Genomic DNA, 57,671 nt, shown 5'->3' with positions numbered 1-57,671 from the left:
TTTCAGGACAGAACGGAAGCTGCTAGTTATCCTTATATGACCAGAATACATATGAGAAAAACATTACCCAGAATTTTAGCAATTTTATTATTAGTTATATCGGCTCTCAGTATTCTTCATGCTATGGAGTCATTTGGCTTAGAAAACACCTATACAAAGTTTCTCAATCCGACAAATACGCTACTTCTTATCATTTTTATATTGTTATCCTTATCAGAGCCTAGATTGTACAAAGTATTAAAGAGGTTTCTTGATCGGAGTGCTAAAACAACAATTGTGTTCTTTGGGGTTTCTATTGGTTTAATGATTTTGATCATCTCGTTAGGAACATTAAATACGCAAGCAGAAAAGGATTTGGGCAATCTATTTCTTTCCAACTGTGCTTTAGCCTTATTATTTTCTACATTGTCATTTAATAGCTATAGGTTTTTGAAAGATTTTTCTAAGAAGCTATTTTATGGAACGATTTTAGGTCTTGGATTTATGCTATTATTCACATTTTTAGTTTTAAATTTTAATCCAGATTTGGCTAGTAGAATTAATCCTTTATCTATATTGGTTTTATCCTTATTGAGCCTCTTTATGCTTTGTTTTATTCTGATTTTATTAGGAAAAAAAATCCGGTTACCGCTTCTTTCTATTATAAGTGTATTTTGTATTTTTTCGGCAAGATTTTTTTCAGATACTTCAGACCATTATCAGCTTAATTTGCTGGAGACTTCTAGTAAAAGACCTTTATTGGATACTTATATGTATTCTTGGTTAAAAAGCAGGGAACATACTATTAGAAAAAGTATAGATACTTTTCCTGTAATTATGGTTTCTGCAGAAGGAGGAGGGTCTAGAGCTGGACTTTGGTCATTTTTGGTGCATAGCTATTTGTATGAAAAGTCGGATGGAGCTTATTTTGATGAAAATCTACTTTCTTTAACAGGTGCCTCTGGTGGGAGTGTCGGTAACTCTATGTTTTTTGCGGAGGCTCAAAATGCTAATTTAACTAATCGCACGGCTAAATTTAGCTTTACTACAAATACTGAGCATCCAACCTTACGATATAAAGCAAGTGCTATTTATAAAGAAAACTATTTGTCTGTTGCGTTATTGTCTTTACTAGGTAGAGACTTGTTTAAAGAAGTCACCAGTTTGTTTAATTTTAAAAATAGAGGGCAACTGTTAGAAGAACAATGGAATCAAGCTCACAAAAAATACTTCTATGATGCTAAAGGCCAAGGATTACTGGATAGAGATTTCTTGTCTTTTTACAAGCATGCTTCTCTTGAAAATACTATTGATGTCAATCAAAAAATCCCTCCTTTATTATTAATAAATACAACACATACGCAAACAGGAAACTATAATATTATAAGCCCTGTGAAATATTCACATGTAAGACCACTAACGGGGATGAATGATTTTTTAAACAATGTAAAATCCAGTTACCCGGATAGCTCTATTACACTTTCTACAGCAATGCGAATCAACGCTAGTTTTCCTTTTATTACACCAGTAGGAGAAGTGAGAAGGGTTTCAGGCACAAAAGAACCAGAGTCTGATCAATATGCAGATGCAGGATATTACGATAATATTGGTGGGAGGGTTTCCAGAGGTATCGAAGAAGTTTTTAAAAAGGTGCTAAGTGATTCTTTTCCTGATTTAAAGGATAAAATAGAAATGAAACATTTGGTAATTACTAACGAAGAGAAACGGAAGATTGCAAAAACGAGCACACAATTTGCTGCTCCATTGACTACTCTGAGAAACGTACGATACGGTCATACACAAGAAATTATGAAAAGGTTGGGGAATGACTATGTGATTAAGTTGAAACCTACTGCAATAGTACCCCAGACAACCAAAGTATTTAAGGATAGCACAAACCAAAGTGAGTTAGCCATAAAACCTGTTTTACCTTTGGGAAGATATCTTTCTACTATAGCTATTAGATCTATGGAGGCTAGTTTAAACAACATGAGTAAAGAATTAGATTTAATTTTAGAATAACCTAGTCATTTGTCATTTTATTTTGTATTTTTGTCATAATAAATTCTTTAGTATTATGAGCGCAGTGTCACCGTTAGATTATGATGAGTTAGAGAGTCAAGGATTGTTACGATACTTAAATCTGGATATTCCATTACATAATGTATATGATTTTATAGAGCTATCCCGAAATGGGATAGATAAAAAGGCATTATTACATCTGGCAAAAACCATTGACTTTGACTTAAGTGAGCTAGCACACGTATTGCATTTGTCAGAACGTACGATACAGCGTTACGAGTTAAAGAAAAAATTAAGTACCGAAGCCAGTGCCAAAGCGCTACAACTTGCCAAACTTTATGCCAAAGGAGAAAATATTTTTGGAGACTTAGATCGTTTTAAAAGATGGATGGAGCATCCTAATGTAGCATTGGCAACTAAAAAACCTAAAGAACTTCTTGACACAACATTTGGATTCCAGTTGTTAAATGAAGAATTAGTCCGTATTGAGCATGGAATTTTTGCATAATGCTGGTATATAGAATAGCAAAACAAAAATATATAAAAGATTTAACAGGAATTGGTGCTAAAACTGTTGGAGGAAGATGGAATCCTAAAGGCATAGCAGTTTTATATACAAGTACTACGGCTGCTCTTTCTATTTTAGAAGTGTTAGCACACTTACCAGCTGCATATTTTCCAGATAATATGGCAATCGCTACAATAGAGCTCCCTGATGAATTAACCACGTCATTAGATATTAAACAGTTACCGAAGGATTGGAATAAAATTCCACCATCAACCGGAATTCAACATTTCGCCATGAACTGGATATCAGAAAATATATCTTTAGGATTAAAAGTCCCCAGTATTATTGTACCCAGAGAACAAAACCTTCTCATCAATCCATTACACCCCGATTTTGATTTGGTTAAATTAATCGAAATCGAACCTTTTAACTTTGACACTCGTTTACTTAAATAGTTTTTTGAATTTTTTTGTCTGGATTATAATTATGAAGTATTGGTTGTCATTTTTTTATATTTTGAAAAATATATTTTTCGGTCTCTTTAAATGTTAATATTATGTTAATTACTTACTGAGTATTCGTTATTAAGTATTGTTAATCAGTTATATGGATGGACTGTAGACTATTTGAGGCGTTAAATTTTTATAAAGGATTTCCTGCATTTTTACAATTTGCATAACTTGCCCGGCTTGATTGAAGTAATAAATCCTCAGTTTTTACGTCATATATCAAGGAACTAAACTTAATATTTTAATAAAATGAATACAAAAATGAGAAAAGTGTATTTTTTGGTGGTATTTCTCATAGCTTTTATAAGCTGTAAGGATGAAGCCAAAAATGATGTGGAGCATGAATCTGAAACAATAGCTACGGTAGAAAAGATTCCGGGTATTGTTCTGGATAATATGGATCTTGGTGTGAGTCCAAAAGAAGACTTTTACAATTATGTAAATGGTAATTGGATGAAAAATACTGAAATTCCAGAAGATAGAACCCGTTGGGGAGGTTTTGGAGTTTTACGAAAAAAGACGGATTACGATGTGCTAGAGATTCTTGAGAAAGCCAAATCAAGCGGTACATACGAAAAAGGAACTGATCAGTATAAAGCATTACTGATTTATGAATCTATTATGGACACTGTTGCAAGAAACAAAGCAGGTGTTACCCCACTACAACCAACTTTGGATAAAATTGCAGGAATTAAGAATCTAAAAGATTTACAGACTGTTTTAGCTTTAGAAACTGCAGCTTCTTCACCGTTTGCCGGATTAGTTTCTTTCCCTAACCTAAGCAATAGTGAGATCAATGCTCCATACATATCTACAGGTGGATTAGGATTACCAGATCGTGATTATTATCTGGATGAGGATAAAAAATCTATTGAGATTAGAGGTCAATATGTGGATCATATCACCAGAATGCTTCAGTATATCGGTGAAACTGAAACACAAGCTCGTAGTAATGCAAATATCATATTAGCAATTGAGACAAAACTGGCGGAGCCAAGGTTGGATAAAGTGGAAAGTAGAGATACAAGAAATTTTAATAATCCAAGATCAATAGAGCAACTTTCAGAAATGACCCCAGCGATTGATTGGAATAAACTAATGAAAGATTTAGGTGTTAAAAAACAATTGGATTCTGTAATTGTCATGCAACCTAAATACATGAAAGAGTTGCAAAGTGTACTTTCCAATACAAGTATAGAGGACCTTAAAACTGTAATGCGTTGGTCTACCTTAAATCAAGCTGCAGGATCTCTTTCTACAGAAATCGAAAAGGCAAACTGGGATTTTTATAGTAAAACATTGAATGGCGCTATCAAGCAGCGACCACTGGAAGAGCGTGCGTTAGCGCGGGTAAATGGTTCCGTTGGAGAAGCAATTGGGCAATTATATGTTGATGCTAAGTTTCCTCCAGAAGCAAAGGCAAAAGCAGAAAAGATGATTGCCAACATAATTAAAGCATATCAAAAAAGAATTGAGGTTCTGGATTGGATGAGTGACAGTACCAAAACCAAAGCTATCCAGAAACTAGATAAATTCACTGTCAAAATCGGGTATCCTGATGAATGGGAAGACTATTCTAATCTTAATGTACAGGACGAAAATTCATATTTTGAAAATATGATGGCGGTGGCAGAATGGGGATTCAACAAGAATATAAAAGAAATAGGAGAACCTGTTGATAAAACCGAGTGGGGAATGTCTCCACAGACAGTAAACGCATACTTTAATCCTTTATTTAACGAAATTGTTTTTCCTGCGGCAATACTACAACCTCCTTTTTATAACTATACGGCAGATGAAGCGGTCAATTATGGGGGGATCGGAGCAGTGATTGGTCACGAGATATCTCACGCCTTTGACGATTCTGGTGCGCGTTTTGACGCAGAAGGTAATTTATCTAACTGGTGGACTGATGATGACCTAAAAAAATTCACAGAAAGAGGAGATGCGTTAGCAGAGCAATACAGTGCTATACAAGTTTTAGATAGTGTATTTATAAATGGTAAGTTCACACTAGGAGAAAATATTGGAGATCTGGGAGGTGTACTCGGTGCCTACGATGGATTACAGATGCATTTAGCAGAAAACGGGAGACCAGAGGATATTGACGGTTTTACTCCAGAGCAAAGATTTTTCTTGTCTTGGGCTACCGTTTGGAGAACTAAAATTAGAGAAGATGCTTTAAGAACTCAAATAAAAACTGACCCACATTCTCCAGGGACCACTAGAGCTATACAACCTTTATTAAATCTTCAGGCATTTTATGATGCTTTTGATATTAAAGAAGGAGATAACATGTATCTAAGTCCCGAAAAGCGAGTTGAGATTTGGTAAAATTTGAAAAGAATCAAAATTATATACAGCCCTGGCGACAGGGCTTTTTTAATTCTCTTTTATTTCATTCATTAGTAAAAAAGCGTCATTTACATATTCTTTTTCCAGAAATAACGTAAAATAGTTAGAGGTTGAAATAATTTCAAATACAGGGATACCTTCATAGGCCAGGAGCTTAAAAATGTAAAAGTATAAACCGATTGATTTTGAGCTATCATCAGGCAATGCAATGGACATAGAAGACAAATTATCAGTAATCGAAATACAGGTTTCATTTTTAAAATGGTCTTCTACAATTTCTTTCAAAGAAGAAGATACTAGTATATTGCTTTCCTGAAAATTGCTTGAATACGTAAAGTAGGTTTTAGTTTTATCTTTTACGGTGTTTAAAAGATTTGATTGACTAGTTAGTATCGTATTAGAATTTAAAAAAGCATACTCGGTAATTCCGGATCTTACGACAATATCTCCTAAAGTACCAAGATTTTCTGAGTGTTTGATCCTCTTAGGGTGATACCTGCGTAACGCCATCACTATAGAACCTGGTTTTACAGGTTTTCTCATTTCTCTTTCTACTTGTGGTAGTAGGTCAGTAGCCAAAGAACTAAAATTTATAATGTCTCTGGATAACGCATCTTCCAAAAAAGGCTGGTGCCTTAGTATATTGTGAACACAATCAGTAATAGTTTTCATTCTGTTATATATTTAACACATTGTGCAAATATATACTTTTTTATCGAAAATATTTATTATTCCTTCACTATTGTATAATTATGCATAGTAAAAATAAAATATAATGAAGGTTTTAAAATTTGGAGGAACATCTGTTGGGTCTGTCGAGAATTTATATAAAGTAAGAGACATCCTAATCAATGATGGTGAGCAGAAGATTGTGGTATGTTCTGCGATGTCTGGAGTTACGGATCAATTGGTAAATCTTGTCGAATATATTAAATTAAAAGATGGAGAGGCAATTACAAGAAATCTCCACAAATTAGAAAGTAAACATATAGAGGTTATTGATGAATTGATTGAAGATGCAGTGTTAAGAAATGAACTTAAAGACAATGTGTCATCTATGATTACCAATATGCTAGAATTGTCTAATCAGGAATATTCAGAGGTCCTAAATGCTAAAGTTCTGACATTTGGAGAGACCTTATTGACGTATATCTTCTCTAACTTTTTACAAGTAAACGGTGTTGATAATAAGTTGATTAACGCGAGAGATTTTATGTTTGTGGATACAATAGAGAATCCAAATATTCCTAAAGTTTCAGAACGACTAAAAGAAGTTATAAATCGTGAGGAGTCCAGCGATTTATATATTACACAAGGTTTTGTCTGTATTGATCATTTGAATCAAATAAGTACACTGAAACGTGGAGGAAGTGATTATACTGCTACCATTATTGGAGCAGCGCTACGCGTAAACAAAATTGAAATTTGGACTGATATTAATGGATTGCATAATAATGATCCAAGGTATGTTGACGGGACGAATCCTATAGCACACCTTACATACAACGAAGCTGCTGAATTAGCTTACTTTGGGGCAAAAATTTTACATCCACAGACAGTCTCACCGGTTGTAGATAAAGATATACCGGTATTACTTAAAAATACTTTTGATCCAGAAGCCCCTGGCACGGTAATCTCTAATAAAACCTATCGAAAAGGACTGAAAGCGATATCGGCAAAAGATGGGATTACTGCCATCAAGATTAAATCAAACAGAATGTTGATGGCACACGGATACCTTAGAAGAATCTTTGAGGTTTTTGATAACTATCAAACTTCCATAGACATGATAACTACCTCAGAGATTGCTATTTCTCTTACCATTGATGATACCAGCTATATTGATGAGATTGTACAGGAGATTGAAGGATATGCAGAGGTAACTGTAGAACAGGATCATAGTATAATATGTGTAGTTGGCGAGTCTGTTATAAATGACAAAAACTCTCATAAAATATTTGAGATTTTAAAATACATACCTGTTAGAATGATTTCTTACGGAGGTAGTAATAATAATATTTCAATTCTTGTAGAAACTAAAGATAAAATACCAACCCTTAGATTTTTAAATGAAAAATTGTTTCTAACTCCCCAAGAAACGGTTCTCTAAATTGTTTGTTATGTTATAATTATGATGAGAAATGGAAAAAGGGCTTTTAGTTTGTAAACACAGAAAAATGTTACTTTACCAATTTATTGTTTTTTCCAAAACTCAGTATACCAACATATTGTGTTTGTCATAAGTAGGGTACAACCATAATTAACTGTTTATTATGTATGTAATCTATAAATATGCTTTACTATGTTACGAAGAATTGTAGGAAAATATCGTTTGGAAATTGTCTTAATTGTTTTTTACTTGCTTGTTATCTATACATTTGCGAATTTATTTTTATTCAAATAATTCTTCTCAAATCAAGAAAGAGGTTTTGAATTGATAACATTCAATTCCTGACTCATTTTCTCAAAGCTAATTCTTTATAGTAATTTTGATATCCCATGTTTTTTAAAATCAGATGATTATTTAGGTTTTTAAACAAGAGTTTTCCTGATAATCCTTATGAATCCCTTCCTATATTTTTTAATTAAATTTAAAAAACATAAAAAAATAAGAGAAGTAGAGGTAACATATGTTGTTTGATACACACATGTTATTGATCAAAGTATTCATCAAAATAAATGAATACTACTTTTATATATAAAAAATATGCTAATTAAAGTATTTGGAAGTGCCGTTTTTGGTGTTGAGGCTACAACGATTACAGTAGAAGTTAATATCGATAAAGGAATAGGATATCATTTGGTTGGATTACCTGATAATGCGATAAAAGAAAGTAGTTTTAGGATTGCAGCAGCATTACAAAATAATGGGTACAAATTACCAGGTAAAAAAATCACGATCAATATGGCTCCTGCAGATCTTAGAAAAGAAGGTTCTGCATATGACTTAACACTAGCACTAGGAATTCTGGCTGCTAGTTCACAGATCCAAGGAGAACATATCTCCGATTACCTAATTATGGGAGAACTTTCTCTAGATGGAGGATTACAGCCTATAAAAGGCGCATTACCAATTGCCATAAAAGCAAGAGAAGAGGGTTTTAAAGGGTTTATCTTACCAAAACAAAATGCTAGAGAGGCTGCTATTGTAGACAACTTACAGGTATATGGCATAGAAAACATTGAAGAAGTGATTGATTTTTTTGATGGAAAAGGAACGTTGGAACAAACAATAGTGGATACAAGAGAAGAGTTTTATAAAGAATTGGATAATCCCGAATTTGATTTTGCAGATGTAAAAGGGCAGGAAAGCATCAAACGATGTATGGAAATAGCAGCAGCCGGAGGACATAATATTATTCTCGTAGGACCTCCAGGCAGCGGTAAAACAATGCTTAGTAAGCGACTGCCCAGTATATTGCCGCCTATGTCATTGCAGGAAGCATTAGAAACCACCAAAATCCACAGTGTAGTAGGTAGGATTAAAGACCACGTTGGGCTGATGGCTCAGCGACCATTTCGTAGTCCACACCATACCATATCAAATGTTGCTTTGGTAGGCGGTGGTAGCTATCCGCAACCTGGTGAAATATCACTATCCCATAACGGAGTACTGTTTTTAGATGAACTCCCAGAATTTAAGAGAGAAGTACTCGAAGTAATGCGTCAACCATTAGAAGATCGAGAAGTGACAATTTCCAGAGCAAAATTTACAGTAACATACCCTTCTAGTTTTATGTTAGTAGCTAGTATGAATCCAAGTCCTGGAGGATATTTCAATGATCCCGATGCACCAGTGACTTCTTCACCGTCAGAGATGCAACGGTATCTCAGTAAAATTTCGGGACCATTATTAGATCGCATCGACATTCATATTGAGGTTACTCCTGTACCTTTTGATAAATTAAGTGAAGAAAGACGAGGAGAAAGTAGTGTGGATATTAGAAAACGTGTGATTAAAGCAAGAGATAAACAGACAAAACGATTTGAAGATTTTAAAAGCATTCATTACAACGCACAAATGGGGGTAAAACAAATACGTTTATATTGCCAACTGGATACCGCCTCAAAGGAGTTATTAAAAACCGCTATGGAGCGATTAAACCTTTCTGCCAGAGCCTATGATAGAATCCTAAAAGTTTCCAGAACGATTGCAGATCTCGAGGGTTCTGTATCTATAAAAGGAGATCACATTTCTGAGGCCATACAATATCGAAGTTTGGATCGTGATGGTTGGTTGGGGTGAGTACTGAATATGATTGATTAGGAAGTAAAACATTTGAAATTAATAGAGATTTGCCTAGACCAGTTGTTGGGGTAAGTGAGATTAACAATATAGCTAACACATTACAATGGGTAGAGTAAGGAGCTAGTTTTTAACGAATGTTGATAGATTAAAAGAAACAAATGATTAGAATCAAATCTCAAGCTTTTTTTTTATTATTATATAGAAACCATTGTTTTTTATAAAGAATTCATAATTTTTTGAAGTTAAATAGGACTTTGGTTAGGGGTTATTTGGTCTTTTTAACTTTTTTTTAATAATACAACAAGATGAATACTCGTTTGCATAAAGTACTTTTAGAAACTTAATCAAAAAACTATATCATGAAAATTCAAGTATCTAGGACCCTAATTATAGTATTGTCCTTTTTATTTTTAGCAGTTGTTTCTTGCAAAAAAGAAACAGAGGCACAACCAGAAACCGAAACCGAAGAGGTTGGTAGATTATCGATCGATTTCGAAAAGTACGAATTAGAAAATGGCCTTCAGGTTGTTTTACACCAGGATACATCAGACCCTATAGTTTCTGTAGCGATTCAGTATGGTGTAGGATCTAACCGTGAAAAGACCGGAAGAACCGGATTTGCTCATTTATTCGAGCATATGTTATTCCAAGAATCCGAAAATGTTCCTCAGGATCAGTTTTTTAAAAAGATTCAGGACGTTGGCGGTACACTTAATGGAGGTACCTGGCAAGATGGAACTATATACTATGAAGTAGTTCCGAAAAATGCTATGGAGACCGTAATGTGGTTAGAATCTGATAGAATGGGATTCTTAATAAATACAGTTACAGAAAGTGCATTTAACAATCAACAAGAAGTTGTACAAAATGAAAAAAGGCAACGTGTAGATAATAACCCTTATGGTCATACCAGCTGGGTAATAGATAAAAATATTTTTCCCGAAGGGCATCCATATAATTGGCAGGTAATTGGTGAGTTAGAGGATCTTCAAAACGCAACAGTTGAAGATGTGAAAGAATTTTACGATAAATACTATGGGCCGAATAATGCAACTTTAGTATTAGCAGGGGATTTTGAAACTGCAGAGGCCAAATCAATGATCGAAAAGTATTTTGGAGAAATCAAGAAAAGACAGCCTGTAGAAAAGCTGAAAGTTCAGAATGTAACCTTGTCAGAAACCAAAAGGTTTATGCACGAGGATAACTTTGCTACTACAGCCCAGCTTAATATGGTTTGGCCTACAGTAGAACAATATACTAAAGATGCGTACGCATTGGATTTTTTAGGAGAGTTGTTAGCTGAAGGTAAAAAAGCTCCATTATACAAAGTTTTGGTAAAGGAAAAAGAGCTTACCTCAGATACAAATGCGTGGAATCGTTCTATGGAAATTGCAGGAAAGTTTAGAGTTAGTGTAACTGCTAATGAAGGAAAAAGTCTTGCAGATATTGAAGCCGGAGTTTTCGAAGCATTTGCAAAGTTTGAAGAAGAGGGAATTACCGAGACAGATATCGAACGAATTAAAGCCGGTCTAGAAACACAATTCTACAATGGAATCAGTAGTGTTTTAGGAAAATCATTTCAACTAGCACAGTACAACGTATTTGCCGGAGATCCTGGATTCATTACACAGGATATAGAAAACATTAAACAAGTTACTAAAGAGGATGTCATTAGAGTGTATAACAAATATATTAAGGATAAGCCATATATAATTACGAGTTTTGTGCCTAAAGGGAAAACAGATTTAGCTGCAAAAGATTCTAAGAAGGCAGCGGTAGTTGAAGAAGAAATCAAGGATAATGTAGAAACGGCAGTGGCAGAAACTAAAGAAGAGATAGAAAAAACACCATCTGCTTTTGATCGATCTGTAGCACCAGCAGAAGGAGAATCGCCAAAACTGAATGTACCATCTTCCTGGAAGACTACTTTAGCTAATGGAATGGAAATCTATGGGATTGAGCAAAATGAACTTCCAATTGCTAATTTTAGTTTGGTAATCTCTGGAGGGCATTTGTTAGATTCTTTTGATAAAGTGGGAGTTGCAAATCTTATGACTGATATTATGATGGAAGGTACAGCTACCAAAACTCCAGAGCAATTAGAAGAAGAAATAGAATTGTTAGGAGCATCCATTAGAATGTATACTACCAGAGAGTCTATTGTAATTAGTGGAAATACCCTGGTTAGAAACTTGGATAAAACCATAGATTTAGTAGAAGAAATTCTTTTAGAACCAAGATGGGATGAAGAAGAGTTTGCCAGAATCAAGACGAAAACAATTAATGATATCAAAAGGTCTGCTGCAAACCCTAATGTAGTTGCCAGAAATGTATACAACAAAGTACTGTATGGTGATAAACACATGTTTGCATATCCTACAACAGGAACAGTCGCATCTGTAGAATCTATTACTATAGATGATTTAAAGCAGTTTTATGCTAATAATTTTTCACCTTCTGTGAGTAGATTTCAAATTGTTGGAGATTTAAATCAGAATAAGGCTCTTGCAGCTCTCAAAAGCTTAGAAGATAAATGGGCGAGTAAAGAAGTAACAATTCCCGAGTATGAAATCGTAGATAATAGAGATAAATCATCCTTATACTTTGTGGATATACCGAATGCTAAACAATCGGTTATTAATATTGGATATCTTTCTATGGCGCGTACAGATGAAGACTATTTTCCAGCAACGGTGATGAACTATAAATTAGGAGGGTCTTTCTCAGGAAACGTAAATCTAATTCTTAGAGAAGAAAAAGGATATACTTATGGAGCTAGATCAGGGTTTAGTGGTAGTAAGATTCCAGGGACTTTTACCGCTTCTTCCAGTGTACGTACGAATACAACTTTTGAGTCTGTAAAAATTTTCAAGGATGAAATCGAAAAATATAAAAACGGTATTTCTCAGGAAGATCTTGAATTCACAAAAAATGCGTTGATCAAATCAAATGCACGACGATTCGAAACTCAAGGTGCGTTATTAAGAATGTTACAAGACATTGGTAATTATGATCTGGCACCGGATTATATAGCAAATGAAGAAGCCATTATAGAAGGTATGACTTTAGAGCAGCATAAAGCATTAGCTAATAAGTACCTGGATGAGTCTAAAATGGCTTATTTGGTTATCGGTGATGCCGCTACCCAGTTTGAGCAATTTAAAAATGCAGGTTTTGATGAAGTATTAATGCTGGATAAAGATGCTAAAGAAGTAAAACTGTCTGATGTGAAAATGTAATTTTGCAGTATGCTACGATGTTAAAAAGAAGGGAGAAAATTAATTTTCTTCCTTCTTTTAGTTTGTATTATTATGCTTTATTTTTATTCTTTGAACCAATTTACAAACGTACTTTTTAAACTCCATATTCCGAATTCCATAACCATCTAAACCAATTAACGCTACATTTTTAGGATCTTCTGACTTTGCCTGAATGTAGAATAAAGAATTCCCATCCTTCTTAAACCAAATCTCATTTTCTTTCTGTAAAATTTCATAAGTACTGCATTCTTCTGAAAATGGAGATGCCTTAATTAATGAGTAGTTTTCATAATTAATGCATTCAAACTGTCGTTCAATTTTCTTCCAATGAGATTGATAAGATACCACTGAAATGATAATACATATAATTAGGAAAATAATGGTGGCCATAATGCTTCGAGATTTATTTAGGCCTAGTAATTACCTATAGATTGACTTACTGAAAATAAGTTTAGATCCGATGATTCATGATCTAGTTTTAGTACCTTTTTTTCTAAATCATTTTCGAAAGTCACAAGTTTTTCTATAGTTCCGGATTCATTGTAGACTTTCCATATACCATGTCGTTTACCGTGCACAAAACCTCCCTCAACTTTAATATTTCCATCAGAGTGAAACGCTTTCCAAACACCTTGTTCAACTCCATTTTTATAGTTTTCAATGCGTACCAAGTTTCCTTTTTTATCATATACTCTCCAAGTACCATCAGCTTTATTGTTTCTGAAAACTCCTTCTTTCTTCAGTTGTCCATTCGAGTAAAAGTATTTCCAAGAACCATCTAATTGCGTATTAATAGTTTCTCTGACTTCTTTTATAGAACCATCATTATAGTATAATGAGTTTTGATTCCTTTTATTTGTTTTTTGTAGTATTACTGTACTATCCAAGGTCTTATTTGTTAACAAAGCAAATTCCTGAGAGGTAACCTTAGAAAAGAAAAAGAGGCTTATCAATATTGATGATTTAAAAAGTATGTTTTTCATAATAAAATAGCTTTGGTTTTACACTATACAAAGGTTTAGAATAAAACCAATACTATGTACACCTGTTATAGTGAAAAGCTCTTCACGGTTTTCAGGGAATCAGGTCTTTTTATCACGAGTACAATAAAACAGTAGTTTTTTAGGGACATTTAACCCTTTTTAAAAAAGCTATTTCCCCGTGGAAATTTGGTGTTTTAGCTATATTAATTTATGTGCGTAAAGCATAATTTTATAACATCTTAATCAAGCATTTGTTTCCCCTTTTTGAATTAAGAAAATCATCCCCATATAGTTAGTATTAGAAAGCCCAATTTCTTTGATTTTTATAATGAGAATCAACTTTATTATCAAATATTGATATAAAAGATAAGGTTTATGAAAACAAGTACATCTAATTTTTAATTAAAAGCGCATGATATTCGAAGTACTTCAAATTATTACTGAAGAAGTCAACAATTTTTTCAATATAGAGATTGAAGAAAAACCAGTTTCATTAGACAATATAGCTTTTATAGAATCAGAAACTAATGATAACAACAATACCAATAATAATGTAATTCTTTCATTACTGCACACAGAGGAGGAAGCTACATTGAAAAATATTCTTAATCATCAAATAGAGGGGACCAAAGTAGTTTATAAAAATAACAAAGTACACCTGAATCTATATACTATGTTTTCTGCAAATAGAAGTGATTATACAGAATCTTTAAAAAGCTTATCCAAAATCATAGAGTTCTTTCAATCTAAAAGAATTTTTACACAGAGTAATACCAGTTTTGATAGAGAATTGGATGGAATGGATAAGATAAAAGATTTCAGATTTACAGTAGAACTCTTTAGCCCATCTTTTGAAGAGATGAATTTTATCTGGGGTACACTAGGTGGTAAACAATACCCATCTGTGATCTATAAAGTAAGCGTACTCGAAATAGAAAGGGATGTCACACAATCAGAGGGAAGCTTAATAACAGAAATAAATGGAAGTTTAAATCATAAATAAATGGCATTTACAACTTTATATAAAACACTTTTTACAGTAGAAGTATTCCATTCATATTTTTTGAATGATGGATCATCACCTTTTATAGCGATGACTGATGAAGAAAAAGAAATACAACTTAAAAAATATAATTTTTTAGAATATATCAATGTGATTCCTACATACGCAACGCAACAAATATTAAGGAACCATAAATTAGTTTTAAGAAAAGGCCTTCGTGGTTTTAGAATATTAGGAAGTGTGACCGAAGAAAATAGTAAGTTTAGGTCTCATAGATTATTAGGAAATGATGTAAAGCTTTCTTTCTTAATATACATAAAAGATTATCTATTCGATAATTATACCGAATTAACGAAAGAAGATAGCAGGCTCTACTATTTTTCTAATATAAAACCTGCTACCGAAGCGAATCCTTACACATACATTCCATTAAATTCATCAAATGATCTTATTACAGATGATTTTTTGTTAACAGCAGAAAGCACAAGACAGTTATGGTATGGTTTGGAACAAGCGAATATAAGAGCTGAAATAAAAAAAAGACTAGACTTGGTTACGGAGTTAGAAGAAAATGATCTTACTACAGATGAAGGGAAAAAAATTATAGATCAATCTGTACAAAAAGAACAGGGTAAAGGCTTATTAGGGGTTTTTGAACTTCAAATGATAGGCGATAATGCAATGGATGTGATTGAGTTCGATAATACAGACCCCAACAATGTAAAGAGTTTTTTGTTAGATCCATCACCTGAATATAAACTTCATTTCGAAAACAGAAAAACTATCTGGAAATATATAAAGAAATCTGATGCAAATGAATTAGAGACCGCTACCGTAAAACCGCTTACCAGAAATGGTTTTATAGAGATCGATCCGGATACAGATTTTCCCGGTCCATTACCCGCGGATATTAATAAATACATTTTTCCGAACCCTACGGCAAACATGATCAAACAAGTTACTGACGAAAACACAAATATAATAACAACATATTCTGAAATTTTTATTTAATAAACAATTAAAATTATGGCAACTACGTACAAAACACCAGGGGTCTATATCGAGGAGATTGTAAAGTTTCCTCCTTCGGTAGCCCAAGTAGAAACAGCGATTCCAGCTTTTATTGGATATACGCAAAAAGCTAGGGAAAAAGAAGAAGATTTAACCGAGACACTCAATATGGATCCAAAAAGGATTACATCTATGCTAGAATACGAAGTACACTTTGGGTTTCCACAAAAGGAGACAGCTTTAGGTATTACTATTACAGAAGTAGCTGGCGAAAAATCAATAAAGGTTACTGAGCCAACGCCTGATGAAAAGTCGCCATTTTTAATGTATTATGCTATGCAAATGTATTTTGCAAATGGAGGAGGTCCGTGTTATATAGTTTCTGTGAATACGTATGCAGATGCGATCACTAATAATTCAGCAACTCCGGTTCAATTCAGCGATCTAACAGATGGTCTAGCAACACTAGAAAAAGAAGATGAACCAACACTTTTATTATTTCCAGATGCAACCTCATTGGCTAATGAAGCTGATTTTTATAATCTGTACAATAATGCATTAACACAATGTAAAAAGATGCAGGATAGATTTGCAATTATTGATACATATACAGATGATGAAGATGTAGAAATGAATGATCCCGAAGGAATTAGAAATAATATCAGTTCTGATATTGATGAGAAAAAATATGGAGCAGTATATTTTCCATATTTGAAAACAATTTTGGATTATCATTATGATGAGGATGCACTTCAGATTACACATAATTCTGATGTGCCAGTTGGAGGTTCTTTGCAGACAGACAGTGATGATGCTGTAGCGAGTGTAGCAGTTGAGCAAGCAGCAATGACCGGCTTAGTAACAGATCTAACCAATGCAGATACGACATTACAAGCAGGTACGGCGCCAGAAGCATTGACAAACGTAGAAACAATTACAGATACTTTAGTGCCAATTATAGCATCATTAGAGCAGGTAGTCAGAGATGCCAATACTGTAGTGAGTAGTGCCAATACAGCAGCAGCGACTTCAAATGAAGATGCTGTGTTATCTGCGGCAGCGACTTCTGCAGCAGATGATTTAGAAGCTGTAATAGAACCAGGATCTACAATAGCAACATTAATTGATACTATTAACGAGCATATCGCAAATCTTTCTAGTGCGGCCAATGGTACAGCGGTTAAAGCAGAATCTACAGATGCTATCGCTTCCTTATCGACGGTGGATACAACTATACAAGAAGTAGAAGATTTAATAACTCCTGCAGTAGTAGCTATTACAGCGGCTATCGCAGTAGATACCGATAGTGGTAGTCTAGACGGTTTAATATTGAGTGCAATTAAGGATCAGGATAGTGCTACTTATAATAATATTAAGACTGCTATTAATAACCTTCCTTTACAATTACCACCATCATCTGCCATGGCAGGAGTATATGCCAGAGTAGATAGCGATCGTGGCGTGTGGAAAGCACCAGCAAATGTTTCTGTAAAATATACGGTAAAACCAAGCCAGAAAATAACCAATGACATTCAGGATCGTTTGAATGTAGATACTACAGCAGGAAAATCCATTAATGCTATTAGAACATTTACAGGAAAAGGAACTTTAGTTTGGGGCGCAAGAACACTAGCAGGAAATGATAAAGAATGGAGATACGTTCCTGTAAGAAGATTCTTTAATATGGCAGAAGAGTCTATCAAAAAAGCAACAGAACAGTTTGTTTTTGAGCCTAATGATATGAATACCTGGGTTCGTGTAAAAGCAATGATTAATAATTTCTTAACACTACAGTGGAGAGCAGGAGCGTTGGCGGGACCAACACCGGATAAAGCATTCTATGTAAATGTTGGACTAGGAGAAACAATGACTGCAAATGATATTCTTGATGGAAAAATGATTATCGAGATTGGGATGGCAGTAGTAAGACCCGCAGAATTTATCATTCTTAAGTTCTCTCACAAAATGCAGGAAGCTTAAGACTCAAAACAATAGAAATAATAAAAATAAACAACAAAATACATAGAAATCATGGCAGAATATCCACTACCCAAGTTTCATTTTAAAGTTACAATTGGCGGTGATACCGAATTAAATTGTACTGAAGTATCAGGATTAGATTTTGAAACAGAAGTTATCGAATATCGAGGAGGAGCAGACAACGATTATTTCAAAAAGAAACAACCAGGAATGACAAAGTTTGCAAATATTTCCATCAAGAGAGGAACCTTTGCTTCTACAAAAGGGCAATTCTACGAAATGTGGAAGAAAAACGTGTTCTTTCAGGAAGGTGAAGAACAATATAGAAGTGACCTTACCATTAGCTTACTGGATGAAAAACACGAGCCAATCGTTACCTGGGAAGCTGCAGATGCTTGGTTGCTAAAAATTCAGTCAACAGATCTAAAAGCTGATGGAAATGAGATTGCAATTGAATCAGCAGAATTTGTAATCAATAGCCTTAAACTTGCTTCGTAATGGCTACCTATTATCCGCCAGTAGGGTTTCACTTTAGTGTAGAATTTACCGGTTTGTCAACCGGTGAAAAGGATCACCAGTTTCAATCCGTTTCTGGATTGACTGTGGATATCGAAACTGAAGAAATTACAGAGGGTGGAGAAAATAGATTCAAGCACAAAGTTCCTGTAAGAACCAAGTATCCTAATCTTGTTTTAAAAAGAGGGTTACTAGTAGACTCAAAAGTAGTGGATTGGTGTAAAAAGGCAGTAGAGAATTTTGACTTTGAACCCATTGATCTTATCGTCAAATTATTGAATGAAAAGCATGAACCACTGCTTTCCTGGAATATTGTACACGCATATCCTATAAAATGGTCAATCGCAGATTTTAACGCAGAAGAAAGCAAAGTAGTTATCGAAACCATTGAACTAGTATACAACTATTATAATACCATCACATAAATGGGAGCAATCGAGATAAAAGAACTACACATTAAGATTAATGTTGATAATGAAGCCAAAAAAACTGGAACCAAAGATCCTAAAAAAGCTGGAGGTAATAAAGACATGATTATTGCAGAATGCGTAGAACAAGTCATGGAAATTATTGCTAAACAAACCGAACGATAGTTATGAGTACCGGAGAATTGACAAAACTTAAGATTAAAGCCTATAGTGATCCTCAATTTAGTGATGAGGTGGCAGATGGAGAGTTTACAACATTGGTAAACCCAGAGAAGTATACCTTCAACTATAAGATCGAACAAAATGAAGATCAGGCATCTGGTACAAGTGATTTATCACCTCGGTTCAATAAAAAGCTTCCAGAAGATCTGGAGTTAGAGTTTCTTTTTGATAGAACTGGTGTGATCGTTCATTATGGTAGTAACCCAAATGAAAGCTCTGATGATACGGTTTTTAAGGATAAAGGCGAAGGTGTTATTGATGATATAGAAAAGTTTAAAAAGGTAATTCTGGATTATAATGGAGATGAACATAAACCGAATTATGTAATGATTTATTGGGGGACTTTGTTATTTAAAGGAAGTCTTACCGAAATGAGTGTAGAGTTTAAACTTTTTAAGTCAGACGGAACTCCCATACGAGCAGTTGCAAAGGCAAAATTTCAGGGATTTGTAGAGGATGATTTGCGAGTTGCAAAAGAAAATAATCAATCTCCGGATTTAACACATATTCGTTTAGTGAAGGAAGGAGATACGTTGCCACTGATGTCACATCGGATTTATGGAGATTCTAAATATTATCTAGAGGTAGCCAAGGCAAATCAACTCACCGAATTTAGAAAACTAGAAGTAGGAAAAGAAATTTTCTTTCCACCCATTCAAAAAAAATCATAACAATGGCAGAAGGTAGCGTTATACAAACTTCTAAAAATGCAGATTTAGTTACGCATAAACTTCTCGTAGGTGGAGCAGAACTATCTAAAAAATATCAGGTAAAGACAATTTCTATTGAGAAAGAAGTCAATAGAATTTCCACAGCTAAGATTGTTTTGATAGATGGAGAACCTGCAAAACAAGATTTTGAACTAAGTAACGAGGGATTATTAATTCCCGGAACAGAGATTGAAATTACAGCGGGATATCATTCTGATGAAGAAATGGTTTTTAAAGGGATTGTAATCAAACATAATATCAAAATCAGAACGAATGGATCTTATTTGATTCTGGAGTGTAAAGATGAAACTGTAAAACTTACCATAGGAAGAAAAAGTAAGTACTTCTATGAAAATAAGGATAGCGGTATTATCGAAGAGATTGTTGATGCGTACGGAATTAATAAAGAGATAGAAGCCACAAATCATGAGCACAAGGAGCTTGTACAGTATAATATTTCGGATTGGGATTTTATCGTAACTAGAGCACAGGCCAATGGTAAGCTATGTTTTGTAGACGATGGGAAACTAACTATCAAAAAACCTGATTTCAGTTTAGAACCAATCGAAACAGTAACATTTGGTGCTACAATTTTGGATTTGGATGCAGAGATAGATGCAAGACACCAGATAGATAAAGTTACTTCTTATAGCTGGAATTATGCGGATCAGGAGATTGTAGAAGCAGAAGGAGCTGATCCTGCAGTCGCTCTAAATGGTAACCTGGCACCATCAGACTTATCATCTGTTATTGCATTAGAAAATCTGGAGCTTAGACACGGAGGAACACTTTCTACTGCAGAATTGCAGGACTGGAGTGATGCCAAGTGGATGTTTCAACAGTTATCTAAAATTAGAGGCAGGGTAAAATTTCAGGGAATTCCCGCAGTCAAACCAGGAGTCATTTTAAATCTGCAGGGAGTTGGAGACCGGTTTAATGGAAAAATATATATAACCGGTGTGAGTCATCATATTTCAGAAGGTAACTGGACCGTCGATGCGCAATTTGGGATCAATCCAAAATGGTTCTCTGAAACATATGAAATCAATGCAATGCCTGCATCTGGTCTTTTGTCAGCCATTTGTGGACTTCAAGTTGGTATTGTAAGTCAGTTAGAAGAAGATCCAGATGGAGAGGATCGAATTCTAGTGCAGATTCCTATCGTGAATAGTGAAGAGCAAGGGATTTGGTGTCGCGTTGCTTCATTGGATGCAGGAGAAAATAGAGGTGCGTTTTTTAGACCAGAAATAGAAGATGAAGTAATCGTTGGGTTCATCAATGATGATCCAAACGATGGAGTAGTGCTCGGAATGCTTCATAGCAGTGCAAAACCTGCACCTATAACAGCCACAGATGATAACCACGAGAAAGGCTTTATCACCAGAAGTGAAATGAAAGTACTCTTTGATGATGACAAAAAATCAATATCCATAGAAACACCTGCGGGAAAAAAGATGGTACTCGATGAAGACGCTGGATCTATAAGTATAGAAGATGATAATGGTAACGTAATAACTATAGATGATTCTGGAATTGTAATCGAAAGTGCTAGTGACATTAATATGACAGCTTCGGGGGATGTAAATATCGAAGGAACTAATGTAAATATTACTGCTAGTGCTCAATTTAAAGCAGAAGGATCTGCAGGAGTAGAGATGTCCTCCAGTGCTACAGCAACGCTTAAAGGTTCTTTAGTTCAGATTAATTAAGGTAAGAATTGAGAATAAATAATCAATACAAATAAACAACATAGAAATATGCCACCAGCAGCAAGAATAACCGATATGCATGTATGTCCAATGGTAACAGGAGTCGTCCCTCACGTAGGAGGCCCTATTCTTCCTGCAGGAGAACCAACAGTTCTTATTGGTGGATTGCCGGCAGCAAGAGTAGGTGATATGGCTACTTGTGTAGGTCCACCTGATACGATATTAGTAGGTTCTGGAACCGTAATGATTGGTGGAATGCCAGCAGCTAGAATGGGAGATAGCACGGCGCACGGAGGAACAATTGTTTTAGGATTACCCACAGTAATAATCGGAGGATGAGTATAACAAAATAACATTGATCTGTCACGCGGATAGCATAGGTCGTAGCTCGATGATCAGAAGTGAAATATAGGATAACAATACATTAATAGATAATAAAAATGGATACAAAAAGGTCATTTTTAGGAACAGGATGGGGGTTTCCTCCGGAGTTTAAGAAAGAAGGAAATGGATCAGGAAAAGTAATAATGCTTTCTGATGAGGTCGACATAAAAAGTAGTCTCGAGATTTTACTTTCTACGCGACTCGGAGAACGTATTATGGTTCCCAATTATGGATGTAATCTCGATGAACTATTATTCAAGCCATTAAATCTGACATTGAAAACTTTTGTGAAAGAATTGATCAAGAATGCGATCCTGTATTACGAACCTAGAATTGATGTAGAAAAAATACAGATTGATCAAAACAACGAATTGGATGGAAAATTATTGATCCTTATCGAGTATAGAATAAGAGTAACAAATGCCAGAAATAATTTGGTGTTCCCATTCTATAAAGAAGAAGGAACCAATATATAACAGAAAAATAAACTACAATGAGTAACAGTTGCGAACATAATGATCTATTGTTGATGAGGAATGGTACATCCCAAAATCAACGCTGTATTGATGCACTGGACCCAGAAAGTATTCAATTACATGACCTTACTACCGAGGATTGGATGCGATTCGCTCTTAAGTTTTCTGAAAAAGTAAAGTATTTTAATACAGAAACAAACTTAGTTGCAGGTGATTGGACGAATTTCTTTATTAAAAAAGATGAAATTTCAGCTTTTGTACAAAAATTAAAAACCCTTGAAGAACCTTTAGAAGCGCATATGTTAGAAAAAAATATAGAACCTCACCTTACACTATTCGCCTCATTTTTAAAATTGATTTCCTTTTCTCAGGAACGACTTAATAATTTATCTAAAAAACACCTGGATTTTTATTATAAAGAAGTTTTAAAATTAGATAATAAAGCTCCGGTAGCAGATAAAGTACATGTGTTATTCGAGTTGGCTAAAAATGCAACAGAAGTTAGAATTAAAGAAAGTACTGCACTAGATGGAGGTAAAGATGATACTGGTGTAAAACGGATCTATAAAACGCAGGAAGAAATCATAGTAAATAATGCATCAGTTGCTTCTTTACGCAATGTGTATCACGAAGATGGAGTAGGAATTAAAAATGCATTTGTGGCGAACTCGTATGATGGAATTGGAGCAGACTTTCCAGGTGATCAAATTAGATGGTGGCCATTTGGATACCCTACAGAAACTCCTGGAGCGACGCAGGATACTGGATCATATCCCGATCTTCCTTTTGCAAAAACTGGATTCGGATTATCTTCTCCCGTACTTTTATTAAAAGAAGGTAAGAGAACTATCACATTTACTTTTGCACTCAGTCCATTTAATGTATCTCAGTTAAATATTAGTGATATTCCAGATGCTATTGCTGTCTTTTTATGTGGAGAAAAAGAATGGATAGAAGCCGAAATTATTACAGGAGAATCCTCCATAGTCTCAGGAGAATTGAAATTGGTAGTAGTACTTAATGAAGGTTTAGACCCTATAGTTAACTATGACAACGAAGTATTTCTGGAGCCCTATGACACTTCTGATCCTGTTGTTCGTTTTTTGGTTAAAAATAGCGTTATAAATAATAAAGGATACACATTTCAAAAGGTGTTTTCTGGCACAGCTGTAAATAGTGTGTCTATAGACGTTTCAATTGATTCGATACAGGATATTATAGTTGAGAACGATCTAGGGGTTTTAGATGCTTCTAAGCCATTTTATCCTTTTGGTCCACAACCTAAGAAAGGAGCTAATTTTTTTATTGGATTACCGGAGGCGCTGGATAAAAACTGGACCAAAATAAATATAGATTTCAACTGGAAAGATAAACCTGATCTTGAAGAAAATTATTTGGCATATCGCTCGCAGTTTGAAACCAGAGTTAGTAAAGCTCGTTATAACCTAAAGCTAAACGGGAATACGGTTAGTAATCCAGATAATCTCACAAAAATAGTTACCACAGAAGATTATTTTACAACACAAGTAGAAGTTTTGGAGAATGGCGTTTGGGAGTCTAAAGATTTGGATCATCTACTATTTAGTGTAGCCGACCGCAATAAAAGTACCTTGAGCATTACCAAAGCTGCTGAAATTGGATTAGAAAAAAATGATTTTTTCGGTTTTCCTCTTCAACCTAAAAAACCGCTTAGGAAAGGCAGTTCAACATTTCAAAGTAAAGTACCCTCAAAAGAAAAATTTACAGCTTCCGTAAAAAAAGGATTTGTAAAATTCATTCTAAATAAATCCTTCTTACATGAACTATTTCCAAGGATCTTTTCCGTGGCATTATCAAAAGATAATAGTATCCAAGATGTATTGATACCTAATGAACCATATACACCAGAGATTGAGACGATAAAAGTAGGGTATGAAGCCCAAGCAAGTACAACCGAGAATGATGTAATGCTATTTCACGAACACCCTTTTGGAGTTTCTGAAGAGCATACAGATTTAAAAGAACAATCGGTTTTAACGACGGCAAATAAAGAAATTAAACTACTACCCTCCTATGATAACGGATCATCTTTATTTATAGGTATAGAAAATGCGAAAAATCTACAAAGCATATCACTGTTAGTGCAAACACTTGAGGGCAGTGAAAACCCCGAAACAACAAATGATTTTGTAGAAGGAGAAAAATTAGAATGGTCGATATTATGTAATAACGAATGGTTGTCCCTTAATGCAGATTATATTATCGCTAACAACACGGATAACTTTTTAAAATCGGGTATTGTAACGTTTTCGATTCCGAAACAGGCAACAAAAGAAAATACAAAATTGCCAACAGGATATTTTTGGTTAAAAGTAGACAACCCCAGAGATTATGATACTGTAAGCCAACTTATTGATATTAAATCTCAAGCGGTTTTAGCACAGTTCGAAAACAATAATAATAGTCTAAATCATCTACAGTATGGTATTCCTGCCGGTACTATCTCAAAATTGGTGGAACGATTGGCAAATGTAAAGGGGGTTATCCAGAAATTTGGATCTCAGGATGGAAAACCGGAAGAAACTGATAAAGAGTTTTATCGTAGAATAAGTGAACGTTTACGACACAAACAACGTGCAGTTACCCTTTGGGATTATGAACATTTGGTCTTGCAAGCGTTTCCTGATATCTATAAAGTAAATTGTTTAAACCATACCTCATTGACATCTTTTTTGTCTCCGGGAAATGTCACTTTGGTGGTAATACCAAACATTATTAACCAAAATGTGTATGACCCCTACAAGCCCAGAATTAGTAAAGCAAAGAGAAATGAAATACAAAATTTTATTAATCAGTTAAATACACTTCATGTAACTGTTCAGGTAATCAATCCAATTTATACAGAGGTAAAAGTTATTCTGAAAGCCAAATTTTATGAGGGTAAAGATGAAAATTTCTATTCGACACAACTCCAAAAAGATATAGCCAAATTACTAGCACCTTGGGCTTTTGAAGAGACGTCGATTATAGATTTTGGAATAACACTACACGAAAGTATGGTTATTAACTATATCGAAAAATTAGACTATGTAGATTATATATCTGGATTTCAGTTGCAACAAGAAATAGGTGTAACTACTGCAGGAGATAAAATATTTTCTTCGGTAAAAAAGGTAATACCGTCTAGTGCAAAAGTAATTCTTACTTCTGTAAAATTTACAAATCATATAGTCGCAGTAGTTACTCCAGAAGAAGGATGTACAGTATTAACATCAGCATAATAATTATAAAATAATGAAAGAAACGATATCCATACCAAAGAATGTAAATACAGGAAACGATCTGGATTATGAGTATCTTAGAGAAGTTGGTGTAGATTATATCGAGAAAATTGGCAGTAAGCTATGGACAGACTACAATGTTCATGATCCAGGAGTAACTATCTTGGAGATGCTATCCTATGCGATAACCGATCTTTCTCAGCGGATAGAGATGCCTATCCAGAATTTATTAGCTTCAGAAGATAATAATCTAGCCAAAATGCATGAGCAGTTTTTATCGGCTATAAACATCCTGCCTACAAAACCAGTAACGGCATTGGATTATAGAAATTTATTTGTTCACGTAGAAGGAGTTAAGAATGCCTGGATCAAAGCCCATGAACAGTACATACATATAAATTGTAAAACACATCCGGCCGAACTATCTTATAATGCTTTTGATGAAAATCAGGAGTTTCCAGCACCTTTTAAACTGCAAGGCCTTAATGATATTATTCTAGACTTGGAAGAAGGAGTTGAAGATGTTGATGTGATTCTTAACACAGTAAGAGACTTGTATCATCAAAATAGAAACTTGTGTGAAGATGTAGTAGATGTTACCCTTGTAAAAGAAGATCCAATTGCTATTTGCGCCTATATAGATCTAGAACCCGGAGCAGACGAAGAGTATGTTTTAGCTTTAATATATCGAGCAATAGATCATTATTTTTCGCCTTCAATACCATTTTACTCTTTACAACAGATGTTTGATAAAGGGTATACTACGGATCAAATTTTTGAAGGTCCGGTTCCTTTTACTACATCTTGTGTCGATTTTGCAAATATAAAAGGCGGGTTTATTGATACGAAAGAATTGATAGCAGCCGACCTTAGAAAAGAAGTTCGACTCTCTGATATCATCCAATTGATCATGAATATTGAAGGAGTAAACGTGATCAAAGATATTTCTATTGGCAACTGTGATGGCACATTAGGGTTGGAAGGATCATGGAATATTTGTATAAAGGACTGGCATAAACCAGTGCGATGCGATAAGAGTACGTTCAACTTCACAAAAGGGCTACTGCCAATAGGAATCAATGCATCTAAAGTAGCTGCGAATGTTACAAAACTAAAAGCAGAAGAAAAAGCACAACAAGAAAGTGTAATCATAGAGGATCTAGAAATTCCTCTGGGTACCTATCAAAATCCAGAAAGATATACCACAATTCAGAATGATTTTCCGGATACCTATGGAATTTCACCATTTGGGCTTCCTGGTAATGCCGAAAAACCCAGAAAAGCGAAGGCAAAACAGCTAAAAGCATATTTGTTGTTTTTTGATCAAATATTAGCTAATTACTTTAAGCACTTAGCTAAAGTAAAGGATCTATTGTCTGTAGATGAAAACCTTAAAAAATTATATATAGATAATGTAGTACTTACAGAGGTTTCAGAATTAAAAGCAAAGCAAACCTATTATACCCAACAGGTAGATGATATTACTGATTTAAAGGAAGTCATCTCTGATTACTCAGATTATGATCAAGATCTTATCGAGATTATGAACGGAGTGAAAGGAGAAAAAACGGGTAATGAAGTTTTTTATGCAAGACGTAATGAACTATTGGATCACTTAATTGGTCGGTTTGCAGAGAGGTTTGGAGATTATGCGTTCATTATAAAGTTGTTGTATGGCGATAATAATAGCGCCAATGATGAGATATTAAGGGCAAAACTTAGTTTTTTACAAGACTACAAGCAAATTAGCTGTGCACGTGGATTAGGGTTTAACTATTGCCATACACAGGCCAGTATAGAGGATAACGGTATATGGAATACTTCGAACGTTTCAGGTGTTTTGAAACGAATATCAAAACTTTTAGGGATTTTGGATTATAATCGAAGAGATTTAGCTACAGAGTTTTTAGAAGTGTATGAGGAACTTGATGAAGATGATATAATAGAGTACCGATGGCGAATAAAGAATGAAAGCCAGGTATTGTTATCATCTAGCAAACACTATCATAATCTGGCGGATGCTTTTGAAGAACTTTTTCTAGCATACTATTTGGCTAAAAATCCAGATAATTATGATTTTAAATTAACTGAAGATGGTACGAAAACATATTTTAACCTAACCAATCCAGAGATCACAGACCCAGAAGATGAAGAATGGGTTATTGCCAGAAGGATTGCGTTTACTGATACAGAAGAAGAAGCAATTGATGCCAGAAATGCACTAATAGCACTAATTAAAGGGATCAGTGCTGACGAAGGAATGTATATCATAGAGCATATTCTGTTACGTCCGGATACTCATAATCTCAACCAGTTTGATGTAGAAAACCCGGATGAATTACTGTCAGATGCCAGTCCACAAGATTTTATGCCGACTTGTCTGGATTCAGAATGTAAATCCTGTAGCCCTGTTGATCCGTATTCTTACAGGGTTTCAATTATACTTCCTGGATGGACACAAAGATTTGGTAATAAGGATTTTAGAAGATTTGCAGAACAATTAATAAGAGAAGAACTACCCGCCCATGTTCTAGCAAAAATCTGTTGGGTAGGATACCCAAAAGGATTAGTACCCGATGAAGAAAATGATATGCTAAAGATACAAGAGAAATATAAAACCTTTTTAGAACAACTGCATTGCGATACCAGTATAGATAGCAAAGCAGCTATAGAAAATTATAGAGCTACAGTAAATGAATTAGTACACTGTATGAATGATGCGCATACCATTTATCATACAGGTAAATTGCACGATTGTGATAATGATGATACTGAAGAAACTGGAAATAAAATAATATTAGGAAGAACAAATATTGGCAACCTTTAAAAACAAAGAAAAGTCATGGCAACAATAAAATTAGAAGAAATCACAACGCAATACCGATCCTTTGTCAATGATCAGGTATTGACGGCAGAGCAACTTAATACCATTATAGAATATTTTGAAGATCAGAATAGATTGACCCGTATTTGTTTGAGTGGCGTGGGAATCGTTTGTGGTCTGGATGTTTCGTATTCAGAAAACACTTCAATTATCATATCTGATGGCTGTGCGGTGACAACCGATGGAGATTTGATTAAGTATGTTTCAAAAACTTATACGCATGTCAAGCTCTTCGAAGATAAAGATGCCAATTACAGTAAGTTTACTAATATCTCTAACATTCAGGAGTTAATAACCACAGAAGAATCTCAATCGACAGAGGCTTCTGCACTAAGTACGTTGGATGATATAACGGACAAAGTAGTTGTTCTATATCTGGAAAACTATGCCAAAGAAGAAACGCCATGTACTTCTACGGATTGTGATACCCAAGGTCAGGAACAAGTTGCCAAGTTAAGAATGTTATTAATGTCAAAAACAGCTATAAAGACGATTAGTAATAAAACAAATGATCCAATATTTGATAAACATAACAATACTAAAAAGTTTATTGACCTTCCTGAGGTTTCAGTAAAACGCGTTATTCTTAAAAACGAATATGTTGTAGGTGCCTTAGGAAATACTGTTATTTCTCAAAACTCTAATACCGCAGATTATTTTAGATTAAAGAACAGTTATTATGATGTTATAAAGAAAACTACGGTTATAAGGGATTTAAAAGTAGGAATAACTCGGCTGTTTACTGATTTTAAAATACTATTGGATACCGATTCATTGATTGTAAAAACAGCATCAACTATCATTAAGAATATTGATTTGGTATTCAATTTTACTATTAATAATACTCCTCTGGATATTCAGTATCGGTATGATATATTAAAAGATATAGTCAGTACTTATAATGAAATAAAATGCTTATTGTTTGATTTAAGAGTAGTTTGTTGTCCAGATAAAAACTCATTTCCTAAGCATCTTTTGTTGGGAGAACTTTTATCTGCAGAAGAGTTTAAGGAGTATAGACATAGCTTTTACCCTTCACCTATTATCCCACACGGAGCTGAGAAATGGGAAGAAATTAGAAACCTCATAGTGCGTATTCATTACATGTTAATAGAGTACAATATAACGCAATCTGCACTTACGAATATTAAAATTACTCCTTCAAAAGATTATGATGCCTCATTGAGTAAGCGTTCCATCCCTTACTATTATAGTACCTCAAAAAATCTAATAGAAAATTGGGACTACACGAAAACCAAGAAGTATGAAGATGATCAAAATGTAGGATATCGCAGTACAAATCTTTCAAGTAGAGATCCTATTCAAAATCCTTTGGATTATAACATTGATGCCAGTGATTTTTATAGAATTGAAGGGCATCTTGGTAAAGACTATCGAACAGCAATAAAAGATCTGGATACCATTAAAAATGAGAAAGGATTAGCTTTTGATATCAAAGTGTTGAGCATTGATGAAACCTTAGAAAGTCTTGATCTTTCTGATTACAAATGCCAGTTCGAAGATCTTAATGCAGTGCTCAAAGCCTGGAGAGCTGAGCAAAATTGTCTGAATGCCAATGTAGCAAAATTTTTCTCTGGATTCAGTTTAAAAGATAAAGGAAGGCACAAGTATTATAGAGTAAACAATTTTGAAACGAATATTAGTGCAGAAGCAGTTTCAGAGCAACCAATAGTTTCAGAAAGAGCCTTATTGACACCAATAGCGCCAATATCAGGTAGAACAGCTTCTATAGATACCACAACGTTAGATGCTTCATTTAGAACTATAGGTGGGTTTCAGACTGTATACAATGTGGATACCGTCGTAGAGGATAATATAATTAAAGAAGAAGATGTATTAGGAAAAGTAATTGATAAAGCTTTTAAAGAAAAACCTGAAGGTTCAGCAGAAGATATTATAGCAGTGATTAAAAAAGATATAGACGAAGACCCCGTAATTGCCACTTGGGAAGCAGCAATAAAAGATGTCGCTATTAATCAACCAGCAGAGATTCTCGCGCACACCAAAGTAGCAACTCGATACATCCCTAACAACGTAGCGGAAATGGATGTTAAACGGATCAATGATTACAAAGTAACTATTGCAAGTTTATGCGAAAAAGTAGAGGCTTATAAAAAAAGAACAACAGGTCTATTATATGCAGAAACATCCAATTATCAGCGAGCAGGTTTTGAGCAGCAATATGCATTGTTATTGAATCAATTATCAATCAATTGCTGCGCTGCAGAAAAGATTGAAATATTATTAGATGAAATTCAGAAACGTAAAGAAGAAGTGCTGGCACAAAAGCTTTTATCTAAGTTTGTCGAGAAACATAGTGGTTTAGAACATAAAGCTGGAGTAAAACCTGGCGGTACCTTTGTGATGGTATACAAAGGAAAAGGTAAAACCAATGGTCGCATACCTTCTTTAGCAACAAATGCCTTGTTAGCAGCTCCATTAGAAGTTAGTAATCTATCAAGGACTAATACGTTTGCGATTAATAGCCCATCTATAAATGCAACTACTTTTGATCCTACAATCGCTGTAAATCCCAATATCAGAGCCTTCGAAGAAATATCACCACAATTAAATATTAGTGCACTGGATAGGTTATCATTATTTCGACCCATAGCAAATGTAACAGAAAATACTGTGGTAGCTGATTTTGCATTACCATATATGTGTTGCTCAGATTGCGCGCCAACAGCATTTATTATACCCAAACAACCAGTGTCTCTTCGTTTACCTGTGGATCATGTATGTCTGGATGATGAAACGATACCAATAGCGTTTGAGGTACTACCTGCTGATGGAATTGTTACTGCAGATTTAGATGGAGATCTGAATGGAGGTGTTGTGCAAATTGATGGTAAGTTCTTCTTTGATGCAACTCAAATTAGCGAAGAATTATTTGGTAAAGAGATTGAATTTAGGGTAAATGATCAAATTACAGACTCGAACATTTTAGTCTTTAGAAAACCTGATTTTGATTTTGTTAGTTCAGAACCAAAATATTTCAACGATAATACAGCTGCATCTGTAAACTTTACAGTCCAAGGAGTTGATTTGCCAGCTGGAGTCAAGTACTTCTGGGATTTTGGAGATGAAACTTTACCAGAAAACAGAACCGACGAGAACCCACGACACGAGTATAAATTACCTGTAAATGATGAGAATTTAGTTACGATTACATTAACCATCACCAATGGTAGATGCAGTCACTCAGTTTCTCACGATATACAATTCGAAGTTGAAGTAGTTGATAGAGAATGTATTGAGAATGGAATAAAGATAATTGTTGAGGGAGGTGAAGAATTACTTCAGTTTAATGATATGACACAAGAACTGATCACAAATATATTTGATCCAACGCAGGTGGCGTATAAAGAAGTAGAATCTCAAGCAGAGGCATACTTGAATGGAGAGTTCAATGAAGAACTTATGGATATGTTTAAACCATTGATCCTGATAACTGCAGAAGCTATTATTAAACGAATAGAAGAACAGGACAGCTTCGAATTCTTTGCATTGATTAACATCTTCAGACTACAGGTTCAATTAGTGTATACCATTTTATGTTGCCAGTCTAATGATCAGATTGAAGAATCCAGAGGACAAATCGATGAAGTCTTAGCTGACATTAGCTCAGCGTTAGAAGATTTTCGAGAGAATCAGATGAACGTTGACAGAGATGGTAAGTTAATAGAATTCCTTGATAAGACGCTAGAAAAAGTAGCAGATATTGATCTTCTGGTAGCGCGAATCAAAGAGCAATTAGAATTACTATAACATAGGATGAATTCTCAAAAACATATTATAAACAAGGTTTTCTTTGAGGTAAATACGTCAGACACAAAGACAGCGTATTATCTCAAGGATAATCTGGATATGTTTTTAAAACAGCAGCTGCTACCAACTCTTGAAGCTTATTTTGATAGTTTAACTTCAAAAGGAAATCAAATCATACGATTTGATACGCTAGAACTGAATATCAGTAGTATAGAGGTAAAAGATCAAGTACAACTACAATTAGATATTATCAAATCTCTTCAGAAACAAGTATTAAGCTATAAAGGATTGAAAACCTCCAAAATAGAAGGGGTATCATTTTCTGTAATGGATAAAGGAAAAAGCGATGTAGAAACGTTTTTTTACTATCTAAAAACCGGGCAAAACCCTTGGTGGGATACCAAAACGGACTTTGGAACTATTGAATTTATAGACACAATTGTATTTAATAATGATTTTCAATTAAAATTTAAAGAATCTTTAAGTAATAAAAGGACGCGTCAGCGATTGATATATCAATTTTCTGATGAGGTTTTAGTAAAAATAATAAGTCAAAATAGATTACCGAAACCTTTTCCTAAAACGCTGGCTAAGAAAGAGATAAGAGAGTACTATTGGGAAATAATAACAAAATATATTTCTGATGGAAGTACAATAGCTGTTCAAGGTGGTTTAGCAACACTGTTTACAACACTAAAAGAAGAACTTAACGAGCCTAAAATATATAAAGTGGTTAATCGAATTTTAAAAGAAACTATAAAACAAATATGTAAACGAGAAGATGAACATAACCCAAAACTACAAAAGTCAACTTCAGTACAAGAATCATTAGTAAAAGACCTAGAAAGAATACTATTTGTGGAACTAAAGTTACTTCAGAATTTAAAAGAAAAAGATTTAGAGGATAAGGTGTATAGCCAGTTGAAACCTCAATTAAAAAAACATATTGATGCAGGTCTCTTACATAAAATTATTAGCATAAGTGTCAGGCAGATACATAAAAAGCTGAAAGAGAAAACCAATAAAAGCGAACAGGAAATCATAGCTTTTACTTCGTTGTTAATCTCTGAGAAATCAGAAGTCATTCAAAATGATCCGCCAAAATTTTCTGATACTGAGGAGTATAAAAAAGAGAATGTACAATTTCAGAAAGAAGAAACTATTGAGTCTGATCCCGTTGTATATATTGATAATGCAGGTTTATTATTATTACATCCTTACCTAAATAAGTTATTTACTGAGCTAGACTTACTTAATAAGGAAGGAGAAATTAAACCGAATAAAGTAGAATTATCTATTCATGTATTGCATTATTTGGCTACCAAAAAAGAAAGACAACCGGAAAGTAAACTCGTTTTTGAGAAATTCTTATGTGGATTTCCAATAGATAAGCCAATTCGTAAAAATATCAGTATACCTCAAAACTTTAAAGAAGAAGCCGACAGTTTACTTGAATCCGTTTTAACAAATTGGCAAGTGCTGAAGAATACTTCTGCCGACGGCTTAAGAGAAAATTTCATAAAAAGAGCAGGAAAGCTAATATTGGATGACACGTCCAAATATAGAATTATAGTGGAACGTAAAACACAGGACATTTTATTAGAGAAACTACCTTGGAATCTTACGATAGTAAAGCTTCCGTGGATAGACAGACTCATTTTTGTTGAATGGTAGTAGTAGATAAAAAAGAACGAACCGGTTTCCTTTGAGATATACAGGATATGTTTATCGATAGGGATACGGTCTAGAATAAGAAATTACTCCATAACACAAATAAGGTATGGTTAGTTTCATAAGTACTGATAAAAGTCAAAAGGATTAAAAATTTAAAGAGGAAACCGCATGAGGCTACAACAAAAGAAAAAACCAAGAACTCAGAGCCAAGGAGAACAATCTTTTATCCAACCAAAATTAAAAGTTGGACAACCTGGGGATAAATATGAGGTAGAAGCGGATACGATGGCGGATAAAGTAGTGAATAAAACTTCATCTAATTCAGAAGGAGCTATTCAGAAAAAAGGAGCTTCAGAAGAAGAAGTTCAACAGAAACCCTTGGCATCATCTATCACTCCTTTAGTGCAAACAAGTCTGTTTAAAGATAGGAAAGAAGGAGCCGTCCAGAAGATGGAAGAGGAAGAACTAGTTCAAGCGCAGGAGGAGAAAGAAACAGAGTCTGTTCAAAAACAAGAGGAAGAAGAGCCAGTTCAAGCGCAGGAGGAGGAAGAACCTGTTCAAACAATGGAAGAGGAGGAGCCAGTTCAGAAACAAGAGGAAGAAGAACCTGTTCAGGCGATGGAGGAGGAAGAACCGATACAAGCCAAATGTGATGAATGTGAAAATGATAGAGAAGTTCAGAAAATGGAAGAGGAAGGGATTCAAACTAAATCAAAAAAAACGAACTCCTCGGTATCAATAGAATCCAAACTTAATAATAATAGTGGAGGAAATAAGCTGTCTGGAAATACTAAAAATGAAATGGAATCTGGTTTTGGTGCAGATTTTAGTCAAGTAAATATTCATACAGATAGTAAAGCCGTACAGATGAGTCAAGAATTAGGAGCGCAGGCCTTTACTCATGGTAATGATATATACTTTAATAAAGGAAAGTATAATCCAAGTTCTAAAGATGGAAAACATTTACTAGCTCATGAACTGACACATACCATTCAGCAAAAAGGGATGGTACAACAAAAAAACATAAATAAAAAAAGAAATCCGGCAATACAGCTTAAGAAAAAGCCAAAATGTGTTCGCCCTATCAAGTGGAAACATAAAAACGCCAGAAAACATGGAGCAAATGCGATTAGAATTGATATAAACTGGAAAAGTAGTACAGGTACTTTAGCGGACCTTTCTAATTGTACGGTTAGAGAAGTAGTCAAATATGGTAAAATACCTAACCCACCATTTACCTGGACACCACCTAATCCAACAATACTAAGTGTGGCAGGAACCAGCGGTGCTGCAATGGATACACATAGCTATCCTCCCGGAATTGCTGCTCTCTCCAAAAAATACGGAAACATGACAGCAACTCAAGTATATCAATGGAAGTGTACAGGACCTAATTGTGATAGTAAATGGCATACTTTTCCTGGTCAGCGATATACAATTAGAAGAACGGTGTATCGCATCAAAGGAACAAATAAATGGTTTTATAGAATACAAAAATATGGTGGTTGGGGATTTAGATATTCTAGAAGAGTTAGAATGCCGTAAAAGGGACCCACTTTATGAAAAAATAGAATCATAATGACAAATACTATTATTTGTTTAACCATCATTTTAATTTCCCTAAGAATGGATACAACGCAAGAATCACCTCTTACAGGTTCTTTTCAAGTAGAAAAGAACAAATACTTTATAAATGAAAATATTTGGTTGGATTTCAAAATTGAAAACAAATCAGAAAAGACAGTTTATGTGTTTTTTCAAAAAGAAGATCCAGAAGAGATAGAGGTTAGAGTAAAGGAATCTGGAGGATATATCATAAACTCGAACAAACCAGAGTCAGGTGTAAGTTTAATACCAGAGCATCAATTGATATCAGGAGAACAATTAAATGGCAAATATCTTTTGAACAGCTTAGTAGAATTTAAAGAACAAGGTATATATAGTATTACACTTTCATTGGATATTGAATATAACCCGATTAGTATAAAGGGTGATCAATCAAAAGATAGAAATAAAATACAAAAAACTACTTCTACTATTTCATTAGAAATAACTGAATAAAAAAGGAATAGAAAACACGGAAATGAATGCAGAAAGAAAATTTTATATAAATGTAATAAAAAAAAACAATGGAAACTTTACTAAACGATTTACATCTATATGAACTTGTACTTTTGTTTTTAGGGATATTCCTATTCCTAATCCTAAGCTCAGGATTGCTGTATTATATTATTAAAAAAGAAGAAATAAAGAAATTACTATTGTTTTTTCCGATCCCGATTTTAATGATTGGATATCCAAGTATTAAAGAGGTCACTATTTCCAATGACAAAATCGCATTCTCAAAATATCAAGAAGAATATATTCAAAATCCTAACGATACTATTGTCAAACAAAAATTAAAAAAGATTACTCAAAAGTTAGAGGAAAGGGCTAAAACCCCAGAAGATATAATACAAATTAGTAAAGCGAAATTATTGTTGGGTAATACTACGGAAGCAATTGAATATGCGGATAAAGCCATTGAAACCAAAAAAGAAAGAATTGAGTCAGTTGAAGAAACACCTTCGACAGATTCTAGTACTGGTAGTTCAAACCATTCAGCTCAAAGGTCAAATACCACTAACCAGGCAATTCAGTTAAAACAGTTGGCAGAAATTCAGAACATAGAAAATGAAGACTTGGATACAGACGCTTTAAAATCTAAAATAAAGAATATTAAGGTGGATGAAGAGCTTGTAAGCACTAAAAATCTAATTAAAAGAAAAACCTTGGAAAATTTTAAAGTAAACAACTAAAGTCTACTTGGTCACGCAATAACCTTGATATGTTTATGTAATAAAGGGAAATGTTTAAAACGGCAACCGCACATACTACGAATGCTAAATCCAGCAATTCCTCTCTTTTTCAAAAAGAGAAAGGAGATGGTGCTTTTATTCAGCCTAAACTGAATATTGGCAAGCCAGGAGATAAGTATGAAGTAGAAGCAGATAAAGTTGCCGATACTATTGTTTCCAAAGGAAATGATCAAAGCAATTCCTTTTTTAGTCCTGCTCCGGTTGTCCAAAAACAATCAGAAGAAGAGGTTCAAAAACAAGAAAATAACGAGAACCAGGTTCAACAAAAATCATTAATAGAACATATAAGCCCACTAGTTCAAAGACAACCTGAGGAGGAACCTGTTCAACAAAAAGAAGAGGAAGAAATTCAAAAACAGCCAGAAGAAGAAGTAAAACATAAGGAAGCGGTAGCGGAAACCACAATTCAAGAAAAAACAGATAGTACTCCTATTACTTCGGATATACAAAAACAAGAAGAAGAGATTCAGGAAAAAGAGGAAGAAGAGGAAGAAGTACAACCAATTCAAACCAAAATCAATACTGCTGTCAGTTCCGGCGGAGTCGAGAACTCCTCTATAGAATCCCGATTAAATAGTTCTAAAGGAGGAGGTTCCCCATTGCCAAAGGATACTAAATCCCAAATGGAATCTGGTTTTGGCACCGATTTTAGTAATGTAAGAGTCCATACAGATTCCAATGCGAAACAAATGAGTCAGGATATGGGGGCTCAGGCATTTGCTCACGGAAATGATATTTATTTTAATGAAGGAAAATTTGACACATCTTCTAATTCCGGAAAACATTTGCTGGCTCATGAGTTGACTCATACGGTGCAGCAAGGTGGAGGGATTAAGCGTAAAGCTGCAGACGTAACATCTGCTCCAATTATGATTCAGGGATCATTTTTGGATTGGATACCAGATTGGATCATAAATAATGCACGTCATATTCCTGGATATATATTGTTCACAGTGATTATACAATATGATCCATTGTTAGGACAACGTGTAGAGCCTACACCCATCAATTTACTGCAAGGTTTAATGGGGTTAGTTCCTTTTGGAACAGCAATTTTCGACAAATTACAAGAATATGGGATTATACAGCAAGTATTTGATTGGGTAAACGGACAGCTAAGCAGTCTTAATCTCACATCACAAGGTTTATTGGATTTGGTAGAAGAAGCTTGGGATGAATTAGAATTCCCTTACACTAATGCCATTGAGGTGATTACGCGAAAATTTAATCAGCTTATTAGTAGAATTGAATTATTTGCTATTTCTCTGGTGGATCAAATCATTACTTGGATTAAAGAAGCATTAATAGGTGTTGCAGAACCTATTTTAGAAGAAAATCGTGCCTGGTCATTAATTAAAAAAATCATACACTACGATCCGCTCAGAGATGAAGAAGTTACTGCAACCACAGTAGAAATATTAGAAGATTTCTTAATACTTATCGGTAAAGAAACCGAGTTAGAGCAAATGCGGGAACGTGGTACCTTACAAGAAACTGCCGATTGGCTGGACACACAAGTCGGAACCTTTATGTCATTATTAGGGGAGTTGAGAGGATTGATTACAGCAGCTTGGGATGCCATTCGCCCTGCAAACTTAACAGAAATAGCAGCAAACTTAACAGCATTATCCGGTCGTGTTACTGGTTTCCTAGAACGGGTATGGGCGTTTGCAGCTACAGTAGCTATAGAAGTATTAAAAATCATTAAAAAAGCCTTATTGAGTTGGCTTTCTTCTGTAGCAAATGAAACCAGAGGATTCTCTCTTATCAAAGTGATTATCGGAAAAGATCCTTTTACTGACGAAGCGGTGCCTAGAACAGTTCCTAATCTTATAAGAGGTTTTATGAGTCTTATGGATGGAGGAGAAGAACAATATGCTCAAATGGTAGAGACAGGAGCGATCGCAAGAATTACAGGAGAAATTGAAGCTGCAGTTGAAAGACTGAATATGACCCCGCAATCCATTGTACAACTTTTTATAGACCTTTGGAATTCTTTTACCATAGAGGATCTTTTAAATCCAATAGATGCTTTTATTAGAATTATTGATCAGTTTGGCCAGCCTATAGGCAGATTAATTGCATTTGTTGCAGAAATAGTACGGATAGTGATTGTGGCAATTCTTGAAATTATGAATTTCCCTTTCGATCTGATAGGTAACATCATTACCCGATCGCTACAAGCTATGGAAGACATTAAACGAGATCCCATAGGCTTCCTCAAAAATATATTAAGAGCCATCAAAGAAGGCTTTGTGAAATTCTTTGATAATATTGTTACCCATTTGATCAATGGTGTGATGGGTTGGTTGATGAGGGAGTTACGGGATGCTGGTATTCCAGAACTAACAGACTTCTCGTTGCAAGGAGTAATTAGTTGGGTCCTAGAAGTATTAGGGCTGTCGATGGAAAGAATATGGGAAAAACTCGCAGAACACCCACGTATCGGACCAGAGCGCGTAGCGCGTATTCGTGGAGCGATAAATACATTAGAAGGTATCTGGACATTCATCAAAGATGTTCAGGAACGCGGTATTGCAGCAATCTGGGATAAAATTCAGGAGCAGCTTAGCAACCTTTGGAATGTTGTAATCGATGCAGTAAAGAACTTTGTAATGACACGCATCATTACACAAATCACAACTCGATTACTGAGTATGTTGGATCCAACTGGAATTATGGCGGTGATCAACGGAGCCATGGCTTTCTTTAATGCAGTACAGAGTTTTATACAGTATCTGCGCGAAATGCTGGAAGTGATTAACTCATTTGTGAACGGAGTAGCAGATATTGCACAAGGAAATGTAGCAACTGCAGCAGATTATCTGGAAAGAACTATGGGGCAATCCATGCCAGTGGTTATCGGATTTCTTGCCAATCAAGTAGGGTTAGGAGGAATAGGATCAAGAATAGCTGAGATTATAGGCTCGGTAAGAGCACTGATTGATGAAGCTTTAACCTGGTTGGTGAATAAAGCCGTAGATACCGGTATGGCGTTGTTAGATCGGGTGATGGGAAGAAGTGCACCTTCTTCTGAAGAGGAAACTCCTACTGGCCCTGTCGGAGAAGCTTTAGCTGAAATCACTTCAGAAAGTGGAAGAGAAAAAGATGAAGGAGAAGTTACTGCAGAAGAAGCTCAGGGTATCAAAAACAAAGTAAATACGGATCACGCTTCGGTAATCAATATTTCTTCCGTAACCGATGGTGGTGATACATGGAATTATAATTATGTTCAAAGAGAAGTTCAAGAGGAACCTAAAAAAGTAGTAACACCTCCTGTTGAACTCCCTACTTTTGACAACGGCTTAGGACGGTCGTTTTTTGCTAAATATATAACAAATGATCCTAGTCACACTCCACCAGGAGAAGATGCCAGTCAAAATAATGGGCAAACATTAAAAGGATGGAGAAATCTACAAAATTTTATTGTTTCAGGTGGAAAAACAATTAAAGATAAAAATGATAACCTAGTAAAAGTGGATGCATCTGTTAGGGAAATTGGTAATTATGTAAAAATGCACCTTCTTCATGATAGACTAGGAGGAAGAGCAACTGATTCAAATCTGGTACCAGCTAAGTCATCTATAAATACTGCGTTTTATAATGATATGGAATCTTTTGCTGTTGGTGAGGCAAATTCTGCCCCTCCTGATAATAAAGTGTTATGGTATAGGGTAAATGTATCTTATCACCCTGAATCACCTACAGATGGTATTCCTAATATTGATTATAGTGGTTATCCAGCTACTGTTACTGCAGAATATGGGCATATGGAGTATGATAGCGCCTCTAATAGTTGGAGTGAAGGAGCCGCAAGCCCACATAGTTTTGGAAATAGCGATATCAAAATTCCTGATTTCGGTAAAGCAGAAGATCGAGAATTTTACCCTAATACAGAAGGTTGGAATATTTTAATGGCGATGGAAGATTTTGATGTATTCCCAGATTTCCATATTTCCGAAACTATGGCTAGATTTATAAATAATGAAAGAAGTCAAAGAGGTAATTTTACAAGCTATAACGGACCAGAACCGGATTCGTTTGTAAACAGAATGAATACGAGAAAAGAAGGAAGGCCGAGAGCTAGGGTAACGGTGCCTTCAGATTATGCTCAATCTATGCAATTAATCAATAGCTTACACGGAAAAGGAAGATTTATTATTTAAATACAAATAATTTAATATGGATATAAGTATAGATGAACTGTCGGAATTTATTTATTACCGGAAGAATGAAGACTTTTTCGATAATATAGAAAGTTTAAAAATTGATATACAAGAATTTAATTCTAGAAATTATTCACTCCTACACGTTGCGGCAAAGGTGGAAGATTCAGAAGCTATTATTGTTAAATTGGTTGAACTTGGTTTAGATGTTAATATTAAAGACCCTGATGGTAATACTCCATTAATGGTTGCAGCAAATTATAATTGCCCTAATAATGTTAGAGTTTTACTTAAAAACAAGGCAGATTCTTCAGTTTATAACAACGACCTTAATTCTGCTTTGCATTTATCCTGTGCAGGAAAGCACATACAACCAACTGAGGTTTTGATTGAAAATGGAGCAGATGTTAATATAGATAACGGTAACAAAAAACCTCCTTTGGTAAACGCTGTGAAAGGCGAAGGTAGTATGGAAATAATTAACCTGCTTCTAAATAATGGAGCAGATATAAATTATGGTAGCGGAAATGGGACTCCATTGATGTTTGCAATATCATATAAAAATTTAGTCCTAGTAAAATATTTATTGGAAAAGGGAGCTAAGATCAAAGGGCTTACAAATAGAGCTGGGGAAGATACACTAGAGTTTGCTAAAAGAGTAGGTGATAAAGAAATACTAAGTTATTTAATAGAATGGGTCAAAAAAGAATAGTGACTCCAAAAATAATTGCTTTTAAAGAAACTAAAGTAGATGAGCGAGTCATTCTCAATATAGAAACATTGAACTTTTGTCGAGAAGATTAATATAAACCAAGAATTGTAATAGTAAATAAAAGGTTGGATATCTTCTAGTTATAATGTCCTTAGATTGTATAAATAATTACAATAAATATTTCAAAAAAGATGATGTTTAGGGAAAGAAATATTAATAATCCGAATACCAGATTAGGTCAATCACACCTTTTTCAACCTAAAAAAAGTAATGAGAACTTTATTCAACCTAAATTAAAAATTGGAGAACCGGGAGACAAATATGAAGTCGAAGCTGATGATATAGCAGATAAGGTTGTGACTAATAGAAATACTAGGGATACATTCCTCAACCAATCCCCAGTTATACAGAAACAACCTAACGAAGAAGTTCAAAAAAAAGAAGATGATGAATGGCATAAGGATACTTTTTCAGGAAACAATCATATGCCATATGAGATTCAGGTAATTTTTCAAAATGTAGATAAGAATACCAAATATGTAATCCCGGAAGAACATAAATATGTTTTTGATGAATGGAAAAAAAGCTTGGTTAAACATAAACAGAGTTTGAGTGGACAACCAGGTAAAGAGGGAATTATCAATATTTTTAACTTAATCATTACTGCAATTCGCAACGGTATATTTCCCGAAAAAATGATGCAAATTCTTAAAAAAGGAGATAGTACTTTTCAGACAGCAAGCGATTGGAATAAAGATTCCGACAAATCGTGCGGAACTATAACCGAAGCTGATGTAATAGCAATATTTAAAAAGGGAGATCTTTTTAAACAGCTCGAAGCTAATGATCAAGGTAGAGCTTGTACAGTAATCGAAAACAACCAATGTCTAAAAAGCAAAGAAGAATACCTTGCATTTTTGAAAGATAAAAATATAACCAAACATATCAATGATGCATTTAAGATCATGGGGATTGATACGATTAAATCGCAAGCAGTATATCTGGCTCACGCTGCAGGAGAAAGTAACAACCTTATGAGTCTTACAGAGACAAAGAATAAATGGATGGCTACTTATAGAGGAGGTGAAAATTTTAGAGGAAGAGGTGCTTTTCATACTACTCATAAGGATGGGTATAGTAAAGTATTGGCGTATCTCGACGCATTACTAGACAACGACACGATTGCTGAAGGTGATAAAGAAAAAATTAGGGAAGCTTCAGATGCCATAAAAAATGATGTAACAAAAGCTTCAGATCCTAAATATACCTTCATTTTTTCTGCAGCTTACATGCATATGGCAGGTGGCGTGGCAAAATCTGGAGATATAAGTGAGTCACCATCATTTTTAGGTACAGGATCAGAATCTAGTTGGGTAGCAGGTCAAAATATTAACGAATTAAAAGAAAAGGAAAAGTTTATTGGCAGAGCAAAATTGAAAGCAATCGTATACAAAAATGCTATGGAGATTCTGGGAAATAAAAAATGTACTGCAGCATAGTTCGTAGCCATTTTTGAATAAATATAGAAGATGACAATTTAGTGTGTTATCGAAAAACGTAGGTAAAAACCCCTAAAAAGAATAGTTTTTCACCCCATTGAAAACCAGTTAAATAAGAGTAAATTTAAGTTTTAAAGCGGTAAAGGATGAAAAAAACAGCATATCAAAAAGAATTGGCTATTAAAGCTACTCAAAAAAGAAGAGGCGCTAATAATAACAGAAAAGATGTTATGAAAATTCAATCTTGGTTGACGCTGTTTTCTATTCCTAACCCAAGCAGCGGAACAGCTACAGAAATCGACGGGGATTTTGGACCGGCTACAGAAAGAGCAGTAAAAAACTTTCAGGGTTTTAAAGGGCTAACCAAAACAGGGATTGTTGATCAGGAACTATTCGATGAGTTATCATCCAACTTAAAAGAAGCTTTTAAAAAACCATTAGTTAGCAACAATCTTAGGGATCTGATGGTTGAGGTTGCCGAAAATCACTTACGCCAACATCCTTTTGAACTTGATATAAAGGGACAATCTAATAGTGGACCTTGGGTGCGGAGTTATATGGACGGTCATGATGGAACTCTTTGGTTTTGGTGTATGGGGTTTGCACAAGCAATATTGGATCAAGCATCTAGTGAACTCGGTAAAAATTTTAAAACATTGATGCCACTAACCTATAGTTGTGACACCGTTGGTAATACAGGGCTGAAAAAAGGGTTGCTTTCTAGATATCAACAAATAAGAAAAGATCCCACAATAATACAACGAGGCGATATCTTTCTAATTCAGAAATCACATTTGGATTGGACGCATACAGGAATTATTATCTCTAGAGATAATGATGTTATAGAAACAATCGAAGGAAATACCAATCATCAGGGATCCAGAAACGGAATTGCTGTTATGAAAAGAACCCGAAGCTTTAGAAGATCTAAAATTGATGTATTTTCAATTGAGCCTTTAGTTTAAACATTATGGAAAAAACATTAACGCAGAATACAATACATTTTGATAGTAAGCTTTCTTTTTTAAGAGAAGTGATCGAATATCGCTTAAAAGATAATTATACCAACGAAATACCTGTTTTTCCAAAATTTGATCACATCGTATCAGATGATTCTTTGTTTTCAATATTTGTTAGAAGCAAGAAACTATCCTTAGAAGAAGTTATTACACTACTATTAGCTGTTGTTCCGCACATATCTCCTAATTTTTTCACTGCAATTATCTCTGATTTTTTACCAGGTGGTGGAGAATTACCAGAATTTGGAGGAGTCAAGGGTAAAAACCATAGAGGTATTATACCAACAGGAGAAACCGTACAATTTATTATCGGCGGGAATGATATACAAAAAAGAATACAGCTCTCAGAAATGTTTTATCAGGATCATCTTTTTAGAAGGGAAGGAGTGTTGTATTTAGACAGTGTACCAGTTGGAGAACCAAGAATGAGCGGTCGTTTGATGATCGATGAAGAATATGTAGAGCTGTTTACTACCGGCAGGGTATTAAAGCCTACTATGAACAAAAACTTTCCGGCAGAACTAATAAATACCCAATTGGATTGGGAAGATTTGGTGCTAAATAGCAAAACACTACAACAAATAAAAGAGATTGAAACTTGGTTAAATTATAACGATATTGTATTACGAGATTGGAATATGAAATCCAGGATCAAACCTGGTTATCGTATTCTTTTTTCGGGTCCACCAGGAACCGGAAAAACACTTACAGCTACCTTATTAGGGAAATATACGGGAGCAGATGTATACCGTATCGATTTATCGATGATTGTTTCTAAATATATAGGAGAAACTGAAAAAAATCTATCGAAGTTATTTGACAAGGCAAAAAACAAATCCTGGATTCTGTTTTTTGATGAAGCAGATGCCATTTTTGGAAAGCGTACCAGCGTTAGAGATGCCCACGATAAATATGCAAATCAAGAAGTGTCGTATTTGTTACAACGTATTGAAGCACATCCCGGACTGGTTATTTTAGCATCTAATTTTAAAAATAATATTGATACCGCTTTTACTCGTAGGTTTCAGTCCATTATAGAATTTGAAAATCCTTCGTATAAAGAACGATTATTACTTTGGAAGAAAAACTTACCTGACAAAATTACCTTAGCAAAGGATGTTTCTCTAGAAGAAATATCAAAAAAATATGCAATAACAGGTGCTAACATCATTAATGTAGTCCAATTTACCTGCCTCAAAACAATTGCCTCAAAGGATCGGGCAATTCAGCTAGACACCTTGCTAGAGGGAATTAAAAAAGAATACCTCAAAGAAGGAAAAATGGTCACTATCTAAGAGTTTATAAACTATTTAACCATCTTATCAACAATTTCACGTATTTCCATACAGAAATCAATATTTTAGGATAGATCCACTAGAAATCAACAAAATTTTTTATCAAAAAAAACGTCGTACACTCTTTTGGATTTACCATTTTTAGACTAATATCGATTTTCTCTTTGGATGAAAAACATTTTTAAGATTGGACCAGGTACCTTGGTCACGGCAGCTTTTATTGGCCCAGGTACCGTTACTGTTTGTACGTTAGCAGGAGTAGAATTTGGATATGCTTTGCTTTGGGCTATGGTGCTCTCCATAATAGCATGTACGGTATTACAGGAAATGGCGGCACGTTTAGGGGTAATAACCCAAAAAGGATTAAGTGAAGTATTAAAATCTCAATTTAATAATAAAATAGTCCGGTGGACACTGATATCACTGGTGTTATCAGCAATTTTTATCGGTAATGCTGCATACGAAGCGGGTAATATAAGCGGAGGTGTGTTGGGGCTGTCTACCATCTTAGGGTCACCAATAGTAGAAATAGGTACTATTTCGATTAATTACATGAGCATCGTTATTGGAGTGATTGCCTTTATACTATTATACATAGGTAATTATAAAGTATTAGAACGGAGTCTCATTGTTTTGGTACTTTTCATGAGTATTGCTTTTATCATCACAGCAATCGTTACTAAACCAGATCTCTCTTTACTTTTTAAAGGATTTGTACCTAGTTTTTCAACAGATAACATATTGACAATTGTTAGTATAATTGGGACTACTGTGGTACCGTATAATTTATTTCTACATGCCGCTATAGTAAGCGAAAAATGGAAGTCTAAAGAAAAATTACCTGAGGCTAGGAGAGACACTATTGTTGCCATAGTGCTCGGCGGTTTGGTATCTATGGCAATCATCATTGCAGGAGCAGCTATACAACAAACAGAGATAAATAATGCCACTGATTTAGCAAAAGGGCTAGAACCTGTTTTTGGTACCTTGGCCAAATATGTATTATCAATGGGTTTGTTTGCTGCGGGAATTACCTCCGCTATAACAGCTCCTCTGGCAGCGGCCTATGTAGTAAAAGGATGTTTGGGTTGGAAAGATGGTTTGAAAAGTAAAACATTTAGATCTGTCTGGATATTCATACTTTTTTTGGGAGTACTGTTTTCATCTTTAGGAATAAAATCAATCGTAATTATTCGATTTGCTCAGATAGCAAATGGACTTCTTTTACCCATTATTGCCATATTCCTTTTATGGGTGATGAATCAAAAAAATGTTTTGGGGAATTTTACGAATTCATTGAAGCAAAATTTGATTGGTTTTTTGATTGTATTGATTACTTGTTTTTTAGGTATTATAGGTGTATGGAAAGTATTTGAAAATATGTAGGTAAAATTTTAATTAATTGTAAGAATTTTGAAAAGAATAATATTGAATGCTGATGTTGGAGAAGAGGCTGGTTTTGACAAGCAAATTATGACTTATGTCTCGTGGTGTAATATTGCTTGTGGAGTTCACGCAGGTAACGATGAGGTGATAACAAAAACAATTGATTTAGCGTTACAGCATGAGGTAAAAATAGGAGCACACCCTTCCTATCCTGATAGAGAAAATTTTGGAAGAGAAGTGATGGATATTTCATATGAAGATCTCGTGATTACTTTAATAAATCAAATCCAAAAAGTAAAATCCTTAGCAGAAGAAATGGGAGGGCAACTACATCATGTCAAACCTCACGGGGCATTATATAATGAAGCGATGAAAAATGAAAGAGTCGCGAGGGCAATAATTCATTCTGTAAAAATTATCGATAAAAGTTTATATATAGTATCGCCAAAAAATTCATTAATTGCTTATATTGGCAGAGGTGATATTGAAGTAAAATACGAAGTGTTTGCAGATCGTCATTATAATGACGACGGAAGCTTAGTGTCGCGTACTGAGAAAAATGCGGTATTAAAAAATCCTGAAGAGGTTTTTAGTCATGTTTGGAATATGGTTGCTGATGGAAAAGTGAAGACTATAAAAGGAGAGGAGCTTTCTGTTTTTTTTGATACCATCTGTGTGCATGGTGATAATCCAAAATCGGTACAGATTTTAGAGTATATCGATAAGGAGTTTTCTAAACGAAATTATACGTTGAAATGAAAAAGATAGGAACTCAATTTGTATATAAACAGTATAGCGAGCGTGCAATTTTAATACAAGAATCGTCAAAAATTGATGAAGATTTATTAAAAACATTGATTTCTTATAAAGAATCTATTGAAGAATTTTATGATAAAGTGATTGTTGAGGTAATTTTGTCATATAACTCGCTGTTAATTTATTATACTGTAGCTATAGAAGATATCTATAATGAAATTTTAACACTAAAATCATTGTTCCCTGATAGTATTGAGAATCAGAAGCAAGAAAAACGCTTATGGAAAATACCGGTTTGCTATGATGTTTCGTTTGCTCCAGAACTTTCCTCTTTTGCGGCAAACAAATCGATGGATATTGATAAGGTAATTGCATTGCACACAACTCCGTTGTATGCAGTTTATTTTATTGGATTCTTACCAGGGTTTTTATATTTGGGCGGTTTAGATGATCAATTGGTTACACCAAGGAAAGCTACCCCAAGTCAGAAATTAGAGAAAGGTTCTGTTGCTATCGGGGGACATCAAACTGGGGTGTATCCATGTGATAGTCCAGGTGGTTGGCATGTGATTGGTAAAACACCGGTGCAGTTTTTTGACATAAATGCTTCAGTTTGTTGTTTTGCTTCTCCTGGTGATAAGATTCAGTTTATATCGATTGAAAAATGTAAATATAACGATTTAAGTACATTAATGAATTCTCCTAATTGTCTTCCTGAATTTGAAGTTTTATGATGAGTGGTGTAGAAATTATTTCATCAGGTTTGTATACAAGTATACAAGATCGGGGTCGCTTTGGTTTCTCTAAGTTTGGAGTGCCAAGAAGTGGTGCTATGGATTTAGATTCTTTTTTTTTAGCCAATGCGCTGTTGAATAATTATCAAAATGGTGCTGTTATCGAGTGGACCATCATTCCTCCGGTTTTAAAATTTCATAAAGAAACAAGTATTGTAGTAACAGGTGTTTTATGTATTCCATATTTAAATGACAAAGCTTGTAAAATGAATGCACAATTAAGGGTTTGTAGTGGTAATGTTTTAAAGTTTAAAAATATCAAAAAGGGAGTGTATGGTTATGTAGGAATAAAACATGGTTTTATGTCAGAAAATAAACTTAATAGCAGGTCGCAGTATAGTATGGTCACCAAATCCGATAAACTTCAGAAAGGTGATGTCGTTTCTTATAAAAATAGTATTGATTTTTCGACATCGCATACGATTGTAAAACCAACTTTTTTTTGGTCTAGATCAAGTAAAATTAATGCTTTTCAAGGACCAGAGTTTAATCTGTTGTCAGTTGATCAAAGAGAAGTTTTATTACAGAATGATTTTACTATTGCAAGTAGTAGAAATCGAATGGCAATTCCTTTGAAAGAATCGTTACAAAATGATTTACATTCGATGTTAACTGCTCCTGTGTTACCTGGTACTGTTCAATTAACTCCGTCAGGTCAATTGATTATTTTAATGAGAGATTGTCAAACAACAGGAGGATACCCTAGAGTGTTGCAGCTAACAGAAGAAGCTATTAATAAGCTTGCACAGAAAAGAGCTGGTGAAAAAATAAGACTGGTAATAAAATCGTTTTAGTAACAGGTGTATACTTTATCGTTTGTGCTTCTGGTTATGTTCTTATCGGTTTTGTTATCTCACTGTTGTTGGATTTGTAAGAATTGTCTATAGGGTAATTCTACCCTTTACTGGTAGGGGTAAAAGCCCCTTTGTGTAGTTTTTTCTATTTATCTGTAAAAATTGTAAATTATTGATAATTAAATGATTGAGTATATGGTTTTACCGTAATAAAATTATAGAAAAGGGTGGTGTTATTTGTACAACATATTGTTTTTTGGATATATTAGCGGTGATAACCCAATAAACAATTTAATTATGGCAAAAAAAGTACAAAGACCCCAAAAGTGTATTACTGAAAATGAAGCAAGAGAACTACATGATAACTGGTGTAAAAAAAGAGGAAGACGTCTTCAGAAGAAGTTAGGATTTGAAGATGCACGCGAATTTCATTGGTCAGTTGCGGAATTAGAAGAGTATTTAGCATATGTTAAACAGGAGTCTGAAGAACAAGGAATAAAAGATCCAGGAATCAGGATATATATGGGTGCATATTCTCAGTCTAAATGTAAAATGGGTAAAGGAATGTCTACCCTGTTTTTAGCACCAACAGGTTCTCGTCCTGGAGCGTCTGGCAAAGATGGAGGTGATCCAGAAAATAACTATGATATTCCTGCTTTTAATAGAGGAGGAACTGGTCATCCGCCAAATGATTATTAACCAAATATGCTATTTTTATTTTTAATAAACTTATTTGAATTTCTAGCGGCAATAGTTGGAACAATCTATATATCAAAGTATCGAGAAGATAAAATTTCTCGATACTTTGTTTATTTTTTATGGTTTACAGCCTTGTTTGATACTTTTTTCGGGTGGACTCCATCTTTAATTTTTGATAATGAATCACTGTTTTTTTTAAAAGATACTTTTCTATATGAAAATCATTGGGCTTATAATTCCTACGATATAATAAGTTTCTCTTTTTATTTATTTTTATTTTTACATTATATAGAATCGCTAAAGGTAAAAAAAATAGGGTTTTACATCATTTTATTTTTTATAATTACTTCACTTTTGAATTTGATTTTTTCTGGTGTTTTCTTCGAATCTCCCGCGTTGTATAGTTTGATAATAGGAACTTTATTATTATTGGCCTTTATTGTTTATTTTTATTTTCAAGTATTGCAAAGTGATAAAATTTTAAACTTTTATAAAATTCTGATTTTTTATATTTCTGTTGGGGCATTGGTTTTTCATATATTGGTGAATCCTATATTTATTTACGGTGAGTATTATAGTAAAGAAAGTCCAAACTATCATAAAATCCATAAGTCAATATTGACTTTCGCCAATATTTTTATGTATACTTGTTATATTATTGGTTTTGTAGTATGCTCGAAGAAGAACAAATCTTACTTATAATTTATTTTACCGTGATTATCTTATTTTTTGCGATATTCGGTATCATGTTCTTCGTTGCTTTCCAACGGCGCAAAAACAAACTACTTCTGGAAAAATTTAAAGCAGAACAACGTTTTGATGAAGAACTACAAAACTCTAAATTAGAGATTCAGGAACAAACGTTGAAGAACGTAAGCTGGGAACTACACGATAATATCGGTCAGCTACTATCTACTGCAGTCATGCAAATCAATATCTTAAGTACCAATCTGGAACCAACAATCAAAGAATCCGTTCAGGATATAAGAAGTTTGGTGGGAGATAGTCTGCAAGAAATCAGAAACCTTTCTAAAACCCTCAATCACGAGGTTATTCAGAATATTGGCTTAGTGAAGTCTATTCAAGTTGAATTAGATCGTTTTAAAAAACTGAATTTCTTAACTCCAGAATTTATTGTACTTGGTGAAGAGGTACTGATCAATCCTAAAGATGAAATTATTTTGTACCGAATTATTCAAGAATTTTTTTCTAATACAATAAAACATGCAGAGGCATCTCATCTATTGGTACAATTAGAATACACTACAAGCAATTTGACCATTACTATAAAAGATGATGGAGTAGGATATGATATGGCATCAGTACAGGCTAATTCGGGGCTGTTAAATATGAAAAGCAGAGCCACTTTGGTCAATGCTCAGTTAGATTGTACTACAGAACCGGGTAAAGGAGTTTTGCTTACCTTGCAGTATCCATTTAAAGAAGCGGATAAGGTATCATAAAATATAAATCAAAATGAAGAAAAAAACCGTTGTTATTGTAGATGATCATCTTCTATTTGCACAATCTTTAGAGAGTCTTATTACAAATCTGGAAGGATACGAAGTATTGGCGATTCTAAAGAACGGAAAAGAGCTTACCCAGTATTACTTACATAAAAGAAAAAAACCAGATCTCATTCTGCTAGATGTAAAAATGCCGGTGATGGATGGTATCCAGACCATGCAGTGGTTAAAAGAAAATCAACCTGAACAAAAAGCATTGGCATTAACCATGGAAGATGATGAGGAGACCATCATAAAAATGCTAAGAGCCGGAGCCAGAGGGTACTTGTTAAAAGATATTCACCCAGAGAATTTTGAATTTGCCATGAAAATGGTCATAGAACAAGGTTTTTATTATTCGAGTAAAATAGAAACTGCGTTGAAGTATTCTGAAAAAGCAGATGCAGTAACGAGTCATGATCTAACAGAAAAATTGACAGATCGCGAATGGACTTTTTTAAAATATACCTGTTCAGAACTTACCTATAAAAGTATTGCAGGGGAAATGAATTTGAGTCCAAAAACTATCGAGAATTATCGCGAATCAGTTTTTAGAAAGTTAGAAGTAAAAACCAGAGTGGGACTTGTGATTTATTGTATGAAAAACAATTTGTTTAAGTTGGATTAGAAATTAAAGGGTATTTGTATTTGTTTTTCAGAAATATATTTCGTTATATTTACCACATAAATGAAAAGTAGAAACATACATAGCAACAATGTCATTAATATTGAGGTGATTATTTCATCTTGGTAAAGGGATATGTGTTGGTGTAAACTTATAATCGAATCCCTTTACAAACGTAAAGGGATTTTTTTTGAAACATTATAAATGAAGCAATCTATAACCATTATTGTCAATGTCATTCGTATCACCGTTATTATTGTATCGGGATGATGGGATGTTGTATAGTGTATCTAACTTAAAATCCCTTCCGTATTCAGAAGGGATTTTTTTTATCAATACAATGAGTGAAATAAAAATTAACAAATAGTGATTGTAAATGAAACGAGGGTAAATATCTGTTATTCAGTAAGTAAGATGTGTTTGGTGACGGTTGGATGTTGTAAGGTTATTGAATAAAATATAATAGTTTAGTCATTACAAAATAATTTTATACTGTGGTTTATTTGATTACATGTGTATTTATCAATAAAACAGTTAATATTTTAAATAATTAATAAAAAAATTCACATTCAAACGGAATGAGCATAAATAAGTATAGCAAACAAGTAACTCAAGACGATACACAACCGGCAGCACAAGCGATGCTTCATGCAATTGGCCTAACCGACGAGGATTTTAAAAAGCCGTTGGTGGGTATAGCAAGCACCGGGTACGAGGGCAACCCTTGTAATATGCATCTGAATGATTTAGCAAAGTTAGTTAAGAAAGGGACACAAGAAGAGGATGTTGTAGGTTTGATATTTAATACTATTGGTGTAAGTGATGGTATTTCTATGGGAACTCCTGGGATGCGTTTCTCATTACCCTCCAGAGATGTGATTGCAGATTCTATGGAAACTGTGGTGCAGGCAATGTCTTATGATGGGATGGTAACGGTAGTAGGATGTGATAAAAATATGCCAGGAGCATTAATGGCAATGTTACGATTAAATCGTCCATCAATTTTAGTATATGGAGGAACCATTGCTTCTGGATTACACGCAGGAAAGAAACTAGATGTAGTTTCAGCTTTTGAAGCCTGGGGAGAAAAAGTAGCAGGAACTATTACGCAAAGCGAATATAAAAATGTAATAGAAAAAGCCTGTCCAGGAGCTGGAGCTTGTGGAGGTATGTATACCGCCAATACGATGGCTTCTGCCATTGAAGCGTTAGGAATGTCTTTGCCTTATAATTCTTCAAATCCAGCGATTAGTAAAAACAAAGAAGAAGAAAGTATAGCCGCAGGACGTGCGATGAGAACACTGTTGGAAAAAGATATGAAACCCTTAGATATTGTCACTAAAAAATCATTGGAGAATGCAATTCGTCTGGTTACCATATTAGGAGGCTCTACCAATGCAGTACTACACTTTTTAGCAATTGCCAGAGCTGCCGATGTAGAATTTACCTTAGCAGATTTTCAAAGAATAAGCGATGAAACTCCGTTTCTTGCAGATTTAAAACCAAGTGGAAAATATTTGATGGAAGATGTACACGAAGTTGGTGGAATTCCCGCAGTGCTTAAGTATTTATTAAAGAAAGGATTATTACACGGCGATTGCTTGACCGTAACTGGAAAAACCCTGGCAGAGAACCTGTTAGATGTTCCGGATCTTACCGAAGGACAGGATGTGATAAAGCCATTAGAAAGCCCCATCAAACCTACGGGGCATTTGCGAATTATGTTTGGTAATCTGGCTGAAGATGGGTGCGTCGCAAAAATTACCGGGAAAGAAGGATTACGTTTCCAAGGAAAAGCAAAGGTTTTTGACAGCGAGTACGAAGCTAATGATGGGATACGAGATGGTAAAGTGGAAAAAGGCAATGTGGTCGTCATTAGGTACGAAGGTCCTAAAGGAGGTCCAGGAATGCCTGAGATGCTAAAACCAACAGCGGCGATTATGGGAGTGGGCCTTGGTAAAGATGTCGCCTTAATAACAGACGGAAGATTCTCTGGGGGAACTCACGGATTTGTGGTAGGACATATCACTCCAGAGGCACAAGAAGGAGGTTTGATCGCGTTAGTAGCGGATGGGGATATTATCACAATTGATGCAGAAACCAATTCAATTACCGTTGCTATTGAGGAAGAAGAAATAAAGAGAAGAAAAGCTTCTTGGGAGCAACCACCATTGAAATTTAAAAAGGGAGTTTTGTATAAATATGCCAATACAGTATCATCTGCATCACAAGGATGTGTAACAGATGAATTTTGATAAAACTTTAATATATACAGTATTTGAAGTCAATGATTTGTTGTTCCTGTGTATACAGGAATCAAAAAACTTTTCAGTAAGAACTGAAAGAAAAAATAGATAGCGTAATGGAGACACAAACGCAAGCAGTAGAGAAAGAAACAATAGAATCCACCGGAATAATGACTGGAGCAGAAGCAGTAATACACTGTTTGTTAGCAGAAGGTGTAGATTTGATTTATGGGTATCCTGGCGGTGCAATTATGCCGGTATATGATGAATTATATAAGTTTCAGGATAAAATACACCACGTACTTACCAGACATGAGCAAGGAGCAACGCATGCAGCACAAGGATATGCCAGAGCAAGTGGTAAAGTCGGAGTAGCTATTGCAACATCGGGACCGGGAGCGACAAACTTTGTAACCGGTATCGCGGATGCTCAAATTGACTCTACACCAATGGTGTGTATTACAGGACAGGTAGGTTCTCATTTATTAGGATCTGATGCTTTTCAGGAAACCGATATTATAGGAATTTCTACTCCGATCACGAAATGGAATCACCAAGTAACCAAAGCTGAAGATATTCCTTCTGTGTTAGCCAAAGCCTTTTATATCGCGCGATCTGGTCGTCCTGGCCCGGTTTTGATAGATATAACAAAAGATGCTCAGTTTGGTGAACTGGATTTCAAATATGTACCGTGTAAAGGGGTAAGAAGCTATAAACCGGTTCCTGAAACAGATCCGGAAACGCTAAAAATGGCGGCAGAATTAATAAATAGTGCTAAAAAGCCAATGATGGTTTTTGGTCAGGGTGTGATCCTTGGTGAAGCCGAAACGGAATTAAAAAACTTTATTGAAAAGTCTGGGATTCCAGCGGCCTGGACCATTTTAGGGTTATCTGCCTTACCAACTGCACATATATTGAACGTAGGTATGGTAGGGATGCACGGTAATTACGGGCCTAATAAACTTACAAATGAATGTGATCTGTTACTTGCTGTAGGCATGCGTTTTGATGATCGGGTAACTGGTAATCTGGAGACCTATGCAAAACAAGCTAAAATCATTCATTTCGAAATAGATCCTTCAGAAGTAAATAAAAACGTAGAAGCTGATGTTGCTGTGATGGGAGATGTAAAAAACACCCTTGCACAAATACTTCCTCTTGTAAAAGCGAATAGTTATGATGCATGGTTGCAAGAATTTAAGGGGTATGATGCGATCGAATACGATAAAGTAATCAAAGAAGAGTTGTATCCATCTGTAGAAGGATTATCTATGGGAGAAGTGCTTAGGGGAATTAATGAAGAAACCAAAGGGGATGCTATCATTGTTTCTGACGTAGGACAGCATCAAATGATTGCTTGTAGGTATGCAGAATTTGTAAAATCAAAAAGTAATGTTACCTCAGGTGGTTTAGGAACCATGGGGTTTGCCTTGCCAGCAGCGATTGGCGCTAAAATGGGAGCTCCAGATAGAGAGGTTGTTGCGATCATTGGAGATGGAGGATATCAAATGACTATCCAGGAATTGGGAACCATTTTTCAAACTAGAGTGCCTGTGAAGATTGTGGTACTAAATAATGATTTCTTGGGCATGGTACGTCAATGGCAGCAGTTATTTTTTGATAAGCGATATGCTTCTACAGAAATGGTAAACCCAGATTTTGTAACCATTGCAAAAGGATATCACATAGAAGCCAAAAAAGTAACCAAAAGAGACGAATTGCAAATGGCAATTAAAGAAATGATAGCTTCAAAAGAACCATACTTTTTAGAAGTATGTGTAGAAAAAGAAAACAATGTGTTTCCGATGATCCCTACAGGAGCTTCAGTTTCAGATATAAGACTTGAGTAATTATGGAAAAAGAAAATTTTACAATATCGGCATACACCGAAAACAACATAGGACTACTAAATAGAATTTCTGCGATCTTCCTGAAGCGTCATATCAATTTGGATAGTATGACGGCTTCTCAATCAGAAATTAAAGATGTTTTTCGTTTTACCATAGCCGTAAAAGTTACAGAGGAGCAAGTGAAAAAAATAGTAGGTCAGATTGAAAAACAGATTGAGGTGATCAGAGCATTCTACCATAAAGAGGAAGATATTATTTATCAGGAAACTGCGCTGTTCAAAATCTCATCAAAACTTCTGTTTGAAGAACGTCAGATTCAGAATGTAATAAAAAATAGTAATGCCAATATCGTTACCGTAACTCCAGAGTTTTTTGTGTTAGAAAAAACAGGAAGAAGGAGAGAGGTCGATGCATTATATAAAAAATTAGAAGCTTATGGTCTAATGCAATTTACCAGATCTGGCAGAATTGCAGTGACAAAAGAAAAAATGCATATCTCATCAATATTAGAAAAGTTTGCTGAAGAAACTTTGTGAAGGATGGCAGGCTTTCGATGGGCTCAAGACAGGTTTTGTATTTTTTCGCATCTGTTCTTTGGTGTTTGCCCTACACGGATGTATCGAGAACAAGTAAAAAAAGATATGACGAATAGTGTAACTCCATATAGTATTTGGGATACACGAAAATAAAAACAACTAAAAATCAAAATTAAATAGATTTCCGTTTGTACGGAAGTAACCACAAATTAAAAAAGGAAATGGCAAATTATTTTAATACGCTATCATTAAGAGATCAATTAACGCAGTTAGGGAAATGTAGGTTTATGGATTCCTCCGAATTTACTGATGGAATCAAAGCATTAAAAGGAAAAAAAATAGTAATCATAGGTTGTGGAGCACAAGGGCTGAACCAAGGATTGAATATGAGAGATTCAGGTTTGGATATTTCATATACGCTAAGAGAGGCTGCTATCAAGGAAAAAAGGCAATCTTATAAGAATGCTACAGAAAATGGGTTTGCTGTAGGCACATATAAAGAATTAGTACCCACTGCTGATGTGGTTATTAACCTGACACCGGATAAACAACATACACAGGTTGTAAATACCGTTATGCCTTTAATGAAAAAAGGTGCGACACTTTCTTATTCTCATGGATTTAATATTGTTGAAGAAGGAATGCAGGTTAGGAATGACCTTACCGTAATTATGGTAGCTCCAAAATGTCCTGGTTCTGAAGTTAGAGAAGAATATAAAAGAGGGTTTGGAGTACCAACTCTAATTGCAGTGCATCCCGAGAATGATCCTCAGGGTCACGGATTAGCCCAGGCAAAAGCGTATGCGGTAGGAACTGGTGGAGATAGAGCCGGTGTATTAGAGTCTTCATTTGTCGCAGAAGTAAAGTCAGATCTAATGGGAGAACAAACAATTCTTTGTGGTCTTTTGCAAACGGGTTCTATACTTTGTTTTGATAAAATGATGGCAAAAGGAATAGACTCTGGATATGCTTCCAAATTAATTCAGTACGGATGGGAAACCATTACCGAAGGATTGA

The 57,671-nt window shown here is 34.7% G+C and carries 43 protein-coding genes (2 of these 43 cut by a window edge); 40 read left to right on the top strand and 3 right to left on the bottom strand.

Going from position 1 to position 57,671, the window contains the following annotated elements; translation table 11 throughout:
* The 4 genes from ACWGOQ_RS21480 to ACWGOQ_RS21465 all read left to right on the top strand — a co-directional run.
* Positions 1 to 2,001, top strand: partial view of a patatin-like phospholipase family protein gene (locus tag ACWGOQ_RS21480; protein WP_452059737.1) — the 3' portion only. The gene continues 321 nt to the left of window position 1, outside the view; only the last 2,001 of its 2,322 coding nucleotides appear in the window; its start codon lies off the left edge, out of view; it ends in the stop codon at positions 1,999 to 2,001.
* Positions 2,002 to 2,056: 55 nt separating this feature from the next.
* Positions 2,057 to 2,509 (top strand): Xre family toxin-antitoxin system antitoxin, encoded by a 453-nt coding sequence (locus ACWGOQ_RS21475; RefSeq protein WP_452059738.1) that lies wholly within the window; start codon positions 2,057 to 2,059, stop codon positions 2,507 to 2,509.
* Positions 2,509 to 2,964 carry an RES family NAD+ phosphorylase gene (locus ACWGOQ_RS21470; protein WP_452059739.1) on the top strand — a complete coding sequence of 152 codons (456 nt, stop codon included), beginning with the start codon at positions 2,509 to 2,511 and terminating at the stop codon, positions 2,962 to 2,964. Before ACWGOQ_RS21475 ends, ACWGOQ_RS21470 begins: the two co-directional genes overlap by 1 nt.
* A gap of 315 nt (positions 2,965 to 3,279) precedes the next feature.
* Positions 3,280 to 5,352 carry a M13 family metallopeptidase gene (locus ACWGOQ_RS21465; protein ID WP_452059740.1) on the top strand — a complete coding sequence of 691 codons (2,073 nt, stop codon included), beginning with the start codon at positions 3,280 to 3,282 and terminating at the stop codon, positions 5,350 to 5,352.
* A 48-nt stretch (positions 5,353 to 5,400) separates the two neighbouring features.
* Here the strand turns inward: ACWGOQ_RS21465 and ACWGOQ_RS21460 are convergent, their stop codons facing one another.
* Positions 5,401 to 6,045, bottom strand: a complete 645-nt coding sequence (locus ACWGOQ_RS21460) for a hypothetical protein (RefSeq protein WP_452059741.1) — start codon at positions 6,043 to 6,045, stop codon at positions 5,401 to 5,403.
* A 103-nt stretch (positions 6,046 to 6,148) separates the two neighbouring features.
* Here ACWGOQ_RS21460 and ACWGOQ_RS21455 point away from each other — a divergent pair, with 103 nt between their 5' ends.
* The 3 genes from ACWGOQ_RS21455 (at position 6,149) to ACWGOQ_RS21445 (ending at position 12,861) form a co-directional block, all read left to right on the top strand.
* Positions 6,149 to 7,483: an aspartate kinase gene (locus ACWGOQ_RS21455; RefSeq protein WP_452059742.1), complete on the top strand. Its 1,335-nt coding sequence runs from the start codon at positions 6,149 to 6,151 to the stop codon at positions 7,481 to 7,483.
* 597 nt (positions 7,484 to 8,080) lie between these two features.
* Positions 8,081 to 9,619, top strand: a complete 1,539-nt coding sequence (locus tag ACWGOQ_RS21450) for a YifB family Mg chelatase-like AAA ATPase (protein ID WP_452059743.1) — start codon at positions 8,081 to 8,083, stop codon at positions 9,617 to 9,619.
* Positions 9,620 to 9,981: 362 nt separating this feature from the next.
* Positions 9,982 to 12,861 carry a M16 family metallopeptidase gene (locus tag ACWGOQ_RS21445; RefSeq protein ID WP_452059744.1) on the top strand — a complete coding sequence of 960 codons (2,880 nt, stop codon included), beginning with the start codon at positions 9,982 to 9,984 and terminating at the stop codon, positions 12,859 to 12,861.
* Positions 12,862 to 12,918: 57 nt separating this feature from the next.
* Here the strand turns inward: ACWGOQ_RS21445 and ACWGOQ_RS21440 are convergent, their stop codons facing one another.
* Together ACWGOQ_RS21440 and ACWGOQ_RS21435 are read right to left on the bottom strand one after the other, a co-directional pair.
* Entirely contained in the window at positions 12,919 to 13,272 is a 354-nt protein-coding gene (locus ACWGOQ_RS21440) for a hypothetical protein (RefSeq protein ID WP_452059745.1), read from the bottom strand.
* 23 nt (positions 13,273 to 13,295) lie between these two features.
* Positions 13,296 to 13,865 (bottom strand): toxin-antitoxin system YwqK family antitoxin, encoded by a 570-nt coding sequence (locus tag ACWGOQ_RS21435; protein WP_452059746.1) that lies wholly within the window; start codon positions 13,863 to 13,865, stop codon positions 13,296 to 13,298.
* A 412-nt stretch (positions 13,866 to 14,277) separates the two neighbouring features.
* On the opposite strand from ACWGOQ_RS21435, the gene ACWGOQ_RS21430 reads away from it, so the two are divergent.
* The 33 genes from ACWGOQ_RS21430 to ilvC form a co-directional block, all read left to right on the top strand.
* On the top strand, positions 14,278 to 14,868 hold the full coding sequence (locus ACWGOQ_RS21430; RefSeq protein WP_452059747.1) for a contractile injection system cap protein: 591 nt from the start codon (positions 14,278 to 14,280) through the stop codon (positions 14,866 to 14,868).
* Entirely contained in the window at positions 14,869 to 15,879 is a 1,011-nt protein-coding gene (locus ACWGOQ_RS21425) for a hypothetical protein (protein WP_452059748.1), read from the top strand.
* A 15-nt stretch (positions 15,880 to 15,894) separates the two neighbouring features.
* On the top strand, positions 15,895 to 17,859 hold the full coding sequence (locus ACWGOQ_RS21420; RefSeq protein WP_452059749.1) for a phage tail sheath family protein: 1,965 nt from the start codon (positions 15,895 to 15,897) through the stop codon (positions 17,857 to 17,859).
* Between the two features lie 51 nt (positions 17,860 to 17,910).
* Positions 17,911 to 18,357 (top strand): phage tail protein, encoded by a 447-nt coding sequence (locus ACWGOQ_RS21415; RefSeq protein ID WP_452059750.1) that lies wholly within the window; start codon positions 17,911 to 17,913, stop codon positions 18,355 to 18,357.
* Positions 18,357 to 18,800 carry a phage tail protein gene (locus ACWGOQ_RS21410; RefSeq protein ID WP_452059751.1) on the top strand — a complete coding sequence of 148 codons (444 nt, stop codon included), beginning with the start codon at positions 18,357 to 18,359 and terminating at the stop codon, positions 18,798 to 18,800. The genes ACWGOQ_RS21415 and ACWGOQ_RS21410 overlap by 1 nt, the downstream gene beginning before the upstream one ends.
* The gene (locus tag ACWGOQ_RS21405; RefSeq protein WP_452059752.1) at positions 18,801 to 18,968 is read left to right on the top strand and encodes a DUF5908 family protein; all 168 of its coding nucleotides are present in this window, start codon (positions 18,801 to 18,803) and stop codon (positions 18,966 to 18,968) included.
* Between the two features lie 2 nt (positions 18,969 to 18,970).
* Positions 18,971 to 19,696, top strand: a complete 726-nt coding sequence (locus ACWGOQ_RS21400) for a CIS tube protein (RefSeq protein ID WP_452059753.1) — start codon at positions 18,971 to 18,973, stop codon at positions 19,694 to 19,696.
* Positions 19,697 to 19,698: 2 nt separating this feature from the next.
* Positions 19,699 to 21,444 (top strand): type VI secretion system tip protein VgrG, encoded by a 1,746-nt coding sequence (gene vgrG, locus ACWGOQ_RS21395; RefSeq protein ID WP_452059754.1) that lies wholly within the window; start codon positions 19,699 to 19,701, stop codon positions 21,442 to 21,444.
* 48 nt (positions 21,445 to 21,492) lie between these two features.
* Entirely contained in the window at positions 21,493 to 21,783 is a 291-nt protein-coding gene (locus ACWGOQ_RS21390) for a PAAR domain-containing contractile injection system baseplate protein (protein ID WP_452059755.1), read from the top strand.
* A gap of 101 nt (positions 21,784 to 21,884) precedes the next feature.
* Entirely contained in the window at positions 21,885 to 22,304 is a 420-nt protein-coding gene (locus tag ACWGOQ_RS21385; RefSeq protein WP_452059756.1) for a gp25 family contractile injection system sheath assembly initiator, read from the top strand.
* Between the two features lie 17 nt (positions 22,305 to 22,321).
* Positions 22,322 to 25,564 (top strand): baseplate J/gp47 family protein, encoded by a 3,243-nt coding sequence (locus ACWGOQ_RS21380; RefSeq protein WP_452059757.1) that lies wholly within the window; start codon positions 22,322 to 22,324, stop codon positions 25,562 to 25,564.
* A 13-nt stretch (positions 25,565 to 25,577) separates the two neighbouring features.
* Complete coding sequence (locus ACWGOQ_RS21375) at positions 25,578 to 28,391, top strand: contractile injection system baseplate wedge protein (protein WP_452059758.1); 2,814 nt, start codon at positions 25,578 to 25,580, stop codon at positions 28,389 to 28,391.
* A gap of 15 nt (positions 28,392 to 28,406) precedes the next feature.
* Complete coding sequence (locus ACWGOQ_RS21370) at positions 28,407 to 32,240, top strand: hypothetical protein (RefSeq protein WP_452059759.1); 3,834 nt, start codon at positions 28,407 to 28,409, stop codon at positions 32,238 to 32,240.
* A 6-nt stretch (positions 32,241 to 32,246) separates the two neighbouring features.
* Positions 32,247 to 33,914, top strand: a complete 1,668-nt coding sequence (locus ACWGOQ_RS21365; RefSeq protein ID WP_452059760.1) for a contractile injection system tape measure protein — start codon at positions 32,247 to 32,249, stop codon at positions 33,912 to 33,914.
* Between the two features lie 168 nt (positions 33,915 to 34,082).
* The gene (locus ACWGOQ_RS21360) at positions 34,083 to 35,459 is read left to right on the top strand and encodes an eCIS core domain-containing protein (protein ID WP_452059761.1); all 1,377 of its coding nucleotides are present in this window, start codon (positions 34,083 to 34,085) and stop codon (positions 35,457 to 35,459) included.
* An 81-nt stretch (positions 35,460 to 35,540) separates the two neighbouring features.
* Positions 35,541 to 35,975 (top strand): hypothetical protein, encoded by a 435-nt coding sequence (locus ACWGOQ_RS21355; protein ID WP_452059762.1) that lies wholly within the window; start codon positions 35,541 to 35,543, stop codon positions 35,973 to 35,975.
* 68 nt (positions 35,976 to 36,043) lie between these two features.
* Entirely contained in the window at positions 36,044 to 36,712 is a 669-nt protein-coding gene (locus tag ACWGOQ_RS21350; RefSeq protein ID WP_452059763.1) for a hypothetical protein, read from the top strand.
* A gap of 50 nt (positions 36,713 to 36,762) precedes the next feature.
* A complete protein-coding gene (locus ACWGOQ_RS21345) occupies positions 36,763 to 40,938 on the top strand; it encodes an eCIS core domain-containing protein (protein ID WP_452059764.1) in 4,176 nt (1,391 codons plus the stop codon).
* Between the two features lie 16 nt (positions 40,939 to 40,954).
* Positions 40,955 to 41,650: an ankyrin repeat domain-containing protein gene (locus tag ACWGOQ_RS21340; RefSeq protein WP_452059765.1), complete on the top strand. Its 696-nt coding sequence runs from the start codon at positions 40,955 to 40,957 to the stop codon at positions 41,648 to 41,650.
* A gap of 191 nt (positions 41,651 to 41,841) precedes the next feature.
* The gene (locus ACWGOQ_RS21335) at positions 41,842 to 43,149 is read left to right on the top strand and encodes a hypothetical protein (protein WP_452059766.1); all 1,308 of its coding nucleotides are present in this window, start codon (positions 41,842 to 41,844) and stop codon (positions 43,147 to 43,149) included.
* Positions 43,150 to 43,295: 146 nt separating this feature from the next.
* A complete protein-coding gene (locus tag ACWGOQ_RS21330) occupies positions 43,296 to 44,114 on the top strand; it encodes a peptidoglycan-binding domain-containing protein (RefSeq protein WP_452059767.1) in 819 nt (272 codons plus the stop codon).
* A 5-nt stretch (positions 44,115 to 44,119) separates the two neighbouring features.
* Entirely contained in the window at positions 44,120 to 45,463 is a 1,344-nt protein-coding gene (locus ACWGOQ_RS21325; protein ID WP_452059768.1) for an ATP-binding protein, read from the top strand.
* A 168-nt stretch (positions 45,464 to 45,631) separates the two neighbouring features.
* The gene (locus ACWGOQ_RS21320) at positions 45,632 to 46,849 is read left to right on the top strand and encodes an Nramp family divalent metal transporter (protein WP_452059769.1); all 1,218 of its coding nucleotides are present in this window, start codon (positions 45,632 to 45,634) and stop codon (positions 46,847 to 46,849) included.
* A gap of 27 nt (positions 46,850 to 46,876) precedes the next feature.
* Positions 46,877 to 47,608: a 5-oxoprolinase subunit PxpA gene (gene pxpA, locus ACWGOQ_RS21315; protein WP_452059770.1), complete on the top strand. Its 732-nt coding sequence runs from the start codon at positions 46,877 to 46,879 to the stop codon at positions 47,606 to 47,608.
* The gene (gene pxpB, locus ACWGOQ_RS21310; protein WP_452059771.1) at positions 47,605 to 48,339 is read left to right on the top strand and encodes a 5-oxoprolinase subunit PxpB; all 735 of its coding nucleotides are present in this window, start codon (positions 47,605 to 47,607) and stop codon (positions 48,337 to 48,339) included. Before pxpA ends, pxpB begins: the two co-directional genes overlap by 4 nt.
* On the top strand, positions 48,336 to 49,193 hold the full coding sequence (locus ACWGOQ_RS21305) for a 5-oxoprolinase subunit C family protein (protein WP_452059772.1): 858 nt from the start codon (positions 48,336 to 48,338) through the stop codon (positions 49,191 to 49,193). The genes pxpB and ACWGOQ_RS21305 overlap by 4 nt, the downstream gene beginning before the upstream one ends.
* A gap of 297 nt (positions 49,194 to 49,490) precedes the next feature.
* Positions 49,491 to 49,892 (top strand): hypothetical protein, encoded by a 402-nt coding sequence (locus ACWGOQ_RS21300; protein ID WP_452059773.1) that lies wholly within the window; start codon positions 49,491 to 49,493, stop codon positions 49,890 to 49,892.
* A gap of 713 nt (positions 49,893 to 50,605) precedes the next feature.
* A complete protein-coding gene (locus ACWGOQ_RS21295; RefSeq protein WP_452059774.1) occupies positions 50,606 to 51,355 on the top strand; it encodes a sensor histidine kinase in 750 nt (249 codons plus the stop codon).
* A 13-nt stretch (positions 51,356 to 51,368) separates the two neighbouring features.
* On the top strand, positions 51,369 to 52,025 hold the full coding sequence (locus tag ACWGOQ_RS21290; RefSeq protein WP_452059775.1) for a response regulator: 657 nt from the start codon (positions 51,369 to 51,371) through the stop codon (positions 52,023 to 52,025).
* Between the two features lie 575 nt (positions 52,026 to 52,600).
* Positions 52,601 to 54,277: a dihydroxy-acid dehydratase gene (gene ilvD / locus ACWGOQ_RS21285; RefSeq protein WP_452059776.1), complete on the top strand. Its 1,677-nt coding sequence runs from the start codon at positions 52,601 to 52,603 to the stop codon at positions 54,275 to 54,277.
* A gap of 107 nt (positions 54,278 to 54,384) precedes the next feature.
* The gene (gene ilvB, locus ACWGOQ_RS21280) at positions 54,385 to 56,118 is read left to right on the top strand and encodes a biosynthetic-type acetolactate synthase large subunit (protein ID WP_452059777.1); all 1,734 of its coding nucleotides are present in this window, start codon (positions 54,385 to 54,387) and stop codon (positions 56,116 to 56,118) included.
* Positions 56,119 to 56,120: 2 nt separating this feature from the next.
* On the top strand, positions 56,121 to 56,654 hold the full coding sequence (gene ilvN / locus ACWGOQ_RS21275) for an acetolactate synthase small subunit (RefSeq protein WP_452059778.1): 534 nt from the start codon (positions 56,121 to 56,123) through the stop codon (positions 56,652 to 56,654).
* A gap of 221 nt (positions 56,655 to 56,875) precedes the next feature.
* A protein-coding gene (ilvC, locus tag ACWGOQ_RS21270; protein WP_452059779.1) for a ketol-acid reductoisomerase crosses the window boundary here: on the top strand, positions 56,876 to 57,671 show its 5' portion. The gene runs 680 nt beyond the window's last position; the window shows 796 of its 1,476 coding nt (coding positions 1-796); the start codon lies at positions 56,876 to 56,878; its stop codon lies beyond the right edge, outside the window.

It is taken from the genome of Aquimarina ulvae (assembly GCF_053613295.3).
The sequence above is the reverse complement of the archived record's forward strand: the minus strand, read 5'-3'. Positions and strand labels throughout refer to the sequence as shown.

Excerpts from the sequence above, each read along its gene's own strand:
- ACWGOQ_RS21345 (WP_452059764.1), top strand. The coding sequence starts at position 36,763 with ATGTTTAAAACGGCAACCGCACATACTACGAATGCTAAATCCAGCAAT.
- ACWGOQ_RS21440 (WP_452059745.1), bottom strand. The coding sequence starts at position 13,272 with ATGGCCACCATTATTTTCCTAATTATATGTATTATCATTTCAGTGGTA.
- ACWGOQ_RS21430 (WP_452059747.1), top strand. The coding sequence starts at position 14,278 with ATGATATTCGAAGTACTTCAAATTATTACTGAAGAAGTCAACAATTTT.
- vgrG (WP_452059754.1), top strand. The coding sequence starts at position 19,699 with ATGGCAGAAGGTAGCGTTATACAAACTTCTAAAAATGCAGATTTAGTT.
- ACWGOQ_RS21410 (WP_452059751.1), top strand. The coding sequence starts at position 18,357 with ATGGCTACCTATTATCCGCCAGTAGGGTTTCACTTTAGTGTAGAATTT.
- ACWGOQ_RS21400 (WP_452059753.1), top strand. The coding sequence starts at position 18,971 with ATGAGTACCGGAGAATTGACAAAACTTAAGATTAAAGCCTATAGTGAT.
- pxpB (WP_452059771.1), top strand. The coding sequence starts at position 47,605 with ATGAAAAAGATAGGAACTCAATTTGTATATAAACAGTATAGCGAGCGT.
- ilvN (WP_452059778.1), top strand. The coding sequence starts at position 56,121 with ATGGAAAAAGAAAATTTTACAATATCGGCATACACCGAAAACAACATA.
- ACWGOQ_RS21420 (WP_452059749.1), top strand. The coding sequence starts at position 15,895 with ATGGCAACTACGTACAAAACACCAGGGGTCTATATCGAGGAGATTGTA.
- ACWGOQ_RS21330 (WP_452059767.1), top strand. The coding sequence starts at position 43,296 with ATGAAAAAAACAGCATATCAAAAAGAATTGGCTATTAAAGCTACTCAA.
- ACWGOQ_RS21475 (WP_452059738.1), top strand. The coding sequence starts at position 2,057 with ATGAGCGCAGTGTCACCGTTAGATTATGATGAGTTAGAGAGTCAAGGA.
- ACWGOQ_RS21445 (WP_452059744.1), top strand. The coding sequence starts at position 9,982 with ATGAAAATTCAAGTATCTAGGACCCTAATTATAGTATTGTCCTTTTTA.
- ACWGOQ_RS21300 (WP_452059773.1), top strand. The coding sequence starts at position 49,491 with ATGGCAAAAAAAGTACAAAGACCCCAAAAGTGTATTACTGAAAATGAA.
- ACWGOQ_RS21415 (WP_452059750.1), top strand. The coding sequence starts at position 17,911 with ATGGCAGAATATCCACTACCCAAGTTTCATTTTAAAGTTACAATTGGC.
- ACWGOQ_RS21350 (WP_452059763.1), top strand. The coding sequence starts at position 36,044 with ATGGAAACTTTACTAAACGATTTACATCTATATGAACTTGTACTTTTG.
- ACWGOQ_RS21290 (WP_452059775.1), top strand. The coding sequence starts at position 51,369 with ATGAAGAAAAAAACCGTTGTTATTGTAGATGATCATCTTCTATTTGCA.
- ACWGOQ_RS21450 (WP_452059743.1), top strand. The coding sequence starts at position 8,081 with ATGCTAATTAAAGTATTTGGAAGTGCCGTTTTTGGTGTTGAGGCTACA.
- ACWGOQ_RS21375 (WP_452059758.1), top strand. The coding sequence starts at position 25,578 with ATGAAAGAAACGATATCCATACCAAAGAATGTAAATACAGGAAACGAT.
- ACWGOQ_RS21385 (WP_452059756.1), top strand. The coding sequence starts at position 21,885 with ATGGATACAAAAAGGTCATTTTTAGGAACAGGATGGGGGTTTCCTCCG.
- ACWGOQ_RS21340 (WP_452059765.1), top strand. The coding sequence starts at position 40,955 with ATGGATATAAGTATAGATGAACTGTCGGAATTTATTTATTACCGGAAG.
- ACWGOQ_RS21360 (WP_452059761.1), top strand. The coding sequence starts at position 34,083 with ATGAGGCTACAACAAAAGAAAAAACCAAGAACTCAGAGCCAAGGAGAA.
- ilvD (WP_452059776.1), top strand. The coding sequence starts at position 52,601 with ATGAGCATAAATAAGTATAGCAAACAAGTAACTCAAGACGATACACAA.
- ACWGOQ_RS21455 (WP_452059742.1), top strand. The coding sequence starts at position 6,149 with ATGAAGGTTTTAAAATTTGGAGGAACATCTGTTGGGTCTGTCGAGAAT.
- ACWGOQ_RS21335 (WP_452059766.1), top strand. The coding sequence starts at position 41,842 with ATGATGTTTAGGGAAAGAAATATTAATAATCCGAATACCAGATTAGGT.
- ACWGOQ_RS21460 (WP_452059741.1), bottom strand. The coding sequence starts at position 6,045 with ATGAAAACTATTACTGATTGTGTTCACAATATACTAAGGCACCAGCCT.
- ACWGOQ_RS21380 (WP_452059757.1), top strand. The coding sequence starts at position 22,322 with ATGAGTAACAGTTGCGAACATAATGATCTATTGTTGATGAGGAATGGT.
- ACWGOQ_RS21405 (WP_452059752.1), top strand. The coding sequence starts at position 18,801 with ATGGGAGCAATCGAGATAAAAGAACTACACATTAAGATTAATGTTGAT.
- ACWGOQ_RS21355 (WP_452059762.1), top strand. The coding sequence starts at position 35,541 with ATGGATACAACGCAAGAATCACCTCTTACAGGTTCTTTTCAAGTAGAA.
- ACWGOQ_RS21365 (WP_452059760.1), top strand. The coding sequence starts at position 32,247 with ATGAATTCTCAAAAACATATTATAAACAAGGTTTTCTTTGAGGTAAAT.
- ilvB (WP_452059777.1), top strand. The coding sequence starts at position 54,385 with ATGGAGACACAAACGCAAGCAGTAGAGAAAGAAACAATAGAATCCACC.
- ACWGOQ_RS21370 (WP_452059759.1), top strand. The coding sequence starts at position 28,407 with ATGGCAACAATAAAATTAGAAGAAATCACAACGCAATACCGATCCTTT.
- ACWGOQ_RS21465 (WP_452059740.1), top strand. The coding sequence starts at position 3,280 with ATGAGAAAAGTGTATTTTTTGGTGGTATTTCTCATAGCTTTTATAAGC.
- ACWGOQ_RS21305 (WP_452059772.1), top strand. The coding sequence starts at position 48,336 with ATGATGAGTGGTGTAGAAATTATTTCATCAGGTTTGTATACAAGTATA.
- ACWGOQ_RS21425 (WP_452059748.1), top strand. The coding sequence starts at position 14,869 with ATGGCATTTACAACTTTATATAAAACACTTTTTACAGTAGAAGTATTC.
- ACWGOQ_RS21320 (WP_452059769.1), top strand. The coding sequence starts at position 45,632 with ATGAAAAACATTTTTAAGATTGGACCAGGTACCTTGGTCACGGCAGCT.
- ACWGOQ_RS21325 (WP_452059768.1), top strand. The coding sequence starts at position 44,120 with ATGGAAAAAACATTAACGCAGAATACAATACATTTTGATAGTAAGCTT.
- ACWGOQ_RS21390 (WP_452059755.1), top strand. The coding sequence starts at position 21,493 with ATGCCACCAGCAGCAAGAATAACCGATATGCATGTATGTCCAATGGTA.
- ACWGOQ_RS21435 (WP_452059746.1), bottom strand. The coding sequence starts at position 13,865 with ATGAAAAACATACTTTTTAAATCATCAATATTGATAAGCCTCTTTTTC.
- ACWGOQ_RS21470 (WP_452059739.1), top strand. The coding sequence starts at position 2,509 with ATGCTGGTATATAGAATAGCAAAACAAAAATATATAAAAGATTTAACA.